Origin of the sequence: Paenibacillus algorifonticola, assembly GCF_000971975.1 — a bacterium.
GTDB classification, from domain to species: domain Bacteria; phylum Bacillota; class Bacilli; order Paenibacillales; family Paenibacillaceae; genus Pristimantibacillus; species Pristimantibacillus algorifonticola.
Genome location: NZ_KQ040779.1, coordinates 141,338 through 199,008, shown reverse-complemented (window position 1 = coordinate 199,008; position 57,671 = coordinate 141,338). Strand labels below are relative to the sequence as shown.

Annotated in this window: 43 protein-coding genes and 2 pseudogenes (1 of these 45 cut by a window edge); 30 read left to right on the top strand and 15 right to left on the bottom strand. The window is 47.9% G+C overall.

From position 1 onward, the window contains the following. From WH37_RS02370 to WH37_RS02355, 4 genes are all read left to right on the top strand, one after another. On the top strand, positions 1 to 715 hold the 3' portion of the coding sequence (locus WH37_RS02370; RefSeq protein ID WP_074904838.1) for a DUF2087 domain-containing protein. The gene continues 68 nt to the left of window position 1, outside the view; 715 of the gene's 783 nt are visible here — the last part of the coding sequence; its start codon lies off the left edge, out of view; its stop codon occupies positions 713 to 715. A 58-nt stretch (positions 716 to 773) separates the two neighbouring features. Further along, entirely contained in the window at positions 774 to 1,190 is a 417-nt protein-coding gene (locus tag WH37_RS02365) for a GIY-YIG nuclease family protein (protein ID WP_052736756.1), read from the top strand. A gap of 313 nt (positions 1,191 to 1,503) precedes the next feature. After that, positions 1,504 to 2,697 carry an MFS transporter gene (locus WH37_RS02360; RefSeq protein WP_143088535.1) on the top strand — a complete coding sequence of 398 codons (1,194 nt, stop codon included), beginning with the start codon at positions 1,504 to 1,506 and terminating at the stop codon, positions 2,695 to 2,697. After that, a complete protein-coding gene (locus tag WH37_RS02355) occupies positions 2,666 to 3,982 on the top strand; it encodes an LLM class flavin-dependent oxidoreductase (protein ID WP_046228944.1) in 1,317 nt (438 codons plus the stop codon). The genes WH37_RS02360 and WH37_RS02355 overlap by 32 nt, the downstream gene beginning before the upstream one ends. Before the next feature lie 91 nt (positions 3,983 to 4,073). Here WH37_RS02355 and WH37_RS02350 read toward each other — a convergent pair whose 3' ends face one another. After that, positions 4,074 to 4,709, bottom strand: coding sequence for an FMN-dependent NADH-azoreductase (locus WH37_RS02350; RefSeq protein WP_046228943.1), 636 nt, complete (start codon positions 4,707 to 4,709; stop codon positions 4,074 to 4,076). A 583-nt stretch (positions 4,710 to 5,292) separates the two neighbouring features. On the opposite strand from WH37_RS02350, the gene WH37_RS02345 reads away from it, so the two are divergent. Next, positions 5,293 to 6,156 (top strand): DNA-primase RepB domain-containing protein, encoded by an 864-nt coding sequence (locus WH37_RS02345; protein WP_046228942.1) that lies wholly within the window; start codon positions 5,293 to 5,295, stop codon positions 6,154 to 6,156. Positions 6,157 to 6,296: 140 nt separating this feature from the next. Here WH37_RS02345 and WH37_RS02340 read toward each other — a convergent pair whose 3' ends face one another. The 8 genes and pseudogenes from WH37_RS02340 to WH37_RS02310 form a co-directional block, all read right to left on the bottom strand. Beyond that, positions 6,297 to 10,004, bottom strand: coding sequence for an S-layer homology domain-containing protein (locus tag WH37_RS02340; RefSeq protein WP_046228941.1), 3,708 nt, complete (start codon positions 10,002 to 10,004; stop codon positions 6,297 to 6,299). A 466-nt stretch (positions 10,005 to 10,470) separates the two neighbouring features. Then, positions 10,471 to 10,863, bottom strand: coding sequence for a type II toxin-antitoxin system death-on-curing family toxin (locus WH37_RS02335; protein WP_046228940.1), 393 nt, complete (start codon positions 10,861 to 10,863; stop codon positions 10,471 to 10,473). 1 nt (position 10,864) lies between these two features. Then, positions 10,865 to 11,158, bottom strand: coding sequence for an AbrB/MazE/SpoVT family DNA-binding domain-containing protein (locus WH37_RS02330; protein ID WP_046228939.1), 294 nt, complete (start codon positions 11,156 to 11,158; stop codon positions 10,865 to 10,867). Between the two features lie 287 nt (positions 11,159 to 11,445). Next, positions 11,446 to 11,757: an SDR family oxidoreductase gene (locus WH37_RS02325; RefSeq protein WP_231594089.1), complete on the bottom strand. Its 312-nt coding sequence runs from the start codon at positions 11,755 to 11,757 to the stop codon at positions 11,446 to 11,448. Between the two features lie 100 nt (positions 11,758 to 11,857). Beyond that, positions 11,858 to 12,535: pseudogene (locus WH37_RS34375) on the bottom strand (SAVED domain-containing protein); the annotation flags it as partial. A 351-nt stretch (positions 12,536 to 12,886) separates the two neighbouring features. Next, on the bottom strand, positions 12,887 to 13,135 hold the full coding sequence (locus tag WH37_RS34370; protein WP_052736754.1) for a hypothetical protein: 249 nt from the start codon (positions 13,133 to 13,135) through the stop codon (positions 12,887 to 12,889). After that, positions 13,135 to 15,729 (bottom strand): diadenylate cyclase, encoded by a 2,595-nt coding sequence (locus WH37_RS02315; RefSeq protein ID WP_046228938.1) that lies wholly within the window; start codon positions 15,727 to 15,729, stop codon positions 13,135 to 13,137. Before WH37_RS02315 ends, WH37_RS34370 begins: the two co-directional genes overlap by 1 nt. A gap of 272 nt (positions 15,730 to 16,001) precedes the next feature. Beyond that, on the bottom strand, positions 16,002 to 17,183 hold the full coding sequence (locus WH37_RS02310; RefSeq protein WP_231594088.1) for an ROK family transcriptional regulator: 1,182 nt from the start codon (positions 17,181 to 17,183) through the stop codon (positions 16,002 to 16,004). Positions 17,184 to 17,447: 264 nt separating this feature from the next. Between WH37_RS02310 and xylA the strand changes: the two genes are divergently transcribed. Both xylA and xylB read left to right on the top strand, forming a co-directional pair. Next, complete coding sequence (gene xylA, locus WH37_RS02305; RefSeq protein WP_046228937.1) at positions 17,448 to 18,761, top strand: xylose isomerase; 1,314 nt, start codon at positions 17,448 to 17,450, stop codon at positions 18,759 to 18,761. Between the two features lie 18 nt (positions 18,762 to 18,779). Then, positions 18,780 to 20,279: a xylulokinase gene (xylB, locus tag WH37_RS02300; protein WP_046228936.1), complete on the top strand. Its 1,500-nt coding sequence runs from the start codon at positions 18,780 to 18,782 to the stop codon at positions 20,277 to 20,279. Positions 20,280 to 20,392: 113 nt separating this feature from the next. Here xylB and WH37_RS02295 read toward each other — a convergent pair whose 3' ends face one another. Next, positions 20,393 to 21,283 carry a helix-turn-helix domain-containing protein gene (locus WH37_RS02295; RefSeq protein ID WP_046228935.1) on the bottom strand — a complete coding sequence of 297 codons (891 nt, stop codon included), beginning with the start codon at positions 21,281 to 21,283 and terminating at the stop codon, positions 20,393 to 20,395. 195 nt (positions 21,284 to 21,478) lie between these two features. Here WH37_RS02295 and WH37_RS02290 point away from each other — a divergent pair, with 195 nt between their 5' ends. Continuing rightward, a complete protein-coding gene (locus WH37_RS02290) occupies positions 21,479 to 21,769 on the top strand; it encodes a hypothetical protein (protein ID WP_046229006.1) in 291 nt (96 codons plus the stop codon). Positions 21,770 to 21,799: 30 nt separating this feature from the next. Here WH37_RS02290 and WH37_RS02285 read toward each other — a convergent pair whose 3' ends face one another. Beyond that, entirely contained in the window at positions 21,800 to 23,182 is a 1,383-nt protein-coding gene (locus tag WH37_RS02285; RefSeq protein ID WP_046228934.1) for a BaiN/RdsA family NAD(P)/FAD-dependent oxidoreductase, read from the bottom strand. A gap of 100 nt (positions 23,183 to 23,282) precedes the next feature. Here WH37_RS02285 and WH37_RS02280 point away from each other — a divergent pair, with 100 nt between their 5' ends. From WH37_RS02280 to acpS, 8 genes are all read left to right on the top strand, one after another. Continuing rightward, on the top strand, positions 23,283 to 24,143 hold the full coding sequence (locus WH37_RS02280; RefSeq protein ID WP_046228933.1) for an alpha/beta hydrolase: 861 nt from the start codon (positions 23,283 to 23,285) through the stop codon (positions 24,141 to 24,143). Positions 24,144 to 24,178: 35 nt separating this feature from the next. Further along, entirely contained in the window at positions 24,179 to 25,864 is a 1,686-nt protein-coding gene (locus WH37_RS02275) for an ATP-binding protein (RefSeq protein WP_052736753.1), read from the top strand. A 74-nt stretch (positions 25,865 to 25,938) separates the two neighbouring features. Then, positions 25,939 to 26,082 (top strand): hypothetical protein, encoded by a 144-nt coding sequence (locus WH37_RS35910; RefSeq protein WP_177217991.1) that lies wholly within the window; start codon positions 25,939 to 25,941, stop codon positions 26,080 to 26,082. Between the two features lie 157 nt (positions 26,083 to 26,239). Next, positions 26,240 to 26,674 (top strand): BrxA/BrxB family bacilliredoxin, encoded by a 435-nt coding sequence (locus tag WH37_RS02265; RefSeq protein WP_046228930.1) that lies wholly within the window; start codon positions 26,240 to 26,242, stop codon positions 26,672 to 26,674. A 14-nt stretch (positions 26,675 to 26,688) separates the two neighbouring features. Next, positions 26,689 to 27,498, top strand: coding sequence for an ammonia-dependent NAD(+) synthetase (gene nadE, locus WH37_RS02260; protein WP_046228929.1), 810 nt, complete (start codon positions 26,689 to 26,691; stop codon positions 27,496 to 27,498). A gap of 89 nt (positions 27,499 to 27,587) precedes the next feature. Then, a complete protein-coding gene (locus WH37_RS36950) occupies positions 27,588 to 27,839 on the top strand; it encodes an SDR family NAD(P)-dependent oxidoreductase (protein ID WP_052736752.1) in 252 nt (83 codons plus the stop codon). Then, entirely contained in the window at positions 27,826 to 28,161 is a 336-nt protein-coding gene (locus tag WH37_RS36945) for an SDR family NAD(P)-dependent oxidoreductase (protein ID WP_074904826.1), read from the top strand. Before WH37_RS36950 ends, WH37_RS36945 begins: the two co-directional genes overlap by 14 nt. 66 nt (positions 28,162 to 28,227) lie before the next feature. Then, positions 28,228 to 28,623 carry a holo-ACP synthase gene (acpS, locus tag WH37_RS02250; RefSeq protein WP_046229005.1) on the top strand — a complete coding sequence of 132 codons (396 nt, stop codon included), beginning with the start codon at positions 28,228 to 28,230 and terminating at the stop codon, positions 28,621 to 28,623. Between the two features lie 228 nt (positions 28,624 to 28,851). On the opposite strand, the gene WH37_RS02245 is transcribed toward acpS, so the two are convergent. Beyond that, a complete protein-coding gene (locus WH37_RS02245) occupies positions 28,852 to 29,208 on the bottom strand; it encodes a c-type cytochrome (RefSeq protein ID WP_046228928.1) in 357 nt (118 codons plus the stop codon). 153 nt (positions 29,209 to 29,361) lie between these two features. Here WH37_RS02245 and WH37_RS02240 point away from each other — a divergent pair, with 153 nt between their 5' ends. From WH37_RS02240 to WH37_RS02215, 6 genes are all read left to right on the top strand, one after another. After that, a complete protein-coding gene (locus WH37_RS02240; protein ID WP_046228927.1) occupies positions 29,362 to 30,258 on the top strand; it encodes an AraC family transcriptional regulator in 897 nt (298 codons plus the stop codon). Further along, a complete protein-coding gene (mutY, locus tag WH37_RS02235) occupies positions 30,255 to 31,460 on the top strand; it encodes an A/G-specific adenine glycosylase (protein WP_046228926.1) in 1,206 nt (401 codons plus the stop codon). The genes WH37_RS02240 and mutY overlap by 4 nt, the downstream gene beginning before the upstream one ends. Positions 31,461 to 31,480: 20 nt before the next feature. Next, a complete protein-coding gene (locus WH37_RS02230) occupies positions 31,481 to 32,113 on the top strand; it encodes a bifunctional 4-hydroxy-2-oxoglutarate aldolase/2-dehydro-3-deoxy-phosphogluconate aldolase (RefSeq protein WP_046228925.1) in 633 nt (210 codons plus the stop codon). A 241-nt stretch (positions 32,114 to 32,354) separates the two neighbouring features. After that, positions 32,355 to 33,497: a transglutaminase domain-containing protein gene (locus WH37_RS02225; RefSeq protein ID WP_046228924.1), complete on the top strand. Its 1,143-nt coding sequence runs from the start codon at positions 32,355 to 32,357 to the stop codon at positions 33,495 to 33,497. Positions 33,498 to 33,980: 483 nt separating this feature from the next. Next, positions 33,981 to 34,535: a matrixin family metalloprotease gene (locus WH37_RS02220; RefSeq protein ID WP_046228923.1), complete on the top strand. Its 555-nt coding sequence runs from the start codon at positions 33,981 to 33,983 to the stop codon at positions 34,533 to 34,535. Between the two features lie 18 nt (positions 34,536 to 34,553). After that, entirely contained in the window at positions 34,554 to 35,234 is a 681-nt protein-coding gene (locus tag WH37_RS02215; RefSeq protein WP_046228922.1) for a hypothetical protein, read from the top strand. Positions 35,235 to 35,745: 511 nt separating this feature from the next. Here the strand turns inward: WH37_RS02215 and WH37_RS02210 are convergent. Then, entirely contained in the window at positions 35,746 to 36,888 is a 1,143-nt protein-coding gene (locus WH37_RS02210) for a virulence factor (protein WP_046228921.1), read from the bottom strand. 172 nt (positions 36,889 to 37,060) lie between these two features. On the opposite strand from WH37_RS02210, the gene WH37_RS02205 reads away from it, so the two are divergent. The 3 genes from WH37_RS02205 (at position 37,061) to WH37_RS02195 (ending at position 41,203) form a co-directional block, all read left to right on the top strand. Further along, complete coding sequence (locus WH37_RS02205) at positions 37,061 to 38,152, top strand: MBL fold metallo-hydrolase (RefSeq protein WP_046228920.1); 1,092 nt, start codon at positions 37,061 to 37,063, stop codon at positions 38,150 to 38,152. Positions 38,153 to 38,288: 136 nt separating this feature from the next. Next, positions 38,289 to 39,359, top strand: coding sequence for a Gfo/Idh/MocA family protein (locus WH37_RS02200; protein WP_046228919.1), 1,071 nt, complete (start codon positions 38,289 to 38,291; stop codon positions 39,357 to 39,359). A gap of 224 nt (positions 39,360 to 39,583) precedes the next feature. After that, positions 39,584 to 41,203, top strand: coding sequence for an ABC-F family ATP-binding cassette domain-containing protein (locus WH37_RS02195; protein WP_046228918.1), 1,620 nt, complete (start codon positions 39,584 to 39,586; stop codon positions 41,201 to 41,203). A 140-nt stretch (positions 41,204 to 41,343) separates the two neighbouring features. Here the strand turns inward: WH37_RS02195 and WH37_RS02190 are convergent, their stop codons facing one another. Beyond that, positions 41,344 to 42,543 (bottom strand): ParB/RepB/Spo0J family partition protein, encoded by a 1,200-nt coding sequence (locus WH37_RS02190; RefSeq protein WP_046228917.1) that lies wholly within the window; start codon positions 42,541 to 42,543, stop codon positions 41,344 to 41,346. 177 nt (positions 42,544 to 42,720) lie between these two features. After that, positions 42,721 to 44,448 (bottom strand): methyl-accepting chemotaxis protein, encoded by a 1,728-nt coding sequence (locus tag WH37_RS02185; RefSeq protein WP_046228916.1) that lies wholly within the window; start codon positions 44,446 to 44,448, stop codon positions 42,721 to 42,723. A 175-nt stretch (positions 44,449 to 44,623) separates the two neighbouring features. Between WH37_RS02185 and WH37_RS02180 the strand changes: the two genes are divergently transcribed. The 5 genes and pseudogenes from WH37_RS02180 to WH37_RS37310 form a co-directional block, all read left to right on the top strand. Further along, positions 44,624 to 45,394: a DeoR/GlpR family DNA-binding transcription regulator gene (locus WH37_RS02180; protein WP_046228915.1), complete on the top strand. Its 771-nt coding sequence runs from the start codon at positions 44,624 to 44,626 to the stop codon at positions 45,392 to 45,394. A 22-nt stretch (positions 45,395 to 45,416) separates the two neighbouring features. Then, entirely contained in the window at positions 45,417 to 46,928 is a 1,512-nt protein-coding gene (locus WH37_RS02175; protein ID WP_143088532.1) for a sugar ABC transporter ATP-binding protein, read from the top strand. Positions 46,929 to 47,223: 295 nt separating this feature from the next. Next, positions 47,224 to 48,957 (top strand): carbohydrate binding domain-containing protein, encoded by a 1,734-nt coding sequence (locus WH37_RS02170; RefSeq protein WP_046228914.1) that lies wholly within the window; start codon positions 47,224 to 47,226, stop codon positions 48,955 to 48,957. Next, positions 48,957 to 57,026: pseudogene (locus WH37_RS35275) on the top strand (RHS repeat-associated core domain-containing protein); the annotation flags it as partial. The gene WH37_RS02170 and the pseudogene WH37_RS35275, both read left to right, overlap by 1 nt. Next, positions 57,012 to 57,671, top strand: a 660-nt coding sequence (locus WH37_RS37310) for a polymorphic toxin-type HINT domain-containing protein (RefSeq protein WP_414811802.1), incomplete at its 3' end; no start/stop codon positions are given. The pseudogene WH37_RS35275 and the gene WH37_RS37310, both read left to right, overlap by 15 nt.

Below are 57,671 nucleotides of genomic sequence, written 5' to 3'. Positions count from 1 at the left end.
ATTCGTTCAAGACGAAGGACGATATAGCTGTCTCGTATGTGGAGCAGCCTTCGAGGATGGAGAAGTGTTCCGGGTGCCGGATAGCGATAAATGGTATGAAGCCCGCAAATATGCGGCTTATCATGTTCAGCACAGCCATGGCTCGATGCTCGACTATTTGCTCGGTCTGGATAAGAAGGCGAGCGGGCTGACCGATTTGCAAAAGCAGCTCATCCGCCAGTTTGCCTCGGGCATGTCCGATGCGGAAATCGTCAAAAGCTCGGGAGGCGGCAGCGCTTCGACGATTCGCAATCATCGGTTTGTGCTGAAGGAGAAGGCGAAGCAGGCAAAGCTGCTGCTTGCCGCCATTGAGCTGATGGAGAGCGGAGTGTCAGCAGACACGCCTCGCTTTATGCCGATTCACCGCACAGCGACGCGGGTCGATGAACGGTATGCGATTACGGAGGATGAGTACGAGTCGATCATGAAGCAATATTTTCCACAGGGGCCGGATGGTCCGCTTGCTTCGTTCCCTCGGAAGGAGAAGCGGAAGGTGGCGATTTTGCGCCATATTTCAGCTGACTTTGAAGCATCGCGCAAGTACACGGAGAAGGAAGTAAATGAGCAGCTTAAACGTTACTGGGAAGCGGACTATGTGACGCTGCGCCGCTATTTGATCGAATATGGCTTTCTTGACCGTACGGATGATTGCAGCGAATATTGGGTTAAAGGCTAACTTAGGCAAGACAGCTCTATGGATGAGGACGAATAGACGAATTTGAGGAGGAATAACGATGAATAAAGAAGAGCGCAAGCAGTTGACGGCACAGTATATGGAGCAGGAACGGGTAATGGGCGTCTATCAAATTACGAATACGGCAAGCGGACGCAAGTTTATTGGCTCGACCTCCAATATGGATGGGGCGCTGAACCGGGTGCGGTTTGAGCTGGACTTTGGCACGCACAAAAATGATGAGCTGCAAATGGACTGGAATGAGCAGGGAGCGGCGCAGTTCGAATTTGATATTTTGGAAAAAATGAAGCTCGAAGAAAAGGTGCTGTTCGATTATAAGGATGTGAACCCAGCGGAGCAGGGAGGCACGTCAGCCGAGCAAATGCGCAAATATAAAAAAGCGGCTGAAGAGCTGGAACAGAAATGGCTGGCGAAGCTGCTGGCCGAAGGCGTCGATTGTTATAACGAGCCGGAATAGGCGACGGCAGGCTGGGAGATCAAGCATGAATCAAGCGGGATAAAGCGACACGAAAACGAGAGAGCAGGATCATCCGCCCGAAGGGGCTGGATGGTCCTATTTTTGTATGCTTGCCGCTATGCAATATGCAGGCATGATTTATGCCCAATCGATAAACTGAATCGGTTCATAGACAATTTCTATTAGCAAGTAAATTGACGGTAAGAGAAGGGAAGTGATAGAGTGTTGTTAATGTTAAAACCAATTAAATTAATGAGATTTATCGGAATTTGAATAAGGGGCGAAGGGCGGGAACGAATGGAGGAGCGGCGCAGTGCTTCACTGGAAGCGTAATCTTTATATTTTATGGTTTGGGCTGTTTTTCAATCATATGGCATATACGCTCTCGGTGCCATTTTTCCCATTGTTTTTGCAGCATGATCTCGGTGTCGACAAGGGTCTGGAGGCTTGGTCCGGCGTTTCCATTGCCATCAGCTTCCTGATCAGCGGTTTATGTGCGCCCTTCTGGGGCTCGCTAGCTGATAAATATGGCAGTAAGCTGATGCTTGTGCGTTCAGGCGTTGGCCTTGGGGCCGCGCATGTGGCGAACTATTTTGTCCATGATCCTTATACGTTTATCGTTGTGAGGATTTTTCAAGGGGTGATGGCGGGTTTCACGCCCGCTTCCCTCGCTTTGGTCGGGACGAACACGCCGGAAAAGCATGTCGGGTACGCGCTCGGCGTCATCTCTACATCGACCGCTGCTGGCGGCATTGTAGGTCCGCTTGTTGGAGGCGTGCTGAGCCAGTGGATTGGACTGCGTGAATGCTTCATTGCATCAGGCATCATTACGCTGATTTCAGCGACCGTTGTTCTAGGCGTAAAAGAAGTGCATGAGCGCCGTACCGAGGCTCGGCCGAGCGTGCTTCAGGATTTGAAGCAGGCAGCCCGGAGTTCCAAATTATTTCGCATCTATGGGCTGATTTTGCTGGTATCCACCTCGGTCATGATTTTAGAGCCTCTAGTGACGATCTATGTTGTGCAAATTGGTGGCAGCATAAGCAGCGCTAAGCTCAGCTCAGGCATTGTATTTTCGGCGATAGGGGTTGCTACCGTCATTATGGGTCCTTATTGGGGGAGGCTTGGCGGGCGAATCGGTTATGGCAAGGTGCTGCTTATTGGGCTGATTGGCGGCGGCATTGGCAATTTGCTTCAGCTGACCATGCAGCATCTGATCGGCTTTGGGATTTTGCGCTTTGGCTACGGTTTGTTTTTCGCCGCAGTGTATCCAGCGCTGAATGCGCTCGTTATCCAATATGCGGATAAGGATTTTCGGGGTAGAGCGGTTAGCCTGAGCCAAACCGCCAGTCAATTTGGCATTGTAGTCGGCCCGCTGCTTGGCGGTTTTCTTGGCGGGTGGGCCGGTATTCCATTTGTATTTTTAGTAACGGGCATTACATTGCTGGGAGCAGCATGGGGAATAAGGGAGGCAAGTCATGACAAAACGACAATTGAAGCTAGGGGCTAACTTAAACGGGGTGGGCAACAGCATTTCTTTTTGGCGCCATCCGGAAGTGCCCATTAATGCGAGCGTAAGCTTGGATTTTTACAAAAAGCAGGCGCAAATAGCCGAGCAGGGCAAATTTGATCTGCTGTTTATTGCGGACGGCTTGTACATTAACGAGAAGTCCAATCCGCATTTTTTAAACCGATTTGAGCCATTGACGCTGTTGTCGGCGCTGGCGGGAGCAACCTCGCATATCGGTCTCGTTGCGACGTTATCGACCTCCTACAGCGAGCCGTTTACGGTCGCTAGACAGTTCGCCTCCATTGACCAATTGAGCGGGGGCAGAGCGGGATGGAATGTCGTCACTTCACCGCTCGAAGGCTCGGCGCTCAACTTTGGCAAGGGTGAGCATCCAAATCATGCACTGCGCTACGAAATAGCCGAAGAGCATTTGGAAGTAGTCAAAGGCTTGTGGGATTCATGGGAAGACGATGCTTTTGTCGGCGATAAAGCGGCTGGTGTGTTTTTTGATAAGGAGAAGCTGCATACGCTGCATCATAAAGGAACATTTTTCTCTGTACAGGGGCCGCTTAATGTGGCGCGCTCCCGGCAGGGCTATCCGGTTGTGTTCCAGGCCGGCTCCTCGGAATCAGGCAAGGATTTGGCAGCGAGGTCGGCTGATGCGATTTATTCGGCACATGAAACGTTCGAGGAAGCGCGGGCTTTTTATCAGGATGTGAAGGGAAGGGCAGCAGCATATGGACGGGAGTCAGAGGAGCTGCTGATTTTTCCGGGTATCGGGCCAATTGTCGGCAGAACCGAAGCGGAAGCAGAGCAGAAGTATCAGGAAATGGCCGAGCTCGTGGAAATTGAACAAGCGCTGCTTTACTTGGGCCGCTACTTTGATCATTTTGATTTTTCCCCGTTTCCGCTGGATGAAGCGTTCCCAAACATTGGCGATATAGGCAGCAACAGCTTCCGCAGCACAACGGACAAAATTAAACAGGAGGCGAGAGAGCAAGGACTCACGCTGCGCCAAGTCGCACTTCGGGCATCAACGCCCCGCACCTCGTTTATCGGCACGCCGGAGAAAATCGCAGACCAGATTCAGCAATGGTTTGAAGGGGAGGCGGCAGATGGCTTTAACGTTCGAACGGTCGTCCCAGGCGGCTTGGCCGACTTCGTCGAGCTAGTTGTTCCGATTTTGCAGCAGCGCGGGCTATTCCGTACCGAATACGAAAGCGATACGCTGCGCGGCAATTTGGGCTTGGCTGTACCAGACAATCGATATGCGGTAGGGCGCTAAGGTAGGGGGCAATCGCACAACTTGTTAAAATAAAAAAAATGCCAGGATAAAATCCTCGGCAGTTTTTTTGTAACGCATCTATTGTTAGAACTTAGAAGCTAGCTGCAATTTCTTTCGCTTTAACAATGGCTTGTGCTTTAATGGCTTGGCCTTGATCTTGCGATACAGCCATACCTTCAACAAAAAGCGGCTCAAAGGAAGGAATTCCGTAGAACAGCGAGATTTTCTTCAGGTAGCTAAAGCCGCTTTCCATTGCAGCTGCAGGGCCTTCGGAATATACGCCGCCGCTAGCTTGGATATGCAAGCCTTTTTTATCAGTAAGCAGGCCTACAGGACCTTCTGCCGTATATTTGAATGTTTTACCCGCAACGGAAACCGCATCAATGTAGGCTTTCAAAACAGGCGGGAATGAGAAGTTCCACATTGGGGAAACAAAAACATATTTATCCGCTGCAACGAACTGATCTACGAGTTCGCCCAGACGTGCTACTTTTGCTTGCTCAGCAGCAGAAAGCTGGTCGAAAGCACTGCCGGATTGAAGTTTTCCCCAGCCGCTGAATACTTCAGCATCGATTGCAGGAATATCAAGATTGAACAGATCAAGACGAACGATTTCATCCGAAGGATTGGCCTCACGATAAGCGTTAACGAATTCTTCACCTACAGCAAGACTGAACGATGTTGAGTGGTCATGTGGGTGTGCAGTAATGTACAATACAGTTGACATAATTATAACTTCCCTTCAAGTTTAAATGGTACTTCTCCATTATAACTTTTTTTAAGTTAATTTCAATAAGTGATTTATTAATTTTAATGTTAGACTACTTTTTAGTTTCGTCAGGGGGAGTATAGAAAGCTATCGCTCCTGTTTCACGCGCAGATCCTTCACATTTAAACAAAAGCATTTCTCCATAAAAGGAGAAGAAAGCAAGTCGCTGATTTTAATCTAGGGGCATTTGTGGACTTAAGTAAGTCTACCCCTGTGTGGAGTTATTTATTTATGAAGATTTAACTAACAGAGCAAGCTTATGGTTGAAAAAAGAAATGTAAAAACCACAGTCCCTAACGGCTGTGGTTTTTGATGCTGGAGGCGAGGGGGAGTCGAACCCCTGTCCGAAGCTTACGCCACGCAGGCATCTACGGGTGTGGTCACAGTTTTGATCACCCTAGCAAACGTCCTGATTATTTTATTAGCCTATCTAATGTTGAAAAATGGGTACTGTCACTTACACTTGTGTCCTCTTGCCAGAATATGATTGTTTAGAAAAGAACCGAAAGTGTAACGCATGCTCTAAAGGAGATGTGGTTCAATGACACAACGTTTAAGTTCAATGAGGTATACCAGAAATTTGCGAAGGTTCTCCAGTCACGCACGCCATTTTATTAAAAAACTAGGCTGCAAGCAGAACGAACAACTGCATTTTATTTTAGTCCATGACGATAAAAACAAAAACAAGAGATTCAGTTCTTCTTCTAATCACCCAGCGATGACACTGCATAAACCTCTAAATCTACTTGAAAGAAGTACTCCTCAATTCACCCTCTTTTCCAAGAGGAATAAACTCATACATGTTCTCAGTCAAAATAAAAGAGGTTATGCCGTATTTATGGAGATCAATTACCGAGAAACAAGGACTGGTGATTTCAAAAAAATCAGAGCACAGTTCATCGATGTAGATCTAAACAAGATTTCAGTGCATTTAGACACAAAAGAACAAGTCAAGCAGATGATTGAATCCATTCAATCCGACCCTGCAGAACAGCTTCAATCTATTACAGTTAAAAAAAATAAACAAGGTCGATACCATCTTTTAGCTCTGCGAAAAAAACAGAGAGTAACGAAATTGAAGAATGCATTTATAAAAAAATTCAAGATTCAAATTAAGGATACGATGATCATCGAAACTAAAAACGGATATCACATCTATTGGGTTCTTCAGGGCGGATCCGTAAGCAAATTCGTTCCTATTCAAAAAGCTTTAGCCAAAAAATTCAGTTCTGATCCCATGATAACCAATTTATCAAGAGTCATGCGTATACCTGGCTTTTACCATATGAAAAATCCTAGAAGCCCCTTTATGGTAAGGGTTAAACAATTGGGTAGGAAAAAACCTTTTTCCCAAGAGGAAATTATTCATTCACTGGCATTAGAGCCCTTTAATCAACTTATATAAATCAATCAAGCTTAGAACAGTCGATAGCATTTCTAAGATAGCAAAAACCCCGACCCCTTGCGGTCGGGGTTTCACATGGTGGAGGCGAATCGTGGCTGTGCAAAGCCACAATTCGCCGCTAATTCTACATAAAATTTCACTTATTGTGCAAGTAATTTATCCAACAAGCGAATGATCATCGCAACTGACTCAGCACGGGAAGCAGATTCATTCGGTTCGAACAATCCGTTGCCTATCCCGCTTACGATACCTGCAGTTGCGAAAGCATTGATTTGTTCAGAGGCCCAGCTCGTAACTACATCTGAGAATGGATTGGATGTGCTAGGAACATAGTTCGTCAGCCGAGCAAGCATGCCAACGATCTCAGCGCGGGAGATCTCTTGATTAGGACGGAAAGAGCCATCAACATAACCCGTGACTATCCCTTTTGCCTGTAATGCTGTAATCGCTTCTGAAGCCCAGTGCCCTTGCGTGTCAGAGAAGGAGGAGCTGCTTGAATCTGTTAGACCAAAAGCTTTTGAAAGCATCATGGCGAACTCGGCGCGGGTTACCTTTTCATTGGGACGGTAAGAACCATCGCTGTAACCCGTTACAATACCCATCTTAGCGGCACGCTCCACTACTGAAGCACTCCACGAAGATGCTGGAACGTCCGTAAAGCTTACAGCAGGAGCAGATTGCTCTTTTTCTACGATAGCTTTAACTACGTCTACATCTACCTTGTCGTTGAAGACCAGCGTCGAAGGCGTTGGTGTCTGTGCCGGCGTTGGCGTTGGTACTGGTGTCGACGTCGGTACTGGCGATGGGGTTGTTACTGGTGTCGATGTAGATGGCGACGTCGGCGTCGGTGTTGGTGTTGGCGTTGGCGTTGGTGTCGACGGCTCATTATCCGTTGTTTTCACAACGGAAAACTCATCTAGGATATTACCTGCACTCGTACGTGCTTCCACACGAATCTTATCATCGGTAATTTCAATAGCGGAATATACAGGAACGTCTTCATCAAATATAAAATTCAAATAATTATACTGGGTGCCATCATAGAATTTCCAACCCGAAGCACCGCCATCAAGGTATACAGTACCTTCATTTGTAGCTTTATTCGGCTTGCCCTCCAGCATTGGATAGGTGCGGGCATACACATGATCGTGACCCACTAGAACCAAATCAACTTTTTTCTCTTCCAAAATAGGCGCAAAATACGTTTGGGTATACTCCACAAGGGATTCACGACCATTTTCCGTATGATAGGCAGGACGGTGGAACATAGCGATCGTCCACTTTTTATCATTTTGATCCAAGTCTTCTTTCAACCATGCTGCTTGTTCAATCATTTGTTCCTCTGTGCCTTCTGAGTTCAATACGACGAAATGAGTGTCATCGACCTCATAAGAATAAGCATATTGCAGTTGGGATGCGGGTCCGTTCTTTGGAAAATTCGCACCTTTAGTAAATACTTCCTTACCTTCGCTCTTCACATCATGATTACCCAATGTTAAAGCAGTTGGAAGTGTTGCTGCATAAACCGAAGAAGCTTGCCAGAACTTCTGCCATTCTTCAAATGCGCCGCCTACATCAACCATATCTCCGCCATGCATAATAAACTGCGTTGATGGATATTGTGTCAAAGCGCTAGTCATTAGTTCTTGATAAGTTTGCATTCCTTGTAATTGATTCGTATGCGAATCCGTAATAAACAAGAATGAGGTCGGTGTTGATTTGTTCTGGTCTACAGTAGAATATTCATGCCACTCCGACCAAGTGTCCTCATAGCCTACACGATATTTGTAAGTGGTATCTGCTTTCAAGCCTTCAATTAGAGCATTATGAAACCGGATTTCACCCTTCGTTCCATTTTCCTTCATACTAAGCACTTGAAGTTCACTCTCAGCTTGTTGCTGTTTTATATGATTGACATCAGGGCTGTCTCCTGTTCCCCAATCACTAGCTTCGATGTATTGAATATAAGTAAAAGTTTGATCTGGTTTTGTTTGCCAGGCAGCGCTCAGTTGTGAAGACATATCTTCTGCCACATAGGTTTGAACATATTGAGGTTCATCCGTACCGTACTGCTCCACGACTTCATAATTGACAACCTTACTGTTCTGATCACCGTTGACAGCTTGAACCTGATAGGTTCCAAGTGCCAATGTAGTCAGGTCTGTCGTTAATTGTCCGTTAGCATCTGTTTTACCGAGGCTGCCACTCAATAATTGACTACTAACATCGGCTTCAGAGATATAGCCTGTTGTTTGGCCATCTGCGAGAAAAACCTCGAATAATCCATCCTCAGCTTCTGCTGAAGCATAGTAACGTTCACCAGCATTTGCAACCATTAAGACATCAGAAGATGTATCATCATCCTCATATACACTAGACGTTACAGTGTTAACCGTAACTACCGAGCTTTGCTTTAATAAGCCAGTGAAAACAATATCCGCACCTTCATAAGGTTTGCCTTCACGGTCTAATACGGTAAAAGTAGACGATGTGCCCAAACCTACTCCCGTCATTGCTAGCTGATATGGAAATGCGATTGTATAGTGGATGGGGGAAGCTAGCGGTGAGCTAGTCTGAACTCCGCCAGCTGTAAGATTAGGATTACTCATGGTTATGGTTTTGTAATTTTCACCACGCCCTAAAATGGCATGAGAGCTCACTCTGAAGTTAACCGTAACGACATCATGGGTTGCGGCTGTCACGTTATCAAGAGCTACCTGAACCACTCCGTGATCATTGTCGATAGCTGAGTCTAAGGCAACTCCAGCCGCCTGAGTAATGCTTTCAACTTGAAGAGTGCTTGCATCATAATTTAATGCGAATTTTACAGATTCAGCATTCAAATAGTCTTTGATGCTAACTTGAACAGGGTAGATTTCATTACTGACTGCTTCTCCGGCAGAAGTCATGAACAGACGTTCACCTGCATTTATCGTAAAAGCATATGTTTTGCTTGCTGGATTGCCGGCCTTATCCTTCACGTCAACAACAAGCTCGTGATAACCGCCATCTACATATTCTCCTGGATAGGTTAATAAACCAGTGTCAGAAGAATAGTTTGCTCCATCTGTAATATCCGTTCCATCCAAAAGAACCGATAACGTATCTAAATCTAGACCTGCTCCGTTATCGGTTAGCTCGACCTTTAATTCATCAAGCGGAGCATTTAATACGTCATTCTCGACGGGGGATATAGGTTTAATGGTAGGTACGTCTTTATCCTCATCCGAATCCTCATAGATAAGGGTAATATCATCTACCCAAATCGAGCCTTTATTTTTTTTGCTCATATTCGATTGTTTCAATTGGAAAAACAATTCAAGGACAATCGGACCTGGCTTGCCCTGCGGAACAGCCGCCTCAATATATTTCCAACCAGACCAGTCGATACCCGTTTGATTTGCGTCATAGAACTCTGCTTGGAAAGAAGAGCCGCCTTGATCTCTAAATTTTGTCGTTAGCAAATGTCCTTCATTGTTGCCATAAACCCACATGCCTACTTTAGTAGGGTAACCTGTTAGGGGAATATTCCCTGTTTTGTACCCTACTTCGATTTGAGACGGGTTATCCACTATGCCAATCATATCGTAATCAATTCTGGCCGAATATTGTCCATTTCTTACATGCTTCTGGTTATCCTCCAGGTGCAGCGTAGCGTCATACATCCGTTTAGGATTAAATTTCACATCTGAGATTCCATCTTCAAAATCCTCAACCATAACGGAGGGCGTAATCATATCTGCTGCATAGACATGATTATTGTGCCCAAAGCCTGGATTTAATCCTCCTGCCAGCAACGTTACCAATGATAAGGTTACTATTGCCTTGCGCAATGCTCTGATTTTCATTACTTTTCCTACTCCCCTTAATAAAATGATTGTCCAACGAGTAATATAACAGCGCTATGTAAATTTAAAACTCATAAACTATTAAGAAATTATATTAATTTCATTTTATGATTTAATAATTCTTTTGATAAGTAGAAGCTGAATATGTATAGGTCAGGTTTTACATGATGGACGTCATCTACTGCAATGACAATTGTGATCGAACCCAGCAAGGGGTCAATGTGGGATTACGCATGGAATACAAGCTGCATCTAAGCCCAATTTAATTAGAGAATCTTCAACGAACATACAATTAACCAACGGGTGCAGGGGCTGCTTGAAATGTAAAAAAATCCACAACCGAAGCGGTTGTGGATTTACATGGTGAAGGCGAGGGGGAGTCGAACCCCTGTCCGAAGATCACGCCATGCTTGCTTCTACGGGTGTAGTCACAGATTTGATGTCACTTGAGCAGACGCCCTATGAATTATCTATCTACAGAAAATTCTTTCAAAATCCTTGTAGTAGCCTCCAACGAATGAATTCCTTTTGCAATATCTACAATAAACTCCACAGCGTATTCACGTTTCATCCTTAAATGTTTGCCATTAATCATAAGAAACGATTTGGTAACCAAATAGGCTGTCCGTTTATTACCATTGTGGAAGCAATGATTCTTCACTAGGGACTCTAGTAAGGCGGCGGCTTTGTCAAATAAATTTGGATAAGCATCTTCTCCAAAAACACTCTGCTTAGGTCTATGTACCGCAGATTCCAGCAGGCCGTGATCCTTCACACCCGCTTGGTCTGCGTCGTTCATTTTTTTCATCATGAAGTAGTGGGCTGAAATAACCTCTTCTTTGGTTAGGAATATGGCCATTTCATCGATCCCTTAAATCTTCAAGGATACCTTCATCTTCTTCAAACACGTCAAAGAAGGCTTCAAGAACCTCTGGTCTTACATTATCGGGGAGTTGACCTTGCCGCACCTTCTTCAACACTACTTCACCGCGATCATTTTCAATAAATTCGATCTCATCACCTTGTGAGATATTCAACTTTTCAGCCAGGCTTTTTGGCAAGCTTACTCCCAAACTATTGCCCATTCGTCCTATTTTGCGGGAATAACGCGTCACATTTGGTTTATCATTTGTCACTTTGACCACACCATTCATTGATATTCTCCTCTCTATAAGTATGATCTATGATCAATTTGTTATACCTTATTACTGTAATAACTTTTATAATGTATGTACATAATAGCAAATTTCTCCTCAAATATAAAGCAAAAACACCATCCTTATTCGGATGGTGTTCAAGGAGGCGGAGGCGAACCGTGGTAATGTAAAACCACAATTCGCCGGAATACAATCGTGAAGATCACTTCGTTTCAAATGATACCGTCAAACGAGTAACAAAGATTGCATGAATGAACCTGAATTAAGAATAATACTATAAGCTCTTATCGGGATGTCCAAGCGCCGTCAACTGTAATGACATCGCCATTGATGAACTTCGACTCGTCTGACGCGAGGAAAAGAGCTGTATTCGCGATATCGTCCGCTTCGCCGCCATTGAACGGGCCAAGATCGCCAAATGTAAGAGTTCCAAGTGGATCAAGCGTGCCCAGATTAGCTGTCATTCCGGTTGCAATGGAACCCGGTGCGATTACGTTAGCGTGGATTTTACCGTTTTCGCGGCCATAGAAAGCTGCGATGTTTTTAGTCAGGACGATGACCGCATGTATTAGAGTTTTTCTAAAAAAGACGAACAAAAGGTCAGTCTTATCGACATTGACTTTTGTTCGTCTTTTATTTGATAGGGCAGAGGAGGGACTACTAAACGACTGATCAATTTTAGTTTAGGTTATGTTCTCAACCAATCAAACAAGATGCAGTGTAACCTGGTTGTAGATAATCAAAAACTTGTATCGGGCCTATAGAACTCAAATAATGGCCGACAAAAACCGCTACGCCTAAGGGACAGTTTAAATATAGTTGAATTTCCTCGATGCCGTTTGCTTTTAAGTCAACCATCAAATTTTTCACTTCCATAGCGTAAGTTACCGCCTGTTCAGCATTTTCTATGCTCTGCTGGCCTGCTCCTGATGAGGGAATTACATTTATTAGCAGTTTGAAAGAAGTTTCCGTTTGATTTAAGTAGGAGTAAACGGAAGTTTCAATATTTTGAGTAACACTGAGTACGACAACGGCACGTTTGCTATGCAGATTGTTTCCCATTAATCGTTGTGTACTGACTTGATATGCAGGATCATTCCTAGAGGTTGACCATATTTGTTCCCCTTGTGAGACCTCGATCATAGCGCCTCGCGCCCGAGAGAAAAGACTGCCAAATAATATGCCACCTGGGAGGGTGAATCTGGCATAAAGGCGTATAATTCCATTAAATTCTGAGCGATGACTTGCCCAATATTCAGCTGCCACATCCAGCTCTTTAGTCATTGTATCCCACTCAGCTAAAGTAGGGAGCTTCCATGGGGAAGTTTTTTTATCAAAGTATTCCGTCCAGTTCACTTGGAAGTGGGGATGCTCTTCGTATTGCTGTAAGTATGAGAAACAGCAGGTTTAGGGCTAGCGGAAGCAGCCTTTACAATTTTATGTAAAAAAGTAGAAATGGTTTTGAAAACATTGCTTTCATTATCGACTTTGCAAATGCTCGAATGATCCTCATCAACAGGAAATATTTCTCCTTGTAAATACAATGGCGTAGAGGAGGCTTGTGCTACTATTCGATCACGAGCTCCACGTAAAGCAATCTGTTGAATCTCGTGTTTCAACGTTTCGGGCAGACTCTTCGTTCCACCTCTATAGACATATTTGTTCCAATTTTCCTCAAGTCGAGCCAGGAGGGAACTTTTCCTACGCAAAGATTTTACTTGATTATTAACTAGCCCTTATTGTCATGAAATCATATTGAAGGGGCGTAATACCAGTGCGATATCCGTAGCTGTAAAATTCAACATCGCTTAAAAGTGGTTCATCACCTAATAATTCAAAAAGTGGTTTCGTTTGTTGATCTTTTCTCCATGTATCGTGGGGATCTCCTCCTATGCCATGGACAAAAATCACTGCAACTTGGCTATTCGTAGACCGAGCTACTATTTGTATTAGTTTCGCTTTCTCGATACTCATTAGATCTCCTCATTTTCATTGTTTTGTACCTGATCATCCATTCCGTATTGTTCTAAAGCAGCCGCTACTTCTAAAGATTCTGTGGATAGTTTAGCACCATATTTTCTTAAAAGATCTTCAAGAGCTTTACTATCTTTTTTGCTGTTTTTCTTCTCGACATAACTGGAAAGAGCGTGTAAATATATAGAAGGGGTTTTCATAATAAGTTTTTCTATATAACTAATGGTAAGCTCTTCCGATGATTCTAATTCAGAAGCAATAAAATCGTTGACTGCTTCCTGTTCATTTTTCAAATCTAAATAGATAGAACCCCGGTTATGATATAGAATGTTTTTTTTAGTTTTTTTCAATCCAATTGATATTGTAATATCAGATATTGCATCTCTTAATAAGTCCGTTTTCTGTTTTTTACTAGAAGTAAACGCTGCGATCCCTTGTAAGGCTAAGGCACGACGGTTATAATCATGCAAATTTCTTGCGGATTCAACAGTGTTATTAATGACCTTATTAAGTTGTTCCAAAGTCTCTTTATAGTATTCAAGTTCCCTCTCAGAATCCATAGTATTCAGGGCATTTAAAATTAATATTTGTCCAAATTTGCGGTCGTATTCAAGGTTGAAATGACCATACTTGTCTAGTCCCTTCTTATAATAACTAGCTGCATCTTTATAATGTTTTTTTTCAAAAAAAGCTATTGCTATTTTAAAAAAATGATGGTGATCAATATCTGTTTCTCTCGCAGCCTCTTCTAGACGTCGTTCATAATCTTTGAAAATTTCATCATTTTTTATTGTTTCATCGCTAAGTTTGTCATTGTCTCTTATATGACTAATCATTTCTCTTACTAACTGTCGTACTATTTTTTCATTTACCTGCTCAGGGATTAAATTTACCATGCCATCCTCTGAGATAATAGCAATTACGCAGCCCGTAGTTCCTTTAAGTTTTTCCAAATAATGGTATGCAGAATGAAATCGGGCTCCTCTACTTGAGTCACCCAGATGAGGCTGTGCAAGCCCATCTAAAATTACCCCAATGGCATGACAAGCCCCCGAAGTATCAAAATATATGGCACCGTCAATGGAGGTCAGGTATTTGATGAAAGCAGGATTAATTTCAGTTGTTAAAATTGGAGTAGACTGTTTTCCTAATTTTATTAATTCAGTTTCTGCTGTTTCACGATCTGTTATTACAACCATTGAACCGCTTTGTTGCTCAGTCGCCTTTTGAATGACTAACCGCAGCTTTTCTATTGCCTCATCTGTTAAAGAGGGGGTTACCTCCTTAAACTGGGTTTTCATTGTGCGTTTAAAAAGCTCGGCATTGAAGCCACTAGCACCGATTCCTGGATGTTGAAAGGAAATACTGGTCAAGTTATGAGAAATAATTTCTAGGTTCATGGTCATTTTGAAAATTTTAGACTCTTCTTCGGCAACTACACGAGCATCCGTATATTGCTTTTCTTCTGTTGTCACAAGCAGCAGATCGTATCTAGAAAGCCCTTTAAATTCAATCTTGAACACTAAATTATCTTTAAGTTGACTCCAGTCTATTTCACCCACACCATATATGGCTCTGTCATCTGCAATTAAATACAAGTCTCTTTCATTATTTGTAAGCTCCAATAATTTGCGAATACGTCGTGAGTCCTCCAAATTGAGGGGCAGGTGATTTTGGAATCGAATTAAATATTTGATTAACTTACTATCATCTAGCATGCTCGTTTTTAGCAAGAGCATGCATCCAAACGGACTTTCTCCCTCATATGTTCTTGTAGATATACCATCTATTTTTTCGAATAAGTTGTTAATATAATACTGATTCCGCAGAGTCTCCGATAAATCAATTTCTGTGGTGGCAAGATCCAGTAGATTCACTTCACTTACAATAAAATCTTGTATTTTTCCGAAAAAAAGTCTTGCCATTCGTTGGAGAAACTGAGTGCTGTTTTCTTTATACTTAATTTCAATGACTTGATCATCGTTAACAAATAAGTAACCATCAGCAGTAAACCTATAAAAGTCACTGAAATAGTAGTCAAGTAACATTCGAAGAAAGGATAAGTTAGGCCGTTCTAGGAAATTTGTTCTTGCTTCAACATCCAAATATTCAATTGAAAGAATGTATTTTATTGTATATTTATTTTTGTCTACTTCAAGGTTAAAAAAACTGAAATAGAAAACAGCCGATTCTCTGGATAATGGTCGAAAGGGGAGATCATTGTTGCTTTCTATAGTTGCCTCATTTTCACTGGCATCTAAATCTGTCAAATTGCTATTTAACATATGAGTGTTGAAATTATGATTTTCAAGCTCTAAAATAAATTGTTTCAAATCACCATCTGGTTTTTTTAAATAAGGACTTAATTGTTTGAATACCTCTTCAGGGCTATTCAATTCTTCTTGAATGACCTCAGTCTCTTTCCCCGGTTCATCGCTTAATACGTTTTTAACCCGTATTTTTTCAATCCATTTTTGGTTTTCATCATTTATTACGATAGCGAATAGTTTTAAATCCAAACGATCGTCAAGCTTTTGCAGGATTTGTTCCAAATTTTCGTATACTGTTTTATTTATATCTTCAAAATCCGACAAAACGACCACCCTTTCAAAGAGTAAGAGAGCAATATTTTACTCATCTTTAATGTTTCTATCATTTTACCATATGATGTAACTTTATCTCTATTCTTAAGTAGATCATCTGTTATTCTAAAGCTATGGTTTGTTTTATTACAGATATTACATTTTTAATATAAAACAAGCCCAGCTTAGCTATTATCATAAATAGCAAAGCTGGGCTTGTTATGGGTTTGCTGTAGATGGTAAGAATCAAACGAGAAGAATAGTGAATTTTTAGCGTATCTAATTTAAAGTTTTAAAACAGACTGCCCGCTCTTAACCTTCGCAAAAAAAGTACTAATCGCATAATAAGCTGCGCCGCGAACGGCGGATTGGTCCTGCAATTCAGCGAACAAAATTTGCAGCTTTTCCCGGTGATAGCTGAGTGTGCGGCGGGCGATGGAGGCATGAATCGCTTCCTCCAGCCACATTTGCGCTCGGCTCATGCGGTTGCCGATGATCACGACGTTTGGATTAAACACATTTACAATGTTGGAAATGCCTACGCCCAAATATTCGCCAATGGCATAAAATAAGGCCTGAACCTCGTTGTTTCCAGCCTCTGCGGCAGCAAGCAGCTCCTCCAGCGTCTCAAAGCCAAGCGGCTCTGCCTGCTCCAGCAGCGCATTCTCCGAAGCATAAAGCTCCCAGCATCCCTGATTGCCGCAGCGGCACGGCTTGCCGCCATATTCAATCGACAAATGTCCCAGCTCGCCGGAAAAGCCGGAAGCCCCTTTGTACAGCTCCTTGTTTAAAATAATGCCCGTCCCGATGCCGATGCCGACACTGACGTATATCTGGTTAGCGATGCCGCGCCCCGCGCCGTATTTCTGCTCGCCCTGTGCGCCGGCATTGGCTTCATTATCGATTGTCACAGGCAGCTGAAAGCGCGCTTCCAGCATCTGCTGCAGCTCAACCTGCTGCCATTCGAGGTTAGGAGCGAACAGAATTGCGCCTTTGTCATCAACGATGCCCGGCGCACCAACACCAATGCCGATCAGGCCATAATGGCTGCTAGGAGCTTGCGACGCCAGCTCCTCAATAAAGGCGATGAGCTGGTTCAGTGCAAAATCCTGCTCGCGCTTTTTGAAGCTTAACTGCCGCTCGCTAATGACAGTCCCTTGCAGATCGCTTAACACGCCCCGCATATAGTTAACGCCAAGGTCGATACCGATGGCATGTCCAGCTTGCCCATTAAACAGCAGCATGACGGGCTTGCGTCCGCCGCTGGACTCGCCGGGGCCATTTTCAAAAACGAGATGATTGTCGATCAGGTCCTGTACGAGACTGGAAACCGTCGCTTTGTTGAGCCCGGTCCGCTCGGATATTTGAGCGCGAGAGAGGGGGGCATGCTTAATAATGGCCTCCAGCACAATCGCGGTATTCATTTTTTTGATAAGCGCCAAGTCGCCGGTTGTCTTCAATTTCAACAAGATTGCCTCCGTCCATCTATAAATCCATGTAGTGTATTGTATCACAGGCGTAAACGGTCTGACCGTACCGCAGGCGAAAAAGCTCGTGTCGCGTTGAAAGAAAAGCAAGCTTATTAGAAATGGTTAATACGACTATTTTAGCACAAAAAAACTTAGTTTAGTCAATAGACAAACTAAGTTTGATCGTGTTATGCTGTTGGGGAGCGTTTACATCATCAGATTTGAAACAAATCCCATAACATATCAGGAGGTTTTATAAAAATGAGCTATTTTTCTAACATTGGCAAAATTCAATTTGAGGGCAAAGGTTCGGACAATCCGTTTGCATTCAAACACTATAACCCGGAGCAAGTCATTCTTGGCAAAACAATGGAAGAGCACCTGCGCTTCGCCGTTGCTTACTGGCATACTTTTAACGCTAACGGCACAGATCCTTTCGGTTCGGCAACGATGTTCCGCGAGTGGGATAAGCTTGATGGTCTTGACCGTGCAAAAGCGCGCGTAGAAGCTAACTTTGAATTCATGGATAAGCTGAACATTCCGTTCTACTGCTTCCATGATGTGGACATCGCTCCAGAAGGCGCTACGCTGCAAGAAACGAACAAAAACCTCGATGTCATCGTAGGCTTGCTGAAAGAAAACATGAAAACTTCCGGCAAAAAATTGCTTTGGAACACGGTTAACATGTTCTCGCACCCGCGTTTCGTTCATGGCGCTGGCACAACTTGCAACGCTGACGTTTATGCCTATGCTGGCGCGCAGCTGAAAAAAGGCCTTGAAGTCGGCAAAGAGCTTGGCGCTGAAAACTATGTTTTCTGGGGCGGCCGCGAAGGCTACGAAACCTTGCTGAACACAGATATGGGCTTCGAGCTGGATAACCTGGCACGCCTGTACGAAATGGCGCTTGCTTATGCGAAAGAAATCGGCTTCGATGCGCAATTCCTGATCGAGCCTAAACCGAAAGAGCCAACGAAGCACCAATATGACTTTGATGCAGCAACAACGATTTCGTTCCTGCGCAAATATAACCTGCACAACGACTTCAAGCTGAACCTTGAAGCGAACCATGCGACACTTGCTGGCCACACGTTCGAGCACGAAATCCGTACGGCAGCTATCAACGGCATGCTCGGTTCCCTTGATGCGAACCAAGGCGATCTGCTGCTGGGCTGGGATACCGATGAATTCCCGACTGATCTTTATTCCACTACACTGACGATGTATGAAGTGCTGAAAGCTGGCGGCATCGGCCGTGGCGGCGTTAACTTTGACGCGAAAGTTCGTCGTGCATCGTTCGAAGCGGACGATCTGTTCCTCGGCCACATTGCCGGTATGGACAGCTTTGCATGGGGTCTGAAAGCGGCTGCGAAGCTGACGGAAGAAAAAATTCTTGATAGCATCGTAGACAACCGTTACCGTACGTTCAAAGAAGGCATCGGCGCTGACATCGTTTCCGGCAAAGCAACTTTGGCTTCGCTTGAGCAATACGCGCTGCAAAACAACCCGATCCGTCTGGAGTCCGGTCGTCAAGAGCGCATTAGACTGCAACTGAGCGAAGTTATTTTCAGCGTTTAAGTCGGGAGGACTTCGGCTATGAGCTATGTCATTGGAATAGATTTAGGTACGAGCGCGGTCAAGGCGCTCCTCATTAATAAAGAAGGCACGGTTGCTGGCGAAGCTTCCCGCAGCTACCCGCTTTATCATGAGCACACGGGCTGGAGCGAGCAGAAGCCTGATGATTGGGTCGATGCAACGCTTGAGGCGCTTGGCGAGCTGGCCGCTGCAATTGGACCAGAAGCAAGCGCGCAAATCGAGGGCATCAGCTTCTCTGGTCAAATGCATGGTCTTGTGCTGCTGAGTGGTGCAGGGAATCCGGTGCGTAATGCCATTCTATGGAATGATACGCGCACAACGGCGCAATGCCGTGAAATCGAGCGTACGCTTGGCGACAAGCTGCTCGGCATTACGCGCAATCCAGCGCTGGAAGGTTTTACACTGCCGAAAATCCTGTGGGTGCGTGAGAATGAGCCCGCAGCTTTCGAACAGGCAGAGCTGTTTCTGCTGCCTAAAGATTATGTGCGCTATCGCTTGACGGGCGAGCGCCACATGGATTATTCCGATGCAGCAGGCACGCTGCTGCTGGATGTAGCGGCGAAGCGCTGGAGCGAAGAGGTGCTTGCGGCATTTGAGCTGCCAGCAAGCTTCTGTCCGCCGCTCGTCGAGTCACACGGGCAGACGGGAACACTGCTTGCTGAACTGGCGCAGCGCACAGGTCTGCCAGCTACGGTAAAGGTGTTCGCTGGCGGAGCCGACAATGCTTGCGGCGCAATCGGCGCAGGTATTTTGAGCGAAGGCTTGACATTATGCAGCATCGGTACGTCCGGCGTTATTTTGTCTTATGAAAATGACAAAAATAAGGATTTTGCCGGCAAGGTGCATTTTTTCAATCATGGCAAGGAAGATGCTTTCTACGCGATGGGCGTGACGCTGGCGGCAGGCTATAGCCTGAGCTGGTTCAAGAAGACGTTCGCACCGGATGAATCCTTTGATGAGCTGCTTGCAGGCATTGAAGAAGTGAAGCCGGGCGCAGGCGGTCTGCTGTTTACGCCTTATCTCGTAGGCGAGCGTACGCCGCATCCCGATTCCCTTATTCGCGCCAGCTTTATCGGCGTGGACGGCTCGCATGAGCGGATTCATTTTGCCCGTGCAGTGATGGAGGGCATTACGTTCTCGCTGCACGAATCAGTTGATATGTTCCGTGCGGCTGGCAAAACGGTTAATACGATTGTATCGATTGGCGGAGGCGCGCAAAACCCGGTATGGCTGCAAATGCAGGCGGACATTTTTGACGCGAAGGTAGTAGCGCTCGAAAATGAGCAGGGGCCTGGCCTCGGCGCAGCGATGCTTGCTGCTTACGGCAGCGGCTGGTTTGAGAGCCTGGAGGCTTGCGCGGCAAAGTTCGTGAAGCATGCCAAGCAATATTCGCCACAGCCTGAGGCTGTTGAAGCCTATAAGGGGTTGTTCCGCATTTATCAGCAAGTTTATGCGCAAACGCGCAGTTTGAACGAAGCGTTAGCCGCTTACCGCAGCTAGCGAGGTTATCGCAAGAACACATATGGCTGCCGCTTCTTCTGTTGTCTAGGAGAAGCGGCTTTTTTTATGGGAAGAGAGGGGTACGGAGAGAGAGGAGCCAAACCAACGCTCCATTACTGCTTGAAGCTGCTCCAAATCGCTTCCGGCTTTACTCCCAGCTCTCCGGCGATGAGCTCGGCTGTGAGCCGCTGAGGCTTTTTTATTTTGCCATTGCGGATTTTGGAAATGGTCGTCAAGGAAATAAGCGTAGAGCGGGAAAGCGATGTAGCGGAAATATTTTTGTTCAGCATCAGCATTCTGAGCTTGTAGGAAGGGTCCTCCTCTTGGGCTTGCTCGTTCAGCTCAGTGAGCATGATCAAATAGTTATTAAACGCCCTATTGCCCGAATAGAAAGGTTTAATCAATGCTTTTGCCGTATTCTTGCCTTCCCCGATATGCATATGCAGCTCCAAATGCTCTATTTTGCCGATGCTTTTGGCCCGTTCCATAATGCGGCGCAGCGGTGCGCGGTGCTCCTCGGCTACCAATTCAAAAATGCTGCGGTTCAAGAAGCTGGCCGAGCCTTGGGCCAGCGGAGCAAAATAACGCTTCAGCGAAAAAATGCGGAATTGTTCAGAGATGCCGATGGCCATCATAATTTTATGATCGACAGCGAATTCATCGCCCCAGCGCTCGGCAGAAACATCCTTGCAGACGAGCATATAATACGTTTGTTCCTCCATTTGAAATTTACGGCAGCTCAGTCGAACGGTTGCAGTCATCGTAGAACGCGTCGTCAGCTCGGCATCGAACGTCAATTGCTCATCCTCAATAAGCTTCGCCATCAGCTGTCCGAAAGGCAGCGAATCTTTCACAAAATCCTCCGGGTTGACCTCTAGAAGCTCATGCTTTCGATAGCCGGACAGCCCGGTGAAAGCTTTGTTAATGTCGCGAATATACCAGCGGTTAAAATCATACTCCACAATCATCATCGGGTCGGCTAGCTGGTAAAAGATCGTATGCATGCTAATAATGCCTCCTTCAATCAGTGGTATATCTAAGGTTAAGTTTGATTACATTAAGAGTTATTAAATATGACATATCTCGTATTTTAAATTATGCAGAAAAAAACTCGAAATGACAACACCCTTTAGTCATACTTCGTTAACAAATTGGGGCAGACTAAAGTTAGAGTCAACGCCCGAAAGGAGAAATAACCGATGAATTCGGCATTATTGTTTGATTTCGCAGATATTAACAGCGCTGCGCTTGCCTTTGATACATTGGAGCAGCTTGGCTATGATCCGGTTCTGCATGAAGGAGGAAAGCTGCATATTCATATGGTGGGGAATGATCTCATTTCTGCGCTTGAAATTATGCAGATGCATGGCGGGCGGCTTATTCAGGAATCTGCCATTGATGCGAACGCTTACACGGATACTGCCTATTCGCTTGACAGCATCGCCATTCCTGCGCATATCGTGAATGAGGATTGGAACGAGGAGCTGTAGCCAGCATTTCCGGCAAAAGAAAAGCGCGGCTTAGCTGTCAGAGACAGCCAGTGCCGCGCTTTTACCTGCGTTATAGCCTGTTGAGAAGGCCGCAGTAATGTTGTAACCGCCAGTGTAACCGTGAATATCGAGAACCTCGCCGCAAAAATAAAGGCCTGCGCTTTGCTTGGAGCCCATCGTCTTCGGATCGATTTCCTTAAGATGGACCCCGCCGCCTGTGACGAAAGCTTCCTCAATGGACAGCGTGCCGTTCACTTTTACAGGGAAAGCTTTAATATGCTTGGCGAGCGCAAGAAATGGACCTTTAGGAAGGTTGTCATACGTAATATCGCCGCTGATGCCATTTTGCTGAAGCAGGAAATCCAGCAGCCGCTCCTGCAAGTAGCCGCGAAGCACATTTTTAATCGCTTTTTTCGACTCCTGCTTCGCCATTTGCATCATTTCCTGATAAACCTCGGCTTCGGAGCGCCCTGGCAGCAGGTCGATTGTGACGAGCACGGTTGCAGCCTCCCGTGCTCCGCTTCCTGATTGAGATATCGCGTCTAAAGCGCCTGCTTCACCTATACTGCTATCTGCTCCACTGAAGGCTTCAACTGTACCAGAAGCATGCTGCTCTTTGCTTGCCGCCTGCTTGAGCGCTTTGACGACGAATTGGCTGCATCTAAGGGCGGTTGGGCCGGATAAGCCGAAGTGGGTGAAGATCATGTCGCCCTCATGAGTGATCAGTTTTTTGCCTTTCGCATTCCACACCGTAAGCTCCACCTCGCGGAGTGAAATGCCTTGTAGTGTTTTGCTGCGTATCCAAGGCTCGAAAGATGTCAGAGGTACTTCTGTCGGATACAGCTCGGTAATCGTATGCCCGCCGCTGACCGCCCAAGGATAGCCGTCTCCTGTCGAGCCGGTATGGGGGACGGATTTGCCGCCAGTAGCGACGATGACGGCTTTCGCCGCGAGCTTTTCACCATTTTGCAGCAACAGCCCTTTTACCGCACCGTTTGCGTAAAGGACCTCACGCACGGGTGTATTCGTCCGAATGTCGACCCCTTGCTCCCGAACTTTGCGAATGAGCGCATCGACGACGGTTTTGGCCTTGTCAGATACCGGAAACATCCGCCCTCGGTCTTCCTCCTTCAAGGCAATGCCCATCCCTTCGAAAAAGGCGATAATATCGCGATTGCCAAACGCATTCAGTGCACTGAATAAAAACTTCCCGTTTCCGGGTATATGTTGTATGAGCTGATCCATATCTTTTGCGTTCGTTACGTTACAGCGTCCGCCTCCGGAAATGCCGAGCTTGCGCCCCAGCTTGTCTCCTTTGTCAACGAGAAGAACAGAGGCTCCGTGCGCGCTTGCAGCTACCGCTGCCATTAGGCCGGATGGGCCTCCGCCAACAATTATAATATCGTACATGATTCACTCAGCCTTTCTTTCTACAATCTTGTTTATTGTACCATTCTTTCGACAAAATATTGAGTTATAATAGAACATAATTCATCAGCTGGAGGTGCCTAGGATGATTCGTATGGAATGGACGTTTCAGGGTTATGGGGATACCGAACTATACGTAAGGGAGTGGAAGCCTGATAAGGACCGTCCAAAAGGCGTTTTATGTCTAATACATGGTATGGGCGAGCATGGTGAACGTTATAGCGCATATGCTGCCAGGCTAGTTGCTGCTCAATATGTTGTAATCGCTATTGATCAGCAGGGCCATGGTCGTTCATCCGGCCCAAGAGGGCATTTGCCTTCTGTAGATGATGCGGCAGCCCACGCCGCCTTGCTGGTGGAGCAGGCAGCGGAGCGCCACCCAGGACTGCCAATCTTTCTTTATGGACACAGCATGGGCGGCAATATCGCAATAAATTGTGCACTGCGGCTCCAGCCTGCAGTGAAGGCGCTCGTGCTGTCCAGTCCGTGGCTAAAGCTTGCCTTTACACCACCCCGTGCCAAGGTTTGGCTTGGGAAGCGGCTGGCCGCCATTTGGCCGGGGCTGCCGCAATCGACAGGATTGAAGGGTGGGGAGCTGTATCGCAGAGGCTATGAGGAGGCCGCCCATATTGAAGGAGACCCGTTATGCCATTCCCGCATTACGGTTAAAACCTTTCTGAATCTCCATGATTCAGGAGAATGGGCAATCGCCAATTGCGGGCAGTTGAAAGTGCCGCTGCTGCTCATTCACGGTACAGCTGACAAAATCACCTCTTATAAAGCAAGCGAGCAGGTGGCGCAGCAGCTAGGCGAGGCATGTACTTTTGTTTCTTGGCCTGAAGGCTATCATGAGCTGCATAATGATCTAGAAGCACAGCGTTTTATTGAAGTGGTGACGAACTGGCTGAATATGCATACAGATGAAAATAAGGATCACGCAATTTAATCTAGTAAGCGATTAGGGGGGGAGACCTGTCGTTCGTGTTGAAAGAATTGCTGCTACAATTCGTAATTTCACTTATTCCTGTATTTTCCTTTCAGCTCTGGCATTATAAGCAGCGCAAGGAAAAACATATTCGAATGCTTATAACGGCTGCAAGCGCGGTGGCAATGGTCGCTTGTATGTCGGTTTCGACGGATTTTAATGGATATGAGTTGAATTTCCGCTTCGTTCCGTTTATTTTGGGCTCTTTATACGGAGGGGTTTATGGCTCCCTCATTCTTGATCTGCTTTATATTGTTCTCAGAGTACCAGCGCTTGACACTGAGGCGGAGAAAATAGTTTTTGTCTTTTTTATGCTTGTTCATGTACCCATTATATTGCTCTGTGCCAAGCGGTTCAGCAAAACGCCCTTCCATCGAAAGCGGCTCTTAGGCGTTAAATTAATAACGCCGATCTCCGTTTACATATCTTTAATGTTTCTCGTGTTTATGATGAATGAGGGCTTTCACTGGTCGGCTGAGCTTATGGCGGTATTTATTTTACTATTGCTTGGCTCGCTCATTGCCATTTGGTTATCTATTTTTATTGTAGAAAGCTTTGTTGAAAATTCACGACTGCAGCTGGAGCTCAAAAATGTTTCGTCCAGCTATCGGCTAGAAGTAGAAAAACAACAGCAGTTCATCGATGAAATGCTGCTGGCGATTTTGTTCACTGATGAGCATGGCGTCATCACGCATTTGAATGCGAACGGCAAGGAGCTGTTCCAGCGCCAGTTTGAGGCAAGCGGAGGTTTATTTTCGGGAAAAGAGCATATGGACACCTTTTTTACAGCAAAAGAGGACGGTTCTTATATCAAGCTGCTTAAGGATGCACTCGCTGGGGCCAAGAGCAGTACTGGACCGCAAACGGAAGACGGCAAAACGCTGCTTAAGACGGCGTTCGCCATCCGAAGGCAGGAGGATCATTCGATTGCGGGAGCCGCCCTGATTGTCCAGGATGTAACAGAGCTTACTCTGCTGCGCGATGAACTGGAACGAATGGAGCGCCTTAGTCTGATTGGGCAAATGGCCGCAAGCATTACGCATGAAATTCGCAATCCGATGGCGGTTATCCGGGGCTTTATGCAGCTGATGCGGGAGCGCAGCCGACTAAATGAGCAGCAGTATTACCAGATCGTTATGGAGGAGCTGGACCGGGCGAATACGATTATTAGCGACTTTTTATCATTGGCTCAAAATCGTTCCGTCGCGATGCAGAATCATTCCTTGCAAACGATAATACAGGAAATATTGCCGCTGCTTCAGGCAGACGCCAATCTTAGAGGACAGGTCGTGCAAACGGAGCTTGCTGAAGATTTGCCTTCTTTCCTTATGTCTGACAAGGAAATTAAGCAGCTGCTGATTAATCTTGTGCGCAACGGTATGGAGGCGATGGGGGAGAAGGGCATTCTACATATATTTACTTGCTATCTTCCTCTGGAAAATAAAGTGGTGCTGCGCATTCGTGATAATGGCATAGGTATTCCTGCTGAGCAGATGAGCCAGCTGTTTAAGCCTTTTTATACGACAAAGTCTAAAGGGACCGGACTAGGGCTGCCGCTTTGCCTCAGCATTGCCGAAAGGCATAATGGCAAGCTGGAGGTGGAGTCGGAGGAAGGGGTAGGGACGACTTTCATTTTAACCTTTATGCTGGGAGAAACGGATGTTTTGTCTGCGCTTCAATAACATAATGGAAACTAAACCTGCACATACTACCTTTGCCTGTCAGTCATCATAAGACGGATGAAGGAGGAGAATACATGGAGCGCAATCATGCGAAGTCTGAACAATCCCTGCAGCAGGAGCAGCAAAATGCTGAAAATGCCAAAAAGCGCAAAGGGACTTCCCCAACCGAAGCTGGTTTCGACAAGAAGCTGGACGGCCCAAATCGTCCGTCTGTCTAATGAGGCAAGCGGTGAACGCTATCTGCTTGCAGCTTGCGAGCAGGAGGAGCGCGGAATCATAGAGCAGCAGCTGCGACATGGACGGCTGTTGCTTTATTTTCCTACCCAGCGTTATAATAGTAACTAAATTTAGGTTATCAAAAAGGAGTGTATTTCAGTGTCCATGTCATTTGAGAGATACATGTTGGATATGGTTCAACCGATGCGTGATGATTTGACGCGTCTTGGCATTCAAGAGCTTCGCACACCTGAGGATGTGGAACAAAATCTTCCTGAATCGAAAGGTACAGCGCTTGTAGTTGTTAACTCCGTATGCGGATGTGCAGCTGGCCAGTGCCGTCCAGGCGTTGCGGAAGCACTGCAGCACGATATTACACCGGATCATTTGTTTACCGTATTTGCTGGGCAGGATAAAGAAGCAACGGCTAAAGCACGCGAGTATTTTGCTCCGTATCCGCCTTCTTCCCCATCCATCGCGCTAATGAAGGACGGAGAGCTTGTTCATTTCATCGAGCGTCACCAAATCGAGAACCGTTCCGCGTCGGATATTGCAGCCGATCTGGCTGATGCGTTCGATCGGTTCTGCCGCTAAGGGCAGGAGGAACTATGAGCTTACAAGCAGATATTATTAAAAGGCTTGGCGTTAAGCCGGTCATTGATGTAGATCAGGAAATCCGCACCCGCGTTGATTTTCTCAAAAAATATGTATTGGACTCCCATACGACTGGCTTATTGATCGCCATAAGTGGCGGCATCGACAGCGCAGTAGCAGCGGGTCTTTGCAAAAAAGCAACCGATGAGCTGACAGCTGAAACGGGCCGCGACTATATGACGCTTGGCGTTTACCAGCCTTACAGCGAGCAGTCGGATATTTCCGATAGCTACGCGGTGTCTGAAGCGTTCGGTATTACAAAGACCGTGGAAACGAACATTGGCGAAGCGGTAGACGAAATCGCCATTGAGACGGAGCACGGTTTGAAAAATATTGGCATCCACCGTCATATTAGCCGTGGCGGCAAGGGCAATGTGAAGGCTAGAACGCGCATGGTTGTCCAATATGCTCTCGCCTTTGACCTCAATCTGCTCGTTGTTGGTACGGATCATGCATCCGAAGCGATTACAGGCTTTTATACAAAATGGGGCGACGGAGCCGTTGATATTACGCCGCTCAGCTCATTGAACAAACGCCAGGTGCGTCAACTTGCCTCGCACCTTGGCGTGCCGAAGAGCATTCTGGATAAAGCGCCATCCGCTGGTTTATGGGAAGGGCAGACCGATGAGGCTGAGCTTGGCATTAGTTACGATGACAACAGCGATTATTTGGAAGGCAAGGAGATTGGCGCTGAGGCAAAGGAAAAGCTGGAGAAGCAATACCTGAAAACCGAGCATAAGCGCGCGCCTATTCCTGGCATTTAATTAAAGACGTATTTTAGAAGCTTGTCCGCTGCAAAAGCGGGCAAGCTTCTGTTATTATGGAGCAAATATGTCGTATGGGGGAACAGAGTATGGGATATGCATTAGTGACCGGAGCAGATCGCGGTTTGGGCCTGGGCTTTGTCAGGCAGCTGCTTTTGAAGGGATTCACTGTATTTGCCGGGCGTTATGCTTCGGATTGGCAAGGCTTGCCGGAGCTGAAGCAGCAGTTCGACGAGCGGCTTCATATCATTGAATTAAACGTCGCGGAGGATGCTTCTGTTAAGGAAGCTGCGCGTTTAGTAGCTATACATACCGATCGGCTGAATATTGTTTATTGTTAATATTTCCTCTGAAGCGGGCAGTATCGAAGACAGCTCTCGTACGAGCTGGTTTGGCTACTGCATGTCGAAGGCGGCATTAAATATGCAATCCAAACTCATACACAACCGTATTAAAGAAGGCGGGGGCCATGTGCTCGTGCTTCATCCCGGTCGTGTTCAGACTTATATGCAGGGCAAGCTTGATGCGGAAGGGGACTTTACGCCGGATAGTTCAGCGATTGCGCTTATAGCGATCATGGAACGCCAGCTTGCCGAAGTGAAGTCGGGAGTTTGCCCAAAGCTGGTGCTTTTGAATCCAGATGGCTCACAGCGGCCTTGGTAGCTTTCGAAGGGAAGACAGGAGACAAGAAGAGCACATACAGAGTAATCATTGAAGGCAGGCGAGGCAATGATAGTAGGAATTGGTCATGATATAACGGATATGAGTAGAATGCAGGCGATACTTGCCGGCCGTTCGGCGGGAAGATTTTTGCAGCGGATTTTGACAGAGCAGGAGCTTAAGCTGGCGGAGTGCTATGAAGGGCAACGCAAAGTTCAATTTGCGTCGGGCCGCTTTGCTGCTAAGGAAGCGGTGGTCAAGGCGTTTGGCTGTGGTATCGGAGGCATTATTGGATTTGGCGATATTAACATTTTGCGTTCGGAAACTGGTAAGCCGGAATGTGTATTGTCAGAAGCGGCATGGCAGAGGCTTGAGTTATCCGCTGCCTCGGTACGTGTTCATATTACGATTACGCATGACCGGGAGCTGGCATCTGCCGTAGCCATTGTCGAACGGCTTGCCTAATCGCGCTGCTTATTGTAGCAAAATAGTTGGTTTTACAAAAATATGCTACGAATTGTAATGTTGATGTCATCTTTGTCATTATCAGGGCTCTACTTGCCGATAAAGATAGGGAGTCTGAAGTTAAATATCGTAGCTGCTGCTCTTATTCGGCACGTTTTATTATTCAGCATGTTTTGGCAGCAGGCTTGCTCGCCGCCTATCCTGATGGCGGCGGACAAGCCTGCTCGTCTATTTCTTGCCAGCAAGCCAGGTGGCAAGTCCAGCGATTTCCTCGCTTGTGAGACGATCCTTGAACGGCGGCATGGAGCCTTTGCCATTTTGGAGCTGCGTCACAATGTCTGCCTCGCTCATCCGGGCTCCAACCTGCTGCAGATTGGTCTGCGTACCCATGCGTCCTTGCAGGTCTGTGCCGTGGCAGCTAATGCAATTGGATTTATAGACGGAGGCTGTGCCATCAGGTGCATCCATATGCGGCGTTGCTTTCGTTCCCGGCTGTGACGTGCCTCCGCAGGCAGCAAGCAGGGTTGTAGTCAGGACTGCAAGCAGCAGCATTTTGACCCAGGTAGATAGAGAAATACGTAACATAAGGGTTCCTCCAATTTATCGATTTTAGGAAATCATAGAGTTAGTATAGCGGATTGCTTGCTGCAACTTCCATAGGATTTTGCCAAGTGGAGCGCTATAATAGAAAAGGCTAACAAGAAAATACGACAAGAGATCGGTAGGCATGGAAGATATATGGGAATAACTGGCGAACATATGCTCAACCAGCAGTTTAAGCAGTTAAAGGCTGATGTGATGGTGGCATCCTATATGAAAAGTCCGGCAGGCTGGATAATGAGGCGGGCAGAGCCTGATTATTTCTGCTTATGCTACGTTGATAAAGGTGAAGGTTGGCTGGAAATGAACGAGACCAAATATAAGGTCAGCGCCGGGCGGCTGTATTTGCTGCGTCCAGGCTGGGCAAGAAGGTATGGCTCGCTGGGCGATAATCATTTTATCCATTATTGGTGCCATTTCCGCGCGGAGATGGCAGCCGAATCCTATATCCATTTGGCTCATTTGCCGCTGGAGGTTGAAGTAAAGGACGCACAGGTTGTCAAGCAGCTGTTTACGAAAATGCTCGCGGCGCAGGAAGAAAGCGACCTGACAGGCGAATTGCGGACGAAGGCTGTGCTTTTCGAGCTGATTGCGCTGTTCATGGAGGACAGCCGAACGCAAAACACGACTTTGCTGCAGCTGTCGGAGCATGAGCACTGGAATGAAGTGCTCGTTTATGATGAAGTGCTTAATTTTATTGAAGCAAATTTGCAATATCAAATTCCAATTGGCGTGCTGGCCAGACTGGCAGACCTGTCGGCTGTGGATTTTCATGCTGCGTTTAAAAATAAAGTCGGCTGCTCGCTCGTTCAATACATCACGCAGCGGAGAATAGCCACAGCCAAGAGGCTGCTGCGCACGACGAGCTTGCCGATTGCCACCATTGCAGCGGAGGTCGGCATGCTCAATCATTATTTGTCGCGGCTGTTCAAGCAGCAGACGGGCATTACGCCTACGGAATACCGCCGAATTATATGCAGCAGCGCTTGGCAGGAAGCAGAGCAAACAGATCGAGAGGAGTACAGAAATACATGACAGCGGAAGCAAAACAACATTTCAGCAGAGAACTGCTGCATTGGTACCGAAGAGGCAATCGCGATTTGCCATGGCGCAAAAGCCGCGACCCTTATCGGATATGGGTATCGGAAATTATGCTTCAGCAAACGAGAGTCGATACGGTTATTCCTTATTATGAACGGTTTATGGCGAAATTCCCTTCGGTTCAGGCGCTTGCCGAAGCACCCGAGCCAGAGGTACTCAAATGCTGGGAGGGGCTCGGCTATTACTCGCGGGCGCGGAATCTGCAAGCGGGGGCTCGCCAAGTAATGGAGCTGCATCAAGGCCAGGTGCCTGATGATAAAACGGCCGTCGCCGCTTTGAAAGGCGTAGGGCCTTATACGAGCGGTGCGATTATGAGCATCGCCTTTAATCGTCCCGAGCCAGCTGTAGATGGCAACGTCATGCGCGTGCTGTCCCGTTATTTTGCGCTGGAGGATGATATTGCGAAGCCGGCCACGCGGGTGAAAATCGAAAAGCTCGCCGCCGAGCTGATTCCTGAAGGCGCAGCAGGCGACTTCAATCAAGCTCTAATGGAGCTGGGAGCGCTCGTCTGTACGCCAAAGTCGCCTAGCTGCCTGCCATGTCCGGTTATGGAGCATTGCGAGGCAAGAATGGAAGGCCGCGAGACGGAGCTTCCTATTAAATCGAAGGCGAAGCCGCCGCGGCCGGAAGCGCGTATTGGCGTCATTATTGAAGGCTCAGGCGAGCATCAAGGCAAGGTTCTTGTGCGGCAGCGTCCGGCAACCGGGCTGCTTGCGCAAATGTGGGAGCTGCCGCATTTGCTCGTGCCGAAGGAGCTGGAACCGCTGCTTCGTTTCGGAGATGAGCAGCTGACGGAGCAAGCACCGCTTGGCGGGCTGCTGACCGAGGCGGTCGCGGGCGATACGGGCCTGCTCATTCGTCCTCAGCGCCAGCTGATGGACGCCGATCATATTTTCAGCCATATCCATTGGAAAATGAGAGTTTATAAGGCGGATTTAGGTGCGATAAATGCTGAGCCTGTCGGGCCAATGGCGCAAATGGCTGCCGAAGCTGCGGCTGTCTATACAGCTGCTGGAAAGCAGCAGGCAGAGCTGCGCGAGCCGTATCGCTGGATTGGGCCGGAGCATATGGATGAGCTGGCATTTCCGAATTTATTTTTGAAAATTTTACGAGATTATTGGAATCAGGATCTGTAAAGCGAAGGGAGAGCTTTGGAATGAGTGATAGGTTGAAGCAGCTGCTTGAGCACAAAATCGTTGCGATTCTTAGAGGAATTGAGGATCGCCATGCCGATGCGGCAGGACAAGCATTAATAGACGGCGGTATCCGCCTGATGGAAATTACGCTGAATACGCAGGGCGCTACAACGATGATTCATCGCTGGCGCAGCCGGTTTGACGGTCAAGCCATTGTAGGCGCAGGTACGGTGCTGGACCTTAAGATGGCGGAGGAGGCAGTGGCTGCGGGGGCGCAGTTTATCATTTCGCCGAATCTCGATGAGGAGGTCATTGCTTACGGCGCGGAGCATGGCGTATCTGTATGGCCGGGCGTTATGACGCCTACCGAAATCGTCAAAGCTTGGAAAGCTGGAGCGGAAGCGGTCAAGCTGTTCCCGATGGGGACGCTTGGCACGAAATATTTGGCGGAAATTCGCGGCCCGCTGGACCATATTCCAATTATGGCGACAGGTGGAGCGGATTTACATAATCTCGGCGAATATTTTGGCGCTGGCGCGAATGCCGTCGGTCTTGGAGGCAAGCTCGTTAACCTTGAATGGGTACGCGAAGGCAAGCTTGAACTCGTTACGGAGCGGGCGCGGCAGTTCGTTGATGCGGTGAGCAAGCTTTAATTTGGGCTTGTAAGCAGTTATCCCTAGCTCGCTATTTATATATTTTAAGTTTTCTATCATCTACTGGGGGTAATAAATAAACAAAAGGGCCTGCGGCAACATCGGCCGCAGGCTGCAAGAGAGAATATATAATAAAGGGGGGTCATAAAGCTAGTATAATTGGATAAGATGAATATAACCTGAGCGATATATTACAGTTATATTACAAGAAGGAAATCGCTTACAAAAAAGGTGGGTGAGCATGATGCGTTTTTCCATTTGGAAACCGGCGGTCATCGCGGCGGCGGTGTTAGGCACGCTTTATTTTACAATGAAGCCGGAGTGGCTGCCTGTATTTGCAGCATCGGAGCAGCAGGGCCAAGGCAGCGGAACGATCAGTCAATTGGAGCAGGAAATGGCCGCACATTTTAAAAATAGAGAAGAGCATTTTACGCTTCAATATAACGGGGATAGCAGCAAGCTGTCGGCAGAGCTTAAATCAATTATTGACCGCGCGATGGCGAAGGATGATTATACGGCGTATATTTTGGAATCGTATGTGTATACGACGCGCAGTCTGGGTACTCGTTCAACGATCAAGATGGAGGCGAGCTACCGGGAATCGAAGGAGCAGACGGCCGAGGTGGACCGTGTGGTCGCGCAGCAGCTTAAGAAGCTGGTGACTCCTGGCATGAATGACCATTTGAAGGTAAAGGCCATACATGACTGGATCGCGGGCAAGCTGCGATACGACCAGTCGCTGACGCAATATACCGCTTATGAAGCACTCACTACAGGAAGTGCGGTATGTCAGGGCTACGCGCTGCTTGCCTACAAAATGCTGAGTGAAGCAGGCATTACAACGAGGATTGCCGAGGGTACAGTTGATACGGGCGATCATGCGTGGAATATGGTGAAGCTCGGCGGGTATTGGTACCATCTCGATGTGACATGGGACGATCCGGTATCGACCGATCCTGCTGCGCCAGCTAATACGATCCAGTACAGCTACTATTTGAAAACGGACAAGGAAATGCGCCATGACCATCAATGGAAAAAAAGCTATCCAGCCGCGAATACTTCGTATTCCGCAGAGCTAGACAAGCTTGAGAAGAAAGGCGGCTCCGCCGCAGCTTCTTACAAAAAGCTTGGGCAGCAGCTTGGCTTCCAGTGGCTGAAGCCGGAAAACATCGTCGCCGATCGGGCAGCGCTGACCGAGAAAATTCGCGCTGGCGTAAAGCGCGGAGCCACAAGCCTTGAGTTTCGCTATATGAAAGGCGATACGTTTTCCGCCGATCTCAAAAGCGCCGTGGCCGCGCTGCAAGTGCCGATTGGCTACTCTGCACGCTATGAGCCTTATTTGCATGATGGCTCGCAGCTGGTGAAATTGCAGCTGACGTATTGACCAATGTACAAGGTCCACAAGCCATGTAGCAAAAACGAGCTAAATAGCAAAAAACCTCTTGTCTCCCTTCAACTTGTTGAAAGGGAGTCAGGAGGTTTTTTGTTTATTTGATTGGTGATGGAGAAAAAGCAGAAGTCCATACGAGGGACTACCGTTTTTTTATATGATGTAAAGTTTGGTGTGTTCCCATTCTAAATTTTTCTTGAAAATTTATCTAAATAATGAAACATATCCTTTTTATGGATCGTTTAATACTATGACCTATCAGTATTAGTTTTCCATATAACACTACATAACCGTGTCCTTGGCGAAGGGGGCTGGATGGGATATAAAGTGAAAGGGTCAAGTAAATGTAGGCCAATTCAACAAAGTTAGTGTCCGTGCAACTTTTTTTCAGAAAAAAGAGTTCAGATTTTCAAAGAAAATTCTATACAGTTGAATTATTTATTTGTAAGAAAAATAAAAAAAAGGGAGAATGAAAATATGAGAAAAAAATCCTTACTAACCGTCACAACGTTAATACTCATGACTTTCATTTTTACGTCATCTGCTTTGGCTTATTCTTTTACCGGCCACACATGGTCCAAGACCAATGGTAATACTTACAACGTTTCTGTGAAATACGCTACCACTAATACTACTTATAGAGCCGCTTTTGATTCAGCAGTTTCTGACTGGAATAGTAGCCAAAGTAAAATTAAATTCAATCTTTCGGCGCTCAATGTTTCATCATTGAACAAGGTTGGTACTCAAGATGTCGATAATCCTTCGTTGTATGGAGTATGCATTACTTATCCAATTTCAGGCACGGCAAAAATTTCTTATTTTACCGCGGATCTCAATATCGGTAATCCGAATGTTGTAAATTACTCTAAAACTAGAAGAAGCACTGCGGGACATGAATTAGGACACGCGCTTGGTCTGGATCATGTTTCAGTCCTTGTCACGGCCATTATGAACTCAAGCAGAGACAGAGAGACCGTTTACACACCTCAAACGGATGATATAAACGGAGTAAATGCGCTTTACCCACTATAATTAAGGGAGGAATTAAAAATGACGAAAAAATTCAATCATAGGATTACCCTAATTGCAGCATTATGCTTAGCGCTCGTGGCTGCGGTGGTAGTATTTACAACAAAAGAGAAGTATACTCCTGGTGCGTATAATGTAAATTATTCACCCGATTATGCAGTGAGTGGGGACGTTACAGGATTAGTTAATAATTCCGATTATGTTGTATCCGGCCACTACGAGAAGTTTATTGAGAATTGGGATATGGGGGAAAATCATCTTAGCGAAGTCTATTCGTTTGTAGTGGATGAATCTTTGTTAGGCGATGTTGAAGGGACTATTAATGTTTCCATTCCCCATACCACTCTATTAAAATATACCCTAGACGATGTTGAATATGAGGCGGCGCTTAATTCGCCCAATTATAGCAAACCCGATTTTGATAAAATGTATGTGCTGTTTTTGAAAAAAGCACAGACGAAAGATGTATTCGGCCCATCTTCAGTACCTTTCCAAGTCGAAGTTGATTCTGCGGGCAAGGTTGCACTGAAAGCGAATACAGAAAACGGTGAACAGACTTTAACAGCAAAAAAGGGAGATACGATAAAATTTCATTCTGAACAGATCGAACTAGCCTCTATTGATAAGATAAGCGGTTTAACAAAAGACGCATTATTTAGAGAAATTAAAACGCAAGTTGCTGCGAAAGAGGAGAGCAAGTAAGGGGTGAATGGGTTTGAAAGCCTTGCTTACTCGTATCTACGAGTGAGCAAGGCTTTTTTTGGTTTGTAAAGGTATACCTTTACGGACATTCTGGATTGACGCAAAATATAGTTTGTAATGGCTGTATTTTACTCAAATTTCGCAGAGTGAAATTGGTTATGAAGCCTTGACAAGCATGGCTGAATCGGGATTATCATGAATCCCTTGCAAAATAGAAAACACCGCTTCGGTTTGGTATAGTGATTGTGTCGAGCAATCCACTACCACACAGAAGAAGTGTCCTCTATAGGATAGAGCAAAAAGAGCCGTTCAATCAACTACCAAAAGAAATTAAACCCGCATTCAAAGAACTACAAGTACCTAATAGCTGCTGGTGCCTCTGCCTCTTATACCTTAATGGACAGTTGGTTCATCCATGCACCGCATGAGTTAAGAAATTATGAGCAATGAGGATTAAGCAAAAGGAAAGATAATCTTAAAGTAAGGGCGTTCAGTGAGTGTGGCTTAAGCTTTATTTGCCCTGCCGGCGAGCGGCCGTCATTTGCTGCCAAACGGAGCCGGCAGCTTCCTCGCCGCGCTCGATGCGCTCCAAGGCAATTTGCGCTTGCAGCTGAATTTCGAATTCGCTGTCCTGTGCTGCGATGCGCAGGGCGGGAATGGCCGATTCGTCGCCAACCTCATAAAGGAAACGGGCGGCCCGCCAGCGCACGAGCTTATTCGTGTCGCTGAGCGATTCAATCATCGGAGCAGTTGCGGCAGGATCGCCCCAATCGGAGAGGGTGTCTCCAGCCGTTCTTCGCACCGATACCGATTTGTCGCGAAGCGCCTGGAATAAATAAGGCAGCGCCTCATCTGTGCGAAGGTCGCCCAAATAGACAACAGCGAGCCTTCTGATCGACACCGTGTCGTCGGTCAGCGCCTTAGCGAGCAGCGGCAGCAGCTCGGGCTCTGGCGTCAAGCGATCAAGCGCGGCATAACGAATGCGCCAGTCCGGCGATTCCAGCCGCTCGGCGATTTCGTCCGCCGTGAGCGGGGCCGGCCTTGCCGGAGCGGCTGCGGCATCGCCGACCGCTGCGCCTTGCGCCTTCGCTGCGGCGATCAGCTCAACTAGCCGCTCCGCCGTATAGGCGGCTTCCAGCTCGCGGACGACATCGGCGGCGATTTCTTCGAGCTCGCCATAGCGGACGCCGAACTCCTCCAGCTTGCGTTCGCGAATCATTGAAGAGCCAGCCGCTTCGCTGACGGCGTTCGTGAACAGCTCTGGCAGCGCGGAGCGGGCTTCACGCTCGCCATTTTTCACGCGTACCTGCATCGGAATGCCTCGATACATCTGTACGAGCACATGCGCCTCGCCGTAGCTGTTCTCGGTCAAGGTTGCTTGCCCAGCTCCGCTGTCGTCGCCATGCAGCAGCGTTCTTGCTTCGGCTAGAATGAGTGCCCAATCCGCGCTCGATACGCGGTCCAGGGCAATAAAATCAGCGGTGCGGAAAATGCTGCGCACCCCTTCTATAGCAAGGAGACTTTTCAGTGGCTCCGGTGCGTTTCCTGCTTCTTTTTTCGAAAAAGTCTGTCTTACGCCGCGCGGCAGCGATTCATCCATATTCAGTTTCATGGAGTTCGGGCTGGGCGTCGGTTCAATGGATAAAAGCTTCACATTTATCATCCTCCGTTCATACAATTCAAAGGTTATGGGTTTAGTTTACATGAATTTGCAGGAGGATGCGAATACAAGGTGCATAAGAGGCCGTATGAAAGTTGCTTCGGATGCTCGTAGTTGGTATCTTAATGCTATAGTCTATTTTCGTAATGCGTAGGAGGAAGCCAGGATGAAACCCAGAAGATTTGAGAATCAACAGCAGGTCGAACAGCATAACTCCTTTAAACAGTTTAAAAGATGGCGCTCGGAAAGATCAAATAAGATTAAAAGCAAAGATTATTCATATACCGTGCCGAATGTAGAGCCGGATCTCCATTATTTGCATCACAACCGCAAGCATCCTTCCGTCACTTGGGTCGGGCATTCGACTTTTCTGATCCAGATGGCGGGGCTTAACATTGTGACGGACCCGGTCTGGTCAGGGAATATGGCCTTTGAAAAAAGGCTTGCGCCACCGGGCATTCCCATCAGCGATGTGCCCCCGGTTGACGTCGTGCTCATTTCCCATTCGCATTATGACCATTTGAACATTAACTCGCTCCGCAAGCTGGGAGGCGTGAAGCAAATTCTCGTCCCTGCGGGACTTGCAGGCAAGCTCAAGCTAAAAGGCTTTCGCCGTATCAAGGAGCTGCATTGGTGGGAATCCGTTCATATTCATGGCGTAAAATTTACCTTCGTACCGTCTCAGCATTGGACGAGGCGCAATCCGTGGGATACGAACAGCTCGCATTGGGGCGGCTGGGTGATGGAGCCTTATGCGACGCTGCCTAGCGGAAGCGGCGACCACTCGCACGCGAAAGTGCATCTGCACGGCACGGGCGGCGGTGTGGCGGAGCGCGAGCAGAAGGCAGCGGAAGCAGCAGATCGCCAAGGCCATTCCCACGGACCGGGACATGCTGCCCGTCCTGTAACAGGAGTTGCGCCCACCGTCTATTTTGCAGGTGACAGCGGGTATTTTCCCGGCTTCAAGGATATTGGGCGCAAGTTCCATATTGATGTTGCGTTAATGCCGATAGGTGCTTATGAGCCGGAATGGTTCATGGGGCCGCAGCATGTGACGCCGGAGGAGTCGCTTCAGGCGTTCGAGGATGTGAAGGCGAGGTTTTTTGTACCGATGCATTACGGTGCCTTCAAGCTGGCCGATGATACGCCGCGCGAAGCGCTGGACCGCCTTGAAGCTTGCCGGGAGAGCCGCTGCATCGAGGAAGAGCGTATTGTTGTGCTGCCTCATGGGGAATCATGGCGGCTTGCAGGAGAATAAATGCCAAACGCGGACAAGAGAAAGCCAAAACTGTGAAATGACTTCCAGCCCACTTCATGCGTATACTTAGTAAGTAGGCAAGCAGAATGAACGGCAATAATAAATGACAGCGCATCGTTATTAGGAGGGGCACGTAATGAGTCAACCGATTCGTATAGGAATTATTGGGGCCGGGGCTATCGGCAAAGTGCATATGGAGACGTTTCAAAAGGTAGGAGCGGAAGCCGCGATTGTAACGGCGGTAACGGATGTATACTTGCCGCTTGCTGAGCAGCGCGCAGCGGAATTTGGCATTGCGACGATTCATGAAAGTCCGCAGGCGCTATTGGAGGATCCGGAACTGGATGCGGTCATTATCGGCGTTCCGAACCAATTTCACGCGCCCTTAGCGATTGAGGCATTGAAGCAGGGCAAGCATGTGCTGCTGGAGAAACCGATGGCTATCGATTCTGGGGCGGCCCGTACGATTTATGAAGCGTCGCAGGCATCTGGCAAAGTACTTATGATGGCGCATCAAATGCGCTGGCTCGGCATTAACCGTGCCATTAAAGCACGTGTGGAAAATGGCGATCTCGGCTCGATCTACAATGTAAAAACCGGCTGGTTCCGCAAAAAAGGCATTCCAGGCTGGGGTTCATGGTTCACCCGCAAGGATCAGGCAGGTGGCGGCCCGCTTATCGATATTGGCGTGCATATGCTTGATCTGTCGCTGTATTTGATGGGCAATCCGCGTCCGGTATCGGTATATGGCTCGACGTATGCCGAGTTTGGTCCGAAGCGCCGCGGCATGGGCACTTGGGGTACGCCGAACTGGGACGGCTATTATGATGTCGAGGACTTGGCAACGGCGCTCATCAAGTTTGAAAATGGCGCGACATTGTCGCTGGACGTCAGCTGGGCCGCGCATTCGGCTTCGCTTAGCGAGGAGCCGTTCATCCATTTGATGGGTACGGAGGGCGGCGCAGCGCTTGTTGGCACGAATGGCTGCTTCGTCACGCATGAGGATGATAAAGTTGTGGAATCAGAAATCGCGCCATTTGATGGGGAAGAGGATCGCGTGCTGCTGAGCAGGCATTTCATCGACTGCATTAACGAAGGCAAGCAGCCGATCGCTTCGGCGCTGAGCGGTTATACGAACAGCCGGATTTTGGATGCGATCTATGAATCCTCCCGTACAGGCAATGAAGTGAAGCTGCACTGGGACTAAGCATGGAGCAGGAATAGCGGCGCAGTAGGCCTCTTGTGGCCTTGCTGGCGCAAGCACATAAGGAACAAGGTCCCGGAAGGCCGCCGTTTGAAATGGTGGCTTCACCGGGGCCTGTTCGCGCGGAAAAATGCAGCGAATTGACAATTCGAGGTTCGTTTGCGGGCATACTGTGCTATAATAATGCAAGATAATGAGAATGAATGTGAAGGACGGGATTGCGAACCATGATTAGTACTACTGGCATAACGCTTCGATTTGGGAAGCGGGCGCTTTTTGAAGATGTTAGCATTAAGTTTACGCCGGGCAACTGCTACGGCCTTATTGGCGCGAACGGCGCAGGTAAATCGACGTTTTTGAAAATTATGTCCGGAGAAGTAGAGCAATCGAGCGGTGAGGTGCATATTACACCGGGCGAGCGTCTGGCTGTACTCAGACAGAATCATTTTGAATATGATGAGTTTGCCGTTATTGAAACGGTTATGATGGGCCACAAGAAGCTTTACGATGTAATGAAAGAGAAAGATGCGTTGTATTCGAAAGCTGATTTTACCGATGAAGACGGCATGCGCGCAGGCGAGCTGGAAGCTGAATTCGCCGACATGAACGGTTGGGAAGCCGAGTCGCAGGCGGCAGAAATGCTGAACGGCCTTGGCATCACGCCTGATCTGCATGACAAGTCGATGTCTGAGCTGAGCGGTAACGAGAAGGTACGTGTGCTGCTCGCGCAGGCGTTGTTCGGCGAACCGAACATTTTGCTGCTCGATGAGCCTACCAACCATTTGGACATTGAGTCGATCCGCTGGTTAGAAGATTTCCTTGCAAAATATGAAGGAACGGTCGTCGTTGTCAGCCATGATCGTCACTTCCTGAATACGGTATGTACGCATATCGCTGATATCGATTTCGGTAAAATCCAGATGTATGTCGGCAACTACGACTTCTGGTACGAGTCCAGCCAGCTGGCGCTTTCCTTGATGCGCGGCGAGAACAAGAAGAAGGAAGACAAAATTAAAGAGCTGCAAGCGTTCATTCAGCGTTTCAGCGCGAACAAATCGAAATCCAAGCAGGCGACTTCCCGTAAGAAGCTGCTTGATAAAATTTCCCTCGATGACATTCGTCCTTCGAACCGGAAATATCCGTTTATCAACTTCAAGGGTGAACGCGAAGCAGGCAAATCGCTGCTGCTCGTAGAAGGCTTGACGAAGTCGGTAGATGGCGTGAAGGTGCTGGATAACTTGACGATTGCCGTTAATAAAGGCGACAAAATCGCTTTTGTTGGCCCGAATGAACAGCCGAAGACGCTGTTGTTCCAAGTTTTGATGGGCGAGGTTGAAGCGGACGCTGGCACGTACCAGTGGGGCGTTACAACAACGCAAGGCTATTTCCCGAAAGACAACTCGTCTTACTTTGACGGTGTTGATCTGAACTTGGTCGAGTGGCTGCGCCAGTATTCCAAAGATCCGGATGAGACGTTCATCCGCGGCTTCCTCGGACGGATGCTGTTCTCCGGTGACGATGCGATTAAGAAAGCAAGCGTATTGTCCGGTGGAGAAAAAGTCCGCTGCATGCTATCCAAAATCATGCTCAGCGGCTCGAACGTGTTCCTAATGGATGAGCCGACGAATCACTTGGATCTCGAATCCATTACAGCGCTCAATAACGGCTTGATCGATACGGATTGCACGGTTCTGTTCACTTCGCATGACCATCAGTTCGTCCAAACGATTGCGAACCGCATTATGGAAATTACGCCTAACGGACTGATCGATCGCATGATGACGTATGATGAGTACCTTGAAAGCGAAGAGGTTAAAGCGCTTCGGGAAAAAATGTACGCCGAATAATAGAGCTGGATTCAGCTTGAAATAGAGAAAGGCTGCCTTCTCGTCTACACGACGATGAGGCAGCCTTTTTTTGCGTTTGATGCAGTAGCTACAATAGTGGAAGCTCCTATCCTTAACCCCTGTGGTTATGGTGGACTAGGCTATTCTTTATGCTGGTTCCATTCCAGCAGCTGATGCTGCAAATGGACAATTAGCTTGTCGACATCCTGTAGAAAAGTGTCTCTGGCTTCCGTTTCCATGCTTTCAAGCGCCTTCGCCAGCGGCGGCGCGCCCGCAGCCTCCAGCGTCGTCATTAATTGCTGAAGCTGGGCTAGAACAGGTGGCATACCATCCAGGTCCGCTTCTGCTTCTGCATTTGCGAGTGCCGCTAAGGCGGTAACAGGCGCAGCTGCTTCAGTCACATTAGCAGCTGCCGGTTGGGCGGCCGAAACAACAGCGCTATCAACAGAATCCGCATTAGCAGCAAGCGAAGCGGTTTGATTAGGCAGGTTGTCCATTACGCCGACCTGCGGCTGTTCTTGCTGCTCTACAGACAGCTGCTCCATAGGCTGCTGTACAGATTGCTGCTCGGCTTGCAATGGAGCAGCTTTCTTTTTTGGCTCTGCCGGCTGGGCGGGCTTGGCCCGCTCGGCTTTATTGTTCTGGCGAACAGACCACGTTTCGAGCAGCCCGGGACCGTTCTTGAACAGCAGCTTCTCTTTCGTGCTTGCTGAAATATCTGGGTCCTTGAATAGCTTGGCGATTTTCTTGACATCGCTGACGGGCATCTCGTCACGCGCGAAAATAAGCGCGAGCGGGTCGCGCAGCTCCATCGGCAAGTCTTTAATCGGAAGCAGCTGATCTTCCGTCAGAACATCCTTGCGGATCGCTGTGCCGCTGACGATTCGCTTCTTGACCGCGCTGCTGAATTTGAGCAGCTCGCATTTATTTTTAATATATGATTCCGGCTTGCTGAGCTTGCTCGCAAGAAATTTAACGGAGCTGCTGAACTTCTCATTATTCAGCAGCTTGTGAAACGCCTCCGCCTCTTCAATCGGCGAGAAGCCCTCACGCGTCAAATTTTCGGCAATTTGCTCCAAATAAATATCCATTTCATTGGTCATCGTCGAGACGATGCAAGGAATCGTCGGCTTCCCAAGCGCGATGCAAGCTTTGTATCGGCGGTTGCCATATATAATTTTGTAGCGTCCGTTATCCGTTTTTCTGACTTTAATGGGCGACAGCAGGCCAAGCTCCTCGATGCTAGTTATGAGCTCCTGCAGCGACTGCTCGTCGAATTGGTAGCGGGGCTGGTCCGTATCTTCATCAATCAGATTAATATCCATTTGTATAATGTCCATATCTACTCTCCTATCTATAAACCAGGCTTTCATGCCAGCGTGGCAAGGCTTATGGGCCAACCTTAATTATATAACAAGGAGGGCCTTCGGGGAAATGAAGGCCCTAGAAATGATGGGATTTTAGGTTTCTATTTCACTGCGAAACAGGTGCCACGATCAAAGGATGGCATCGTTCCTTTACGCTTGCTCGGTTTTGAAGCGGCCAATGAGTGCATTCAGCTCTTTAGAGAGCTGGCGCAGCGATTCCGCTGAGAGGCTGATTTCATTCATCGAGGCAAGCTGCAGCCCGGAAGCGTCAGCGACCTGTTCAAAGCGCGAGGCCGATTGGCGGGAAATGCTCTCCATATCCTCGATGGAGGCAGCGACCTCCTGCGATCCGGCAGACAGCTGCTCGGATGCGGCAGATACTTCATGCAGGCGCTCATTAATCGTGCCAATGCCGGAATGGATGGAGGAGAACGATGCTCCTGCCTCCTGGACAACGCTTAGCCCTGCGAGTACTTCCGTATTACTGGTTTCCATCTGCCCAGACAAATCAGATGTATGGCGGACAATTTCAGCGATGAGCGTCTCCACATGCTCGGAGGATTCCTGTGATTGTGTAGCGAGCTTCCTTACCTCGGAGGCGACGACGGCGAAGCCGCGTCCTTCCTCGCCTGCACGGGCAGCCTCGATTCCGGCATTTAGGGCAAGCAAATTGGTCTGTGCAGCAATCCCTTTCATAATCGAAATAATTTCGACGATTTTGCCGGAATGCTGCTCAAGCTGTGCTGACGTTTCTGTCATTTTGGAAGTGGCGGCATGAATGGTGTCCATCCGCTGAATGACAGCGGAAATCGCTTCCTCGCCATTTTTAGCGCTGCTTGTCGTTGCTTCAGATACGGATGAGACGATTGCAGCGGAATGGGCAATATGCTGCATGCTTGAGGTTATCGCTTCCATCGCATGCGTGACTTCCCCAGCGCGTACAACCTGTGCGGCAGCGCCTTCCGCCGTTTGCTGAATGCTGTCTGTAATGGTAACGCCTGCTTTCTTCGTCGCAAGGGAGTGGGAAGAAACGGCTTCGGCAGCGGTTAGCAGCCGGTCTGAGCTGCTGCGTATGCCGCTAATGACCGTGCGCGTATCTTCTACAAGCGTTTTGAAGGCATCGGCCAGCTGCCCGACCTCATCCTTGCGGTTTAGATCAATGGCGACCGTTAAGTCGCCGCTGCCCACACGAGCAATCAGCTTTTTGAGCTGGACGAGCGGCCCTGTCAAATAACGGGCGAGCAAATAAACGAGCAGCAGACTGAGTATGAAAATAACAAGCGCCATCCAAATCATCGTATTGCGATTTTGCTCCATCAGCTCATACACCTTCGTCGCATCGAGATCAGCGCCGACGAGGCCAAGCAGCTTGCCATCAGCAGACATAATCGGCACATAAGCAGATAAGGTCGAGCCGTATTCATCCTGTGTCAGCTCGCCAATGCTCGGTTTTTCCTGCTCGAAGGTGGCAATCATGCCGCCATAAGGGTTTTCCTCTAGTGAGCCGAAAGGTGAAAAATCATCCTCGGCTACGTCCTGAGGGGCGCCATCCACGACGTAAAAGTAGACAGGCTGTCCGCCCTCTTCACGCATGCCGAGCGTATACAAATATTTTAAGCCGTTCGCTTCACGCATATCGTTAAGCTGGGTACGCAGCTCATTGTAATAATCGGTTTGCTCCATGCCTGCGCTGAGCTTATCATATAACTGCGTATCAATAAGGCTGGCTGCCCGCTCGGCAACGGATTGCGCTTGCATACCCATCGAATTTTCTACTAAATGGGCGGAAGCACGATAGAGCGTAACACCAAGCACTGAACCAATAATAAGCAAAATAATAGAGAAAAACATAAAAATACGCATAAACAAGCTATTCATCAATGAAAGCAGCCTCCCTGGCATCTTTTGCAGCAATAGTCCGTAAGTCTCACTACCTATATGTATCGGCAAAAATAGAAAGCGTTATTAGGGAGATGCGGGGCCAATCACAAACAAACAGAAATATGCTATAATCGCACCATAAGAATCATTCATAGAAAGTGGAGCATACCTTATGTTTGCGATAGAGAGAATCAAAAAAATCAAACAAATTTTATTAAAAGACAAGCGCGTTGACGTTGTGGAGCTGAGTGAACGTTTCTCGGTCACCGAGGTAACGATTCGGCGGGATCTCGACAAGCTGGAGCAGCAAGGTTTTTTGGTGAAAATATATGGCGGTGCCGTGCTGAATGAGGAAGATCAGCCGGGCATGCCGATACTGGCAGTAGAAGACAAGCTGCAGGGCGAGAAGCGGCTGATTGGGCAAATTGCCTCGCGGCTTATTGAGAACGGAGAAGCGATTTTTATCGGGACGGGTACAACTTGTCTGGAAATCGCCAGGCACTTGAAGGATAAGAAGGTGACGGTCGTCACGAATGATCTGCTAGTCGCGTTAGCACTTAAAGATACGCCAGGTGTGAAGGTTATGCTGACAGGCGGCGATTTAATTGCGGGTACCTCGACGCTTATAGGCGGGTTTGCGCTGCAGACGCTAAGCGGCATTTATGTGACGAAGGCGTTTATTGGCGTGAAGGGGGCTCATTTTCAGGCGGGCTATACGGTAGACAGCTATGAGGAAGCGATGATGATTCAGGGTGTGCAGCGAATGGCGGGCGAGATCATTATAGCAGCGGATTATACGAAATTTGATGCGCCGGGCTTTGCGAAGCTGGGAGAGCTGACGATGGCGGGCAAAGTAATCACAAACAAACAGCTGCCGGCTGAATATAAAAAATATTATTTTGAACATGCTATCAAGCTGTATACGACGTTTGAGCTGGAGTAGTCCTGCGGGGGAGAGAACGAAGTTGAGCGAATTATTGACGCTGCGAAATATTAGAAAGCGCTTTAATGAAATGACGGTGCTGGACGGTATCCATTTGACGATTGAAAGCGGCCAGGTTCATGCGATTATTGGGGAAAATGGAGCGGGCAAATCGACGCTGATGAAAATATTAGCCGGACTGTTTCCGCCAGACGCAGGAGAGATTATGCTTGGCGGGGAGCTTGTCAGCATCGGCAGCCCGAATGAGGCACAGGAGCTCGGCATTGCAGCGATTCATCAGGAGCTGCGGCTGTTTCAGGATTTGAGCATTGCGGAAAATATTTTTATGCGCCGCGAGCCCTTGAAGCCGCTGTTATGGCCGAAGCTGATCGACTGGGGCCGGCTGCATGAGCAGACCGCGAGCTACTTGCAGCAATTTGATATGGCGGTCGATTCCCGGGCGCGCGTAAATACGCTGTCCATTGGCGATCAACGTTTCGTCGAGCTGATCAGGGCGCTGTCTCAGCAGGCTCGGATCATTATTATGGATGAACCGACAGCCGCGCTGAACAATCAGGAATGCGAGCGGCTGTTCAAGGCTATTCGCAGTGTGAAAAAGCTGGGAGTGGCCATCATTTACATTTCCCACCGAATGGAGGATCTCCAGCATATTGCCGATCAGGCTACGCTGCTGCGCGATGGTGCCGTGATCCGGACCTGGCGCATGAACGATGCGGCAAGCATGCCGGAAATCATGGAGGCGATGGCTGGCAAGGAACTGCATAACCGCTATCCGAAGCTGAAGGTCCAGCTCGGCGGCGAGCTGCTGCGAACGGAAGGGCTCAGCGTGGCGGGAAGGCTGAATAATGTCAATTTGAGCTTGCGCAGAGGCGAGATTTTGGCGATTGCCGGGCTTGGTGGTGCGGGGAGACGGACGCTCGCCAAGGTGCTTTTTGGCATAGAGGGGCCGTATGAAGGTGCCATTCATTTGAATGGGCATGCCTTTAGGGCGATGACGCCGCATAAGGCGAAGGCAAATGGCATTTGTTATGTGACGGGCCTGCATTCGGAGGAAGGGCTGATCTTAAATGCGCCGATTGCGGAAAATATTACGCTGACGAATCTACCGCGCGTGTCGCGAGCTGGATTTATTCGCAGCGGACAGGAAGCCGCTTATGCGAGAGATTTAATGGATCGCCTGGAAATCACAGGCGAAGAGACGGAGCAGCCAATGCACCTAAGCGGCGGCAAGCAGAAGAAGGTCATTTTAGCCAAGTGGCTGTTCAGCAATGCCCGTATTTTCATTATTGAAGAGCCGACAGCAGGCATCGACGTCGTCTCCAAAATCGATATTTACAACATTATGAACGAGCTGGTGCTATCCGGCAAATCGATCATCATGCTGTCCTCCGATATCCCGGAAATGCTCGGCATGTCCGATCGGATTGCTGTCATGCACGGCGGCTGCATTCGCCATACGATGTTAAGAGAGGAAGCGACGCTTGAGCGAATATTGCATTATGCTTCCGGTGGCGAGGCAGTACGGGAGGGCTAGTAGAGATTTCATAGCGTGACATAAAATAGAACGACTTGTTTAACTGTCTTCATGGATAGTTAGCAAGCCGTTCTATTTTTTTGTTTTACAACCTTGAAAAGGAAAATAAAAAGGAGAAAAATGTCGTAAAACCAAAATATGTTCACACAATTCGACATCATAAATCTATATTCGACAAAATCACTCAATGAAAAGGATTGGAAATGTCTGTATAGTAAAGTTGGGGCCTAATAAATGACAAAAAAGGATGGATGACATGCAGGATGCAGCAAGAGAAAGTAGGAGGCGAAGTCGATTGTTAAAAGGTTTTACGTATTTTTCTAAATATAGGAAAGTAGATGATTTTCATCCTTTCTCTATATTTCTTGGAATGAAACGCGCTGCACCGCCAGAGGACAGTGGCAGCCGTTTCACCTTGTGGGGCAAGATTAGTATGTTTGCTTTGGTTATGTTTGGTTTGCTTAGTTCATCGGCTTTTGCGGCTACGTATACGTATGATGAGCTTAATCGTCTGGTAGCTGTAGATTATGACAATGGCGATCGTGTGGAATACGTTTATGACAAAAATGGAAATATGCTTTCTTCCAAGTATACGAAAGCTGCCGTAACACCCCCAGTAGCTCCTCCCGTTAGTGGAACAGGCCTTCTCCACACTTTTGAAGATGGCACCTCCCAAGGCTGGGCCCCGCAAGGCGATGGTGTGCAGCTCATTAATTCTCAGGACATAGCCAGCAGAGGGAAACACAGTCTGAAAGTCATCAACCGCACAGCGTCGTGGCAGGGCCCAATTCTTGAAGTAACCCCAGCGATAGAGAAAGGAAATAGCTACCGCATTAAAGCAGCTGTACGTCTTCCTCAAGGTGAGGAATCGACACAAATCATGATGACGATTAAGCGGACATTGGCTGATGGAAGCAGCTTCTATGACCATTTGAATACCCAAACGGTTACTGCTGATGGCTGGGCTGTATTAGAGGGAGTCTATATGATCAGCCAAGAGGCGTCTAATCTGTCTCTCTATTTGGAAAGCACGAGCGATACAGCGGTATTTTATTTGGATGATGCGAGCATTGATGCTTATGTTGCGCCTTCACCTACGCCTTCACCTGCACCTGCACCTGATACGCTATTGCATGATTTTGAAAATGGGACCACGCAAGGCTGGAGCGCGCAGGGTGATGGTGTCGTGGTAGCCAATTCCCAAGAGGCAGCAAGTGCGGGAAGCCATAGCCTCAAAATTTCAGGAAGAACCGCGTCCTGGCAAGGACCCATTCTAAATTTGACCTCAAACATGAAGAAAGGGGTCACTTACGACATTAGCGGCAAAATTAAGCTTGCGGAAGGAACGCCATCCTCTGATATTTTATTAACGATGAATCGCAAAGCCGCGGATGGTACGGATTATTATGAAAATATTAGTGCGAGTCATGTGACGGCAGATGGCTGGGCTTTCTTCGAAGGGGTTTATACCTTTACGGGTGAGGTAACCAATTTAACCGTTTATATGGAAAGCGCGAACGCCACGGCCAGCTTCTATTTGGATGAGTTTCAGGTGAAGAAGCATGAAGCTGCTCCTCCTGTTATCAGTCATGATTTTGAAGATGGCAGCTTGCAAGGCTGGAATGCTCTCGGAGAAGGAGTCGTATTAAGCAATGCGGACGAGGCGGCCAGCAGTGGACAACGCAGTCTAAAGGTAACCAATCGCACGGCGGAGTGGCAGGGACCGCTATTGAATTTGACGGGCTCCTTGCAAGCTGACCAGTCCTACACGGTGAGAGCTGCTTTTCGTTTGCACGGCGATTCTGCACCAGCCAATCTGCTAATGACGATTCACAGAAAAACAGCCGAAGGTGTGGATTACTACGATAACGTCAGTGTAAACGTCGTAAAAGCTGGAGAATGGGCTATTCTTGAAGGCCCTTACAGCTATAGCGGAGATGCATCGGAGCTTTCTCTGTATGTTGAGAGCTCTGATGCAACTGTTGGATTTTTTGTAGATGACTTCACAATCAACCGGAGGCAACCATAATGATTCGCAAAACGATACAATGGCTGACCTTAGCCTGCCTTGCTTTAGCTTTTACGATCGGTTTCCTCGTCAAGCCGAATATCACTTATGCAGCTCCGCTTAACTATACCGTTCCCGGTTATTCTTCAGCGGTTGTAACCTCCAGTTTTGCTGCATCCACTACAGCGGTAACCGCTGAAGGCACATCTTATGATTATGCCCGTTATGCAGCCAATGGGTCAGTTGTCAACTTTGGCCAAGGCACAGGCAAAAAGTCGCTTAGTATCGTAGGCGGGCAGCGGCTCGTTATTACGAATACGTCAGCAAGCGGAGTTGTGCTGAAGACGGTAACTAGAGAGCTTGGTGCAAGCTATACCTCTACACCAGCCTTGAAAAAATATTTGCTGTTTCCAGGGCAGAGCATGAAGGCAACCAATCTGATTACCTCATCGGAAAGCATTGACGTAGGCGGCAAAAACAGCCATGCCGATTACAATGCCAATGATATTCCCAACACCTATGACCGTACTCATGCTGGTGGAACAATGACGATTCCAGCAAGGGAAGGTATCGCTATTACGAATACGGGAACGACCAGCTATGAGGTGCTGGCGCCTTATGAGGTGTTCTCCTTCGCCAGCCGTTCTAACCCGGCGGTGTTTGTGAAGACGCTGCAGCAGGGTCAGCATTTAGAAGCGTTAAATGTAACATCCTTTACGTTTACGATGTATTTCACTCATAAAAATTATGACTATGCGATTTACGATGCCGCAGGCGTTCTCGACTCCTATGGTCATACAGGCTATACATCAGATATGTTGTATGCTGGTCAGAAAATAATTGTAAGCAACTATTCGGACGTACCGCTCGTGATCGAGGGTCCCTATGATGCGCTTCCAACTAAAGCACGTGCTTATCCGGCGTTGTATACACAGACGCTGACCAGTGGTCAAAGTCTTCTAGTCAAAAATACATCATCCGAAAGCTATGCCCTAAATCTAAAAGGGTCATATGATTTTGCACAATATAGTGTGAGCGGCAGCGTCGCCGATTATGGACGAAAAATAACGACAACGGCAGGGACAAAGACAATTCCTGCTGGCGGCAGCATCGTCATTACCAAAACAGATGGAGGTACAGCCGAAGTCGTCGGTCCCCCAGACGGTTTTAGCTTCACCGGCCGCACAGACCCAGCCCTTTTTATTGGTTCAATAGCAGTAGGACAAAGCTATGAAGCGACGAATCGCTTGTCGGGCAATGCTGCTTTTACGATGAATGGCTTGTACGATTACGCCATGTACGACAGCTTAGGGAACATTAATAACTATTATGCAAAACGTTCTTTAGGCAGCTTCAGCATTAGTGCAGGAGAACGCGCCGCCTTTACGAATGTGGGCAGCGGGGCAGCGGAGATTATTGCTCCTTATGATGCCTTTAGGTTCGTATCGCGCTCAAACCCGGTCAGCTTTAATAAGACATTGCTGGCAGGTGAAACCGTTCAGGCTGATAATATCTCCCTTAAATCATTTACGGTCAGCTTGAATAATCAGCATCATTATGTCACCTATGACACGGGAAATGAAGTGAGCGAATTCGGCAATCCGCAAACGGCTGACAGCCATATCGTGGATGATACGGAGCGAATCATCATTTCCAACAGCGGTACGGCGCCGATTGTTGCATCGGGTCCGTATGATGCTTTTCGCTTAACGGATCGATCAGCTCCTGCGCTTTACAAGGGCTTTTTGGCCAATGGGCAGAGCATGCGTCTGACGAATATAAGCCCAACGCTTTTTCATTTAAATATGTCAGGTACTTACGATCAGGCCAGTTATAAAACGACAGGAGAGCCGCGCTCGTCGAAGCGCAAGGAAACCTCTCTCGGACAAATTCTTTATAACTCGGAACGGATAACGCTGACGAACAGCGGGAGCTCCGTGCTGCAAATTCTTACGCCTAATGACGTGACGCTTGTGCAATCGAGCGCGAATCCAGCTTTGGTTGTGAAGGAGCTTGCAGTTGGACAAAGCGCTCAGGCGAAAAATACTTCTACTTATAATGAACGAGTGGATCTGACAGGTAAGCACGATATTATGGATTATGATGCTGCCGGCGATCCAGACAGCTATGCACGCGGGCGCACGATCGCTTATCGCGATGTGGATGCGGGCAAGCATGTGGCTGTTATGAATACCGGAACAACGGCGATGGAGGTTTATGGGCCATACGAACTGTTTGCGATTACGAGCCGGGCTAATCCGGTTACGTTTAGCAGGGTATTAACGGCAAGTGAGAGCATGGAGCTGCGAAATCAGACTGGCAAGCTGTTCCCGGTTTATTCGACAGGACTTTATGATCTTGCTCAATATGATGCTGCTAATGATGTAACCGATGTTGAGCGTGAGCATGATACGACGGTCAAAAATGTGTCTGGGCTCAACCGTTTGGCGGTTACGAATGCGCAGGCTTCTTCAATGGCTATTGAAGGGCCATATGATGTATTCGCATTGACCAGCCGCGCGAATCCTGCGCTTTTTGAACGTACCCTTGCACCTCGCCAAAGCATGGAGGCTGTTTTTAAAGGAACGGATGATGCCTCTGTTTATATGACGGGCAAATATGATTATTCGCTTTTTGATCAAAATGGTTTAAAAACCTATGCAAGGCAGCAAAACATCATTAAAAATAGATTGGTGAATACGGGGCAGCGAATTGCGGTTATGAACACGGATGTTCAGTCCATCGTGGTTTACGGTGCTTATGATGTTTTTGACAACAATGCCCGTACGAATCCCGTAACGTTTCAGCGTACGCTCGCTCCAGGCGAAAGCTTTGAAGCGACCAACAAGGAGCTGACTCCTTATGAGGTATATCCGAGCGGCCTATATGATTTCGTTGAGTTTGCTGCGGATCAGGATGTCAGGGAGCTGGGACGGGATCAAACGGCAGCGCTTGAGGTTATTTCGTCAGGAAACCGCATTGCGGTTACGAATGCTAATTCCTTAGCCATTACGGTTGAAGGCGCTTATGATGCTTTCCAATTGACGAATCGTACGAACCCTGCTTTATTCGAGCGTACGCTTCAGCCGGGCAGCAGCTTTGAGGCTGCTTACACCGGTACGAAAGATGGCAATGTGAAAATGACAGGCGTCTATGATTTGGCGCTGTACGATGCAGCAGGCGATATTAAAAGCTACTATCGCGAGCGGAGCGCTTCTATCGGACAGGCTGTCACTGTAGGCGAAAAAGCAGCCATTATGAACAGCGGCACTAGCAATATGGTTGCTTATGGGGCATATGATTTGTTCCAGCTTAGCAATCGGGCGAACCCCGTTTCTTTTGTCCGTACGCTCTCCGGAGATGGGACGCTGGAAATTAAGCAGAAAACGAATAAAAGAATGAGCCTGTATTTAGACGGCACGTATGATAATGCCGAATATGCGGCAGATGGCTCCGTTAACAGCTATGGGGCTGGGGCAACGCAGAAAGAGCAAATTATTTCGGTTGATGCGAAGTTTGTACTGACCCCATCTGCTACGCACACGGTCACCGTTAGCGGTGCTTATGATGCTTTCGACATTACCCCAAGAATGATTCGGGCCGTAACGATTAAGACGCTTGATCCAGGAGCTTCCTATTCGCTGCGCAATATTTCACCTGATTCTTTCAATCTGCGGATCATTGGAAAATATGACTATCAGATTTATGATTTATGGGGAAATATGCAGCGTTTCGGCAACGGCAGCTTGGTGAACCCGCGTGTGATTGATTCAACAGAGCGGATGCTGATTACCAACGCGGATGTCGCTGCTATAACGGTTATGGCGCCAACGGATGCGATCAATGTAACCGATGGCGGCAATGCCAATGAATTTGTGAAAGCTTTGGCAGTAGGCGAAACGCTGGCGGTGAAAAATCAATCGGGCGGCGCGTCTACGATCAACCTTAACGGAAAATACGATTACGCTTTGTATGATAGCGCAGGGGCTCCTGTACGCTATTTGAGAGAGGCAACCAATACGGCCATAAGCGTACCGGCAGGCCATAAGCTTGTCATTACGAGCCGGATTGGTACGGGAACCGTTGTAACGGGCGGCGCGCTTGCTTTCCTTGTAACGGAGCAGGAAGAGCCAGCCCTGCGAATTGTTCCGGTTTCCTTCAAAAATACGGTCGAGCTGACGAATATCAGCCCGAAGGTTTGGGCCTTTACCAGCAGTGGCACAATGGACTGGGCGTCATATAATAGCACGGGAACAGTGCTTGGTTACGCTTCTCGTGATACAGCAGCAACGCACGAGCTTGCTATAGCCGAGAAGATGATTGTAACGAGTCCTCTTAGTCAATCGTTAACTATTTGGGGACCGTATGAGTCATTTGGTTATGTAGACCGTACGGATCCGGCACTTGAGCAGGAAACGCTGAAAGCCGATCAAACGGTTCAGGCTAAAAATCTGACCTCGTCAACTCAAACGCTAAAAGCCGGCGGTTCCTTCACGTATCGCAGTGGCTCTGGCAGTGAGCAGCCAGGACAAAGCCCGCTAAATGTAAACGCGGGAGCAACGCTGCTGCTTACGAATACAAGCGGCGCGGAATATCTCGTATTTGCACCATTTGGCACCATTGACCTGAGCTTCACTGGAACAGATGGCACACCAATATCCGGTATCAGCGCAGCGGACAAAGTGAAGACGCTGGACCCGTCGGACTATGATCCACAGACGTTCCATGCTGATCCGATCGATACGGCAACGGGGGCGCAAATTATTAATCGCACCTTGCTTACGGCACATGGCGCGGTTCCGATTCCTTTTCAGGCCCAATATCATTCGTTATTGACGGGTACTGGCGATCTGGGAGTTGGCTGGAGCCATAACTTTGAGATGAAGCTGGAGGCTGGCGCGAACAACGCAACGGTTTACTGGAATGCTTTCCGCTCGAATGTATTTAATAAAGCAGCGGACGGTACCTATTCGTCAACCGATAAAGCAACAAGATTGGATCATTTGACGAAAAATGCGGACGGCACCTATGTGCTTGAACGCAATGATGGTACATTCTATCGTTTCGCAGCCGCAGGGCGCTTGACTGAAATTGAGGAGAAAAGCGGGCTGAAGCTGGCATTTGGTTACGCAGCGGATGGTGCTTTATCGACAATCAGCGATCCATTGACAGGAGCGGCTTTGACACTCAGTTATGATGCAGCTGGCCGAGTGGCTGAGGTTGCTGATCCGGCAGCGCGTTCCGTCCAATTCTCTTATGATGCAACCGGTCGCTTGAGCGAAATAACCGATGCAGCAGGAAATGCGACGACGTACAGCTACGACAGCAGCAATCGGATTGTCAGCGCATCGAGCGAGGGCGTCCAGCTGTTCGAGAATACGTATGATAATGAAGGACGCGTCATCAAGCAGCAGGATGCTGTTGCTGGTCATGCTCCAACTACGTTCAGCTATGAAGAGAAGGACAAGCAGTTAGTTACGACGATTACCAATCGTAATGGCGATGTGCAGAAGCTCACGCATGATGCGCAGTACCAACTGCTTCAAACGGAAGACAGCTTAGGGAATAAAATGACCTTTACGTATGATGCACAGGGAAATCGCCTAACCGCGACTAATCCGCTAAATCAGACGATCAGCTATGCCTATGATGACAGGCGAAATCTGATTCGTTCAACCGATTATACGGGTGCGCAGGTCAATATGACCTATGACAATGAGGACAATCTGCTAAGCGCAACAGGTCCTGATGGTAATACGATGACGTATACGTACGACAATAAGAACCGTTTGTTATCCGTAACGGATACAGATGGACAAAAAACTACCTATGCGTATGATGCAGCTGGAATGTTATTGTCGGCTACTGATCCAAAAGGTGCACAAACCTCCTATACGTATAATGGAGGCCGACTGGTCAGCATGAACAATGCGGCGGGCGAGGTTACGACGTATGGTTATGACGCTGCCGGAAGAATGGCAAGCGTAACCGATGCGGCAGGAAATACAAGCCAGCTCGTGTACAATGCAGATGATCAACTGCTAAGCGATACGAATGCGCTGGGACATGCGTACTCGTATGCTTATGACAAGCAAGGCTTCCTTGCGTCAGAGGTTGATGCGCGTGGCAACACGACACATTACACCTATGATAACAACGGCAATCTGACACAGGTTGTGAATGCATTGAATCAAGCTTCGCAGCTCATTTATGATGCGGAGGGCCGTTTGATTGAAGCCGTCAATCCGCTTGGCGACAGTGTGAAGATTGTCTACGATGCAGTCGGCAATGTGCTGACTCAGACGAATGCAGAAGGAGAAAGCGTTCGTTATGTGTATGATTCCCTCTATCGTCTTGTAGAAGCCTATAATGCGGACAATACCAAAGTCTACGAGGTTGTCTATGATGCGAAGGGTAATCCGGTCACCATTAAAGATGCGTTGAATCATTCGCAAACTTATGTGTACGATGAACTCAATCGTCTCGTTGAAACGATTGATCCAATGAATCGCTCTACTACATTCGCTTATGACGATCTGAGTCGTTTGACGACTGTAAGCGATGCGCTTAAAGGCGAAGCAAGCCGCAGCTACGATTCATTAAGCCAAGTCATCGGCTACTCCGATCCGAATCAGAATGCGGCAACGTATACGTATGATTTGGCAGGAAGATTAATTGGCGAAACGAATGCAGCTGGCGAAACATCGACTTACACGTATAACGCTTTAGGCTTGCCGGATGTGGAGACGAATGGTCGCGGACTGACGACGTCCTATAACTATGACGCGGCGTCAAGACTTAGCAAGTTCGTTGATCAGGCTGGTGAAGTCAGCTATACGTATGATGCTAACGGCAATATAACTGCGGTAACGGATGGGCAAGGCAAAGCCTTAACGCGTGTATTTGATGAGCTGGACCGCGTCGTGCAATATACGGATGAATTCGGCAATGTCATCAAATACAGCTATGACGCAGCAGGCAATATGACGCTGCTCACCTATCCAGATAACAAAACTGTTTCCTACACGTATGACCGTGCAGGCCGCATGACGAGCGTAACCGATTGGAACGGCCGCGTAACAGCTTACAGCTATGATGCCAATGGCCGTCTTGCATCAACGCTTCGACCTAATGGCACAACGGAAACAAGAACGTATGATGCGAAGGGTCAATTGTTGACGATTAACGACATTGGCTTGGATAGCAGCATAATTCTTTCGTATACGTATGGCTATGATGCGGTTGGCAATGTCATCAGCGAAAATGGCGGGCCAACATTGAGCGTCACGGGCAGTGTATACTTGAACGGATTAAGTGTAGGTGAGAACGTAAACGGCAATGTGTCGGGCAGTGTATACGTACCAGGAGATGCTGCTGGCTTGCAGCCGGAATCAGCAGAAATGCAGCTTCCGCCTGGCATGAGCAACACGGAAATGACCTACACAGCGGACAATCGTCTGGCGACCTATAACGGGAATGCAGTCGTGTATGATCAGGATGGAAACATGATTAACGGTCCGCTTGCTGGCAGCATGCAAAGCTACAGCTACGATGCGCGCAACCGACTAACGGAAGCAGGCGGCATCAGCTATGGCTACAATAGCGAAAACGTACGTACCTCCGTCACTGTAAACGGGGTAACGACTCGTTATGTCGTAAATCCGCAAGCTGTATTATCGCAGGTGCTGATGGAGACAGATGGACAAGGTAATCCGACAGCGTATTATGTGTACGGTCTCGGATTGATTGGCCGCGAGGCAGCGGATGGCAGCTATGCCACGTATCATTATGACCGTCGTGGAAGCACAGTCGCTCTGACGGATGACAACGGCGCGATCACCGATACGTATGAATACGGACCGTATGGTGAACAAATCCGTCATATGGGGACGATCCAGCAGCCGTTCCAGTATAATGGACGGGATGGCGTTGCAACGGACGCAAACGGCCTGTACCATATGCGTGCGCGTTATTACAATCCAGAAATCAAACGTTTCATCAACCGGGATGTGCTGACAGGCTCGATAAGCGATTCGCAAACGCTGAACCGCTATGCGTATGTGAATGGCAACCCGATATCCTATGTCGATCCATTTGGCTTAAGCCGTGATGGAGACTCTGCATGGCTGCAGGGCGGAAGCTTCCTTGCTGATCTGGTGCCATGGGTAGGCACGGTGAAAGGCTTCCAGCAGGCATTTACGGGTAACAACTATATTACTGGCGAACATCTCTCAGCAGGAGACCGTTGGGGTGAAGGAATTGGAGCAACGCTGAGCATTATTCCGATTCCGGGTCTGAAGCATGCGGGTAAGTATGGCACCAAGGGTGTCATTTGGGCGGGCTCGAAGCTGAAGAATGTTCTTGGTGAAGATACAGTTAAAACGACGAAAAAACTCGTCTACGAATGTAACTGCTTTACAGCAGGAACCAAGGTTCTCACAGACGAAGGGGAGAAACCTATCGAGGAAATCGAGGTAGGGGATAAGGTTCTCTCAAAAGATGACGAAACCGGAGAAGTGGCATATAAAGAGGTCGTAGGGCTGTTCCAGAAACAGGCTGACGAAATCTATTACGTCCACATCGGGGATGAAATCATCGAGGTTACAGGCGAGCATCCATTCTGGCTTGATGGCAAGGGTTGGACGTTTGTTAAAGACCTGAAAGTCGGCGACTTGCTTGTTTCGAGTGACGGTTCTAAACTGGCAATAGACAAGATTGAAAAAGAGTCGCGCGAG

Bases quoted from the DNA above. Each gene is read 5' to 3' on its own strand.
- WH37_RS02365 (WP_052736756.1), top strand. From the start codon at position 774: ATGAATAAAGAAGAGCGCAAGCAGTTGACGGCACAGTATATGGAGCAG.
- WH37_RS02355 (WP_046228944.1), top strand. From the start codon at position 2,666: ATGACAAAACGACAATTGAAGCTAGGGGCTAACTTAAACGGGGTGGGC.
- WH37_RS02350 (WP_046228943.1), bottom strand. From the start codon at position 4,709: ATGTCAACTGTATTGTACATTACTGCACACCCACATGACCACTCAACA.
- WH37_RS02345 (WP_046228942.1), top strand. From the start codon at position 5,293: ATGACACAACGTTTAAGTTCAATGAGGTATACCAGAAATTTGCGAAGG.
- WH37_RS02340 (WP_046228941.1), bottom strand. From the start codon at position 10,004: ATGAAAATCAGAGCATTGCGCAAGGCAATAGTAACCTTATCATTGGTA.
- WH37_RS02335 (WP_046228940.1), bottom strand. From the start codon at position 10,863: ATGGCCATATTCCTAACCAAAGAAGAGGTTATTTCAGCCCACTACTTC.
- WH37_RS02330 (WP_046228939.1), bottom strand. From the start codon at position 11,158: ATGAATGGTGTGGTCAAAGTGACAAATGATAAACCAAATGTGACGCGT.
- WH37_RS34370 (WP_052736754.1), bottom strand. From the start codon at position 13,135: ATGAGTATCGAGAAAGCGAAACTAATACAAATAGTAGCTCGGTCTACG.
- xylA (WP_046228937.1), top strand. From the start codon at position 17,448: ATGAGCTATTTTTCTAACATTGGCAAAATTCAATTTGAGGGCAAAGGT.
- xylB (WP_046228936.1), top strand. From the start codon at position 18,780: ATGAGCTATGTCATTGGAATAGATTTAGGTACGAGCGCGGTCAAGGCG.
- WH37_RS02295 (WP_046228935.1), bottom strand. From the start codon at position 21,283: ATGCATACGATCTTTTACCAGCTAGCCGACCCGATGATGATTGTGGAG.
- WH37_RS02290 (WP_046229006.1), top strand. From the start codon at position 21,479: ATGAATTCGGCATTATTGTTTGATTTCGCAGATATTAACAGCGCTGCG.
- WH37_RS02280 (WP_046228933.1), top strand. From the start codon at position 23,283: ATGATTCGTATGGAATGGACGTTTCAGGGTTATGGGGATACCGAACTA.
- WH37_RS35910 (WP_177217991.1), top strand. From the start codon at position 25,939: ATGGAGCGCAATCATGCGAAGTCTGAACAATCCCTGCAGCAGGAGCAG.
- nadE (WP_046228929.1), top strand. From the start codon at position 26,689: ATGAGCTTACAAGCAGATATTATTAAAAGGCTTGGCGTTAAGCCGGTC.
- WH37_RS36950 (WP_052736752.1), top strand. From the start codon at position 27,588: ATGGGATATGCATTAGTGACCGGAGCAGATCGCGGTTTGGGCCTGGGC.
- acpS (WP_046229005.1), top strand. From the start codon at position 28,228: ATGATAGTAGGAATTGGTCATGATATAACGGATATGAGTAGAATGCAG.
- WH37_RS02245 (WP_046228928.1), bottom strand. From the start codon at position 29,208: ATGTTACGTATTTCTCTATCTACCTGGGTCAAAATGCTGCTGCTTGCA.
- WH37_RS02240 (WP_046228927.1), top strand. From the start codon at position 29,362: ATGGGAATAACTGGCGAACATATGCTCAACCAGCAGTTTAAGCAGTTA.
- mutY (WP_046228926.1), top strand. From the start codon at position 30,255: ATGACAGCGGAAGCAAAACAACATTTCAGCAGAGAACTGCTGCATTGG.
- WH37_RS02230 (WP_046228925.1), top strand. From the start codon at position 31,481: ATGAGTGATAGGTTGAAGCAGCTGCTTGAGCACAAAATCGTTGCGATT.
- WH37_RS02225 (WP_046228924.1), top strand. From the start codon at position 32,355: ATGATGCGTTTTTCCATTTGGAAACCGGCGGTCATCGCGGCGGCGGTG.
- WH37_RS02220 (WP_046228923.1), top strand. From the start codon at position 33,981: ATGAGAAAAAAATCCTTACTAACCGTCACAACGTTAATACTCATGACT.
- WH37_RS02215 (WP_046228922.1), top strand. From the start codon at position 34,554: ATGACGAAAAAATTCAATCATAGGATTACCCTAATTGCAGCATTATGC.
- WH37_RS02205 (WP_046228920.1), top strand. From the start codon at position 37,061: ATGAAACCCAGAAGATTTGAGAATCAACAGCAGGTCGAACAGCATAAC.
- WH37_RS02200 (WP_046228919.1), top strand. From the start codon at position 38,289: ATGAGTCAACCGATTCGTATAGGAATTATTGGGGCCGGGGCTATCGGC.
- WH37_RS02195 (WP_046228918.1), top strand. From the start codon at position 39,584: ATGATTAGTACTACTGGCATAACGCTTCGATTTGGGAAGCGGGCGCTT.
- WH37_RS02190 (WP_046228917.1), bottom strand. From the start codon at position 42,543: ATGGACATTATACAAATGGATATTAATCTGATTGATGAAGATACGGAC.
- WH37_RS02185 (WP_046228916.1), bottom strand. From the start codon at position 44,448: ATGAATAGCTTGTTTATGCGTATTTTTATGTTTTTCTCTATTATTTTG.
- WH37_RS02180 (WP_046228915.1), top strand. From the start codon at position 44,624: ATGTTTGCGATAGAGAGAATCAAAAAAATCAAACAAATTTTATTAAAA.